The organism is Variovorax sp. LjRoot130, from assembly GCF_964253755.1.
In the GTDB taxonomy this organism is placed as follows: domain Bacteria; phylum Pseudomonadota; class Gammaproteobacteria; order Burkholderiales; family Burkholderiaceae_C; genus Variovorax.
The window spans coordinates 1-55,362 of the sequence record NZ_CAXURM020000002.1 but is presented as its reverse complement, the minus strand read 5'-3'; the positions used below and the strand labels follow the sequence as shown (position 1 = coordinate 55,362).

53 protein-coding genes, 2 pseudogenes and 1 riboswitch (1 of these 56 only partly in view) are annotated in these 55,362 nt (G+C 65.7%); of the genes and pseudogenes, 19 read left to right on the top strand and 36 right to left on the bottom strand.

Annotated features, from left to right (window positions below; translation table 11 throughout):
- On the top strand, positions 1-719 hold the 3' portion of the coding sequence (locus tag ACSQ86_RS29915) for a Bug family tripartite tricarboxylate transporter substrate binding protein (protein WP_436307505.1). It extends 313 nt beyond the left edge of the window; the window shows 719 of its 1,032 coding nt (coding positions 314-1,032); the start codon falls outside the window, past its left edge; the stop codon is at positions 717-719.
- Complete coding sequence (locus ACSQ86_RS29910) at positions 716-1,513, top strand: class II aldolase/adducin family protein (RefSeq protein ID WP_436293046.1); 798 nt, start codon at positions 716-718, stop codon at positions 1,511-1,513. The genes ACSQ86_RS29915 and ACSQ86_RS29910 overlap by 4 nt, the downstream gene beginning before the upstream one ends.
- 30 nt (positions 1,514-1,543) lie before the next feature.
- On the opposite strand, the gene ACSQ86_RS29905 is transcribed toward ACSQ86_RS29910, so the two are convergent.
- The 6 genes and pseudogenes from ACSQ86_RS29905 to betC form a co-directional block, all read right to left on the bottom strand.
- Positions 1,544-2,200 carry a GntR family transcriptional regulator gene (locus ACSQ86_RS29905; RefSeq protein ID WP_436307506.1) on the bottom strand — a complete coding sequence of 219 codons (657 nt, stop codon included), beginning with the start codon at positions 2,198-2,200 and terminating at the stop codon, positions 1,544-1,546.
- Positions 2,201-2,260: 60 nt separating this feature from the next.
- Positions 2,261-2,998, bottom strand: coding sequence for a hypothetical protein (locus ACSQ86_RS29900; RefSeq protein ID WP_436307507.1), 738 nt, complete (start codon positions 2,996-2,998; stop codon positions 2,261-2,263).
- A gap of 4 nt (positions 2,999-3,002) precedes the next feature.
- On the bottom strand, positions 3,003-4,070 hold the full coding sequence (locus ACSQ86_RS29895) for a Bug family tripartite tricarboxylate transporter substrate binding protein (RefSeq protein ID WP_436307508.1): 1,068 nt from the start codon (positions 4,068-4,070) through the stop codon (positions 3,003-3,005).
- Positions 3,992-4,897, bottom strand: a pseudogene (gene mmsB, locus ACSQ86_RS29890) (3-hydroxyisobutyrate dehydrogenase); the annotation flags it as partial. The gene ACSQ86_RS29895 and the pseudogene mmsB, both read right to left, overlap by 79 nt.
- Before the next feature lie 21 nt (positions 4,898-4,918).
- A complete protein-coding gene (locus ACSQ86_RS29885) occupies positions 4,919-6,418 on the bottom strand; it encodes an aldehyde dehydrogenase family protein (protein ID WP_436307509.1) in 1,500 nt (499 codons plus the stop codon).
- A gap of 13 nt (positions 6,419-6,431) precedes the next feature.
- Positions 6,432-7,955, bottom strand: coding sequence for a choline-sulfatase (betC, locus tag ACSQ86_RS29880; RefSeq protein WP_436307510.1), 1,524 nt, complete (start codon positions 7,953-7,955; stop codon positions 6,432-6,434).
- Positions 7,956-8,037: 82 nt separating this feature from the next.
- Between betC and ACSQ86_RS29875 the strand changes: the two genes are divergently transcribed.
- Both ACSQ86_RS29875 and ACSQ86_RS29870 read left to right on the top strand, forming a co-directional pair.
- A complete protein-coding gene (locus tag ACSQ86_RS29875; protein WP_093110637.1) occupies positions 8,038-9,261 on the top strand; it encodes a CaiB/BaiF CoA transferase family protein in 1,224 nt (407 codons plus the stop codon).
- On the top strand, positions 9,258-9,992 hold the full coding sequence (locus ACSQ86_RS29870) for an enoyl-CoA hydratase/isomerase family protein (protein WP_436310347.1): 735 nt from the start codon (positions 9,258-9,260) through the stop codon (positions 9,990-9,992). Before ACSQ86_RS29875 ends, ACSQ86_RS29870 begins: the two co-directional genes overlap by 4 nt.
- A 205-nt stretch (positions 9,993-10,197) precedes the next feature.
- Here the strand turns inward: ACSQ86_RS29870 and ACSQ86_RS29865 are convergent, their stop codons facing one another.
- Positions 10,198-10,728: a hypothetical protein gene (locus tag ACSQ86_RS29865; RefSeq protein WP_436310346.1), complete on the bottom strand. Its 531-nt coding sequence runs from the start codon at positions 10,726-10,728 to the stop codon at positions 10,198-10,200.
- A 702-nt stretch (positions 10,729-11,430) separates the two neighbouring features.
- Here ACSQ86_RS29865 and ACSQ86_RS29860 point away from each other — a divergent pair.
- Positions 11,431-11,712: an HU family DNA-binding protein gene (locus ACSQ86_RS29860; RefSeq protein WP_436307512.1), complete on the top strand. Its 282-nt coding sequence runs from the start codon at positions 11,431-11,433 to the stop codon at positions 11,710-11,712.
- Positions 11,713-12,250: 538 nt separating this feature from the next.
- Here ACSQ86_RS29860 and ACSQ86_RS29855 read toward each other — a convergent pair.
- Positions 12,251-12,634 carry a ketopantoate reductase family protein gene (locus ACSQ86_RS29855; protein WP_436307768.1) on the bottom strand — a complete coding sequence of 128 codons (384 nt, stop codon included), beginning with the start codon at positions 12,632-12,634 and terminating at the stop codon, positions 12,251-12,253.
- 49 nt (positions 12,635-12,683) lie between these two features.
- Between ACSQ86_RS29855 and ACSQ86_RS29850 the strand changes: the two genes are divergently transcribed.
- Entirely contained in the window at positions 12,684-13,904 is a 1,221-nt protein-coding gene (locus tag ACSQ86_RS29850) for an NAD(P)-binding domain-containing protein (RefSeq protein ID WP_436310345.1), read from the top strand.
- Positions 13,905-13,968: 64 nt separating this feature from the next.
- On the opposite strand, the gene ACSQ86_RS29845 is transcribed toward ACSQ86_RS29850, so the two are convergent.
- A complete protein-coding gene (locus ACSQ86_RS29845) occupies positions 13,969-14,355 on the bottom strand; it encodes a cupin domain-containing protein (protein WP_436307514.1) in 387 nt (128 codons plus the stop codon).
- A 1,013-nt stretch (positions 14,356-15,368) separates the two neighbouring features.
- Complete coding sequence (locus ACSQ86_RS29840; protein ID WP_436310344.1) at positions 15,369-16,286, bottom strand: LysR family transcriptional regulator; 918 nt, start codon at positions 16,284-16,286, stop codon at positions 15,369-15,371.
- Between the two features lie 122 nt (positions 16,287-16,408).
- Between ACSQ86_RS29840 and ACSQ86_RS29835 the strand changes: the two genes are divergently transcribed.
- From ACSQ86_RS29835 to ACSQ86_RS29825, 3 genes are read left to right on the top strand one after another with little or no spacing between them, the layout of a single operon-like run.
- Positions 16,409-17,368, top strand: a complete 960-nt coding sequence (locus ACSQ86_RS29835; protein ID WP_436310343.1) for a Bug family tripartite tricarboxylate transporter substrate binding protein — start codon at positions 16,409-16,411, stop codon at positions 17,366-17,368.
- A complete protein-coding gene (locus ACSQ86_RS29830) occupies positions 17,326-18,420 on the top strand; it encodes a zinc-dependent alcohol dehydrogenase (protein WP_436310342.1) in 1,095 nt (364 codons plus the stop codon). Before ACSQ86_RS29835 ends, ACSQ86_RS29830 begins: the two co-directional genes overlap by 43 nt.
- Positions 18,413-19,030: a hypothetical protein gene (locus tag ACSQ86_RS29825; RefSeq protein WP_436310341.1), complete on the top strand. Its 618-nt coding sequence runs from the start codon at positions 18,413-18,415 to the stop codon at positions 19,028-19,030. Before ACSQ86_RS29830 ends, ACSQ86_RS29825 begins: the two co-directional genes overlap by 8 nt.
- On the opposite strand, the gene ACSQ86_RS29820 is transcribed toward ACSQ86_RS29825, so the two are convergent.
- The gene (locus tag ACSQ86_RS29820) at positions 19,005-20,318 is read right to left on the bottom strand and encodes an FAD-dependent oxidoreductase (protein WP_436307519.1); all 1,314 of its coding nucleotides are present in this window, start codon (positions 20,316-20,318) and stop codon (positions 19,005-19,007) included. The two genes, ACSQ86_RS29825 and ACSQ86_RS29820, sit on opposite strands and share 26 nt — an antisense overlap.
- Positions 20,318-21,316 (bottom strand): Bug family tripartite tricarboxylate transporter substrate binding protein, encoded by a 999-nt coding sequence (locus tag ACSQ86_RS29815; RefSeq protein WP_436307520.1) that lies wholly within the window; start codon positions 21,314-21,316, stop codon positions 20,318-20,320. Before ACSQ86_RS29815 ends, ACSQ86_RS29820 begins: the two co-directional genes overlap by 1 nt.
- A gap of 108 nt (positions 21,317-21,424) precedes the next feature.
- On the opposite strand from ACSQ86_RS29815, the gene ACSQ86_RS29810 reads away from it, so the two are divergent.
- Positions 21,425-22,318: a LysR family transcriptional regulator gene (locus ACSQ86_RS29810; protein ID WP_436307521.1), complete on the top strand. Its 894-nt coding sequence runs from the start codon at positions 21,425-21,427 to the stop codon at positions 22,316-22,318.
- An 8-nt stretch (positions 22,319-22,326) separates the two neighbouring features.
- Here ACSQ86_RS29810 and ACSQ86_RS29805 read toward each other — a convergent pair whose 3' ends face one another.
- The 3 genes from ACSQ86_RS29805 to ACSQ86_RS29795 form a co-directional block, all read right to left on the bottom strand.
- A complete protein-coding gene (locus ACSQ86_RS29805; RefSeq protein WP_436310340.1) occupies positions 22,327-23,955 on the bottom strand; it encodes an FAD-dependent oxidoreductase in 1,629 nt (542 codons plus the stop codon).
- A gap of 7 nt (positions 23,956-23,962) precedes the next feature.
- Positions 23,963-24,943, bottom strand: a complete 981-nt coding sequence (locus ACSQ86_RS29800; RefSeq protein ID WP_436307523.1) for a Bug family tripartite tricarboxylate transporter substrate binding protein — start codon at positions 24,941-24,943, stop codon at positions 23,963-23,965.
- Between the two features lie 65 nt (positions 24,944-25,008).
- Positions 25,009-25,311 (bottom strand): hypothetical protein, encoded by a 303-nt coding sequence (locus ACSQ86_RS29795; protein ID WP_436310339.1) that lies wholly within the window; start codon positions 25,309-25,311, stop codon positions 25,009-25,011.
- Between the two features lie 165 nt (positions 25,312-25,476).
- Between ACSQ86_RS29795 and ACSQ86_RS29790 the strand changes: the two are divergent.
- Positions 25,477-25,879: pseudogene (locus ACSQ86_RS29790) on the top strand (LysR substrate-binding domain-containing protein).
- Between the two features lie 295 nt (positions 25,880-26,174).
- On the opposite strand, the gene ACSQ86_RS29785 reads toward ACSQ86_RS29790, so the two are convergent.
- From ACSQ86_RS29785 to ACSQ86_RS29720, 14 genes are all read right to left on the bottom strand, one after another.
- On the bottom strand, positions 26,175-26,357 hold the full coding sequence (locus ACSQ86_RS29785) for an NAD(P)-binding domain-containing protein (protein ID WP_436307527.1): 183 nt from the start codon (positions 26,355-26,357) through the stop codon (positions 26,175-26,177).
- Positions 26,354-27,121 (bottom strand): SDR family oxidoreductase, encoded by a 768-nt coding sequence (locus ACSQ86_RS29780; RefSeq protein ID WP_436294275.1) that lies wholly within the window; start codon positions 27,119-27,121, stop codon positions 26,354-26,356. Before ACSQ86_RS29780 ends, ACSQ86_RS29785 begins: the two co-directional genes overlap by 4 nt.
- Positions 27,122-27,132: 11 nt before the next feature.
- Positions 27,133-28,134 (bottom strand): ABC transporter substrate-binding protein, encoded by a 1,002-nt coding sequence (locus ACSQ86_RS29775; RefSeq protein WP_436310338.1) that lies wholly within the window; start codon positions 28,132-28,134, stop codon positions 27,133-27,135.
- Positions 28,135-28,145: 11 nt separating this feature from the next.
- On the bottom strand, positions 28,146-28,913 hold the full coding sequence (locus ACSQ86_RS29770) for an ABC transporter permease (RefSeq protein ID WP_093110601.1): 768 nt from the start codon (positions 28,911-28,913) through the stop codon (positions 28,146-28,148).
- A complete protein-coding gene (locus tag ACSQ86_RS29765; RefSeq protein WP_093110599.1) occupies positions 28,910-29,656 on the bottom strand; it encodes an ABC transporter ATP-binding protein in 747 nt (248 codons plus the stop codon). Before ACSQ86_RS29765 ends, ACSQ86_RS29770 begins: the two co-directional genes overlap by 4 nt.
- An 8-nt stretch (positions 29,657-29,664) precedes the next feature.
- The gene (locus ACSQ86_RS29760) at positions 29,665-31,134 is read right to left on the bottom strand and encodes an acyl-CoA reductase (RefSeq protein ID WP_436310337.1); all 1,470 of its coding nucleotides are present in this window, start codon (positions 31,132-31,134) and stop codon (positions 29,665-29,667) included.
- Positions 31,131-32,249: a long-chain fatty acid--CoA ligase gene (locus tag ACSQ86_RS29755; RefSeq protein WP_436294279.1), complete on the bottom strand. Its 1,119-nt coding sequence runs from the start codon at positions 32,247-32,249 to the stop codon at positions 31,131-31,133. Before ACSQ86_RS29755 ends, ACSQ86_RS29760 begins: the two co-directional genes overlap by 4 nt.
- Entirely contained in the window at positions 32,250-32,405 is a 156-nt protein-coding gene (locus tag ACSQ86_RS29750; protein WP_436310336.1) for a hypothetical protein, read from the bottom strand.
- Positions 32,406-32,475: 70 nt separating this feature from the next.
- Positions 32,476-32,569, bottom strand: a riboswitch (TPP riboswitch).
- Positions 32,570-32,948: 379 nt separating this feature from the next.
- Positions 32,949-33,290 carry a hypothetical protein gene (locus ACSQ86_RS29745; protein ID WP_436310335.1) on the bottom strand — a complete coding sequence of 114 codons (342 nt, stop codon included), beginning with the start codon at positions 33,288-33,290 and terminating at the stop codon, positions 32,949-32,951.
- 162 nt (positions 33,291-33,452) lie between these two features.
- The gene (locus ACSQ86_RS29740; RefSeq protein ID WP_436310879.1) at positions 33,453-33,638 is read right to left on the bottom strand and encodes a phytochelatin synthase family protein; all 186 of its coding nucleotides are present in this window, start codon (positions 33,636-33,638) and stop codon (positions 33,453-33,455) included.
- A 207-nt stretch (positions 33,639-33,845) separates the two neighbouring features.
- Complete coding sequence (locus ACSQ86_RS29735; protein ID WP_436307532.1) at positions 33,846-34,709, bottom strand: hypothetical protein; 864 nt, start codon at positions 34,707-34,709, stop codon at positions 33,846-33,848.
- 13 nt (positions 34,710-34,722) lie between these two features.
- Positions 34,723-36,378, bottom strand: a complete 1,656-nt coding sequence (locus ACSQ86_RS29730) for an amidohydrolase family protein (protein WP_436307533.1) — start codon at positions 36,376-36,378, stop codon at positions 34,723-34,725.
- Positions 36,379-36,381: 3 nt separating this feature from the next.
- On the bottom strand, positions 36,382-37,611 hold the full coding sequence (locus ACSQ86_RS29725; RefSeq protein WP_436310334.1) for a hypothetical protein: 1,230 nt from the start codon (positions 37,609-37,611) through the stop codon (positions 36,382-36,384).
- Between the two features lie 31 nt (positions 37,612-37,642).
- Complete coding sequence (locus tag ACSQ86_RS29720) at positions 37,643-39,688, bottom strand: S41 family peptidase (RefSeq protein ID WP_436307535.1); 2,046 nt, start codon at positions 39,686-39,688, stop codon at positions 37,643-37,645.
- Positions 39,689-40,356: 668 nt separating this feature from the next.
- Here ACSQ86_RS29720 and ACSQ86_RS29715 point away from each other — a divergent pair.
- A complete protein-coding gene (locus ACSQ86_RS29715; protein WP_436310333.1) occupies positions 40,357-40,992 on the top strand; it encodes a hypothetical protein in 636 nt (211 codons plus the stop codon).
- Positions 40,993-41,064: 72 nt separating this feature from the next.
- On the top strand, positions 41,065-41,517 hold the full coding sequence (locus tag ACSQ86_RS29710) for a pyridoxamine 5'-phosphate oxidase family protein (RefSeq protein ID WP_436307536.1): 453 nt from the start codon (positions 41,065-41,067) through the stop codon (positions 41,515-41,517).
- A gap of 161 nt (positions 41,518-41,678) precedes the next feature.
- Here the strand turns inward: ACSQ86_RS29710 and ACSQ86_RS29705 are convergent, their stop codons facing one another.
- The 3 genes from ACSQ86_RS29705 to ACSQ86_RS29695 all read right to left on the bottom strand — a co-directional run bounded on the left by ACSQ86_RS29705 (position 41,679) and on the right by ACSQ86_RS29695 (position 43,059).
- The gene (locus tag ACSQ86_RS29705; protein ID WP_436310332.1) at positions 41,679-42,149 is read right to left on the bottom strand and encodes a HugZ family protein; all 471 of its coding nucleotides are present in this window, start codon (positions 42,147-42,149) and stop codon (positions 41,679-41,681) included.
- 125 nt (positions 42,150-42,274) lie between these two features.
- Positions 42,275-42,775 (bottom strand): GNAT family N-acetyltransferase, encoded by a 501-nt coding sequence (locus tag ACSQ86_RS29700; RefSeq protein WP_436310331.1) that lies wholly within the window; start codon positions 42,773-42,775, stop codon positions 42,275-42,277.
- Positions 42,772-43,059, bottom strand: coding sequence for a DUF1778 domain-containing protein (locus ACSQ86_RS29695; protein WP_093110575.1), 288 nt, complete (start codon positions 43,057-43,059; stop codon positions 42,772-42,774). The genes ACSQ86_RS29700 and ACSQ86_RS29695 overlap by 4 nt, the downstream gene beginning before the upstream one ends.
- Positions 43,060-43,702: 643 nt before the next feature.
- On the opposite strand from ACSQ86_RS29695, the gene ACSQ86_RS29690 reads away from it, so the two are divergent.
- Both ACSQ86_RS29690 and ACSQ86_RS29685 read left to right on the top strand, forming a co-directional pair.
- Entirely contained in the window at positions 43,703-44,296 is a 594-nt protein-coding gene (locus ACSQ86_RS29690) for a JAB domain-containing protein (RefSeq protein ID WP_436307539.1), read from the top strand.
- Between the two features lie 444 nt (positions 44,297-44,740).
- A complete protein-coding gene (locus ACSQ86_RS29685; protein WP_436310330.1) occupies positions 44,741-45,811 on the top strand; it encodes an ArdC family protein in 1,071 nt (356 codons plus the stop codon).
- Positions 45,812-45,952: 141 nt separating this feature from the next.
- On the opposite strand, the gene ACSQ86_RS29680 is transcribed toward ACSQ86_RS29685, so the two are convergent.
- Entirely contained in the window at positions 45,953-46,843 is an 891-nt protein-coding gene (locus ACSQ86_RS29680) for a DMT family transporter (protein ID WP_436307541.1), read from the bottom strand.
- A gap of 362 nt (positions 46,844-47,205) precedes the next feature.
- Between ACSQ86_RS29680 and ACSQ86_RS29675 the strand changes: the two genes are divergently transcribed.
- The gene (locus ACSQ86_RS29675; protein WP_436294294.1) at positions 47,206-47,427 is read left to right on the top strand and encodes a hypothetical protein; all 222 of its coding nucleotides are present in this window, start codon (positions 47,206-47,208) and stop codon (positions 47,425-47,427) included.
- A 546-nt stretch (positions 47,428-47,973) separates the two neighbouring features.
- On the opposite strand, the gene ACSQ86_RS29670 is transcribed toward ACSQ86_RS29675, so the two are convergent.
- The gene (locus tag ACSQ86_RS29670) at positions 47,974-49,092 is read right to left on the bottom strand and encodes a PDDEXK nuclease domain-containing protein (RefSeq protein ID WP_436307542.1); all 1,119 of its coding nucleotides are present in this window, start codon (positions 49,090-49,092) and stop codon (positions 47,974-47,976) included.
- Positions 49,093-49,906: 814 nt separating this feature from the next.
- Entirely contained in the window at positions 49,907-50,104 is a 198-nt protein-coding gene (locus ACSQ86_RS29665; protein ID WP_436310329.1) for a hypothetical protein, read from the bottom strand.
- An 817-nt stretch (positions 50,105-50,921) separates the two neighbouring features.
- Between ACSQ86_RS29665 and ACSQ86_RS29660 the strand changes: the two genes are divergently transcribed.
- Complete coding sequence (locus tag ACSQ86_RS29660) at positions 50,922-53,429, top strand: hypothetical protein (protein WP_436310328.1); 2,508 nt, start codon at positions 50,922-50,924, stop codon at positions 53,427-53,429.
- Positions 53,430-53,536: 107 nt separating this feature from the next.
- Positions 53,537-54,115, top strand: a complete 579-nt coding sequence (locus ACSQ86_RS29655; RefSeq protein ID WP_436310327.1) for a hypothetical protein — start codon at positions 53,537-53,539, stop codon at positions 54,113-54,115.
- Here the strand turns inward: ACSQ86_RS29655 and ACSQ86_RS29650 are convergent.
- Complete coding sequence (locus ACSQ86_RS29650; RefSeq protein WP_436310326.1) at positions 54,080-54,367, bottom strand: helix-turn-helix domain-containing protein; 288 nt, start codon at positions 54,365-54,367, stop codon at positions 54,080-54,082. The genes ACSQ86_RS29655 and ACSQ86_RS29650 overlap by 36 nt on opposite strands.
- Positions 54,368-54,739: 372 nt before the next feature.
- Here ACSQ86_RS29650 and ACSQ86_RS29645 point away from each other — a divergent pair, with 372 nt between their 5' ends.
- On the top strand, positions 54,740-55,276 hold the full coding sequence (locus tag ACSQ86_RS29645) for a helix-turn-helix domain-containing protein (RefSeq protein ID WP_436307770.1): 537 nt from the start codon (positions 54,740-54,742) through the stop codon (positions 55,274-55,276).
- The last annotated feature ends 86 nt before the right edge of the window (positions 55,277-55,362 follow it).

Below are 55,362 nucleotides of genomic sequence, written 5' to 3'. Positions count from 1 at the left end.
TGGCCAGCGGCCCGACGACCATGGCGCCGCCCGGCGCGGCAGCGCCCTCCTGGCAGCCGCAAACCGCGTTCAGCGCGATCGGGATGATCGGCACGATCCCCCAGGCGATCATCGTGAGCAACGGATTGCCGGTCCGCTCACTGCCTGATCTGGTCGAGTTCGCCAAGGCGCGGCCGGGCCAGGTCAACTACGGCTCTGCCGGCGGGGGCACGACACCCTTCTTCACGATGGAGTTGCTCATGAGCCAGCAGAAGATCGAACTCACGCACGTGGCCTATCGAGGCCAGCCGGAGGTCATGACGGACCTGGTGCGGGGCGAGATCGGTGTCACCGCGATGACCGTGCCCCTGGTCGTCCAGCAGGTTCGATCGGGCAAGATCAAGGCGATCGCCGTCACTTCGAGCACCCGGGTCCCGTCGCTGCCGGACGTGCCGACGGTCGTCGAACAGGGCATGCCCGACCTGGCCATCTCCAATTGGTTCGCCCTGATGGGGCCAGCCAGGATGCCGCCGGAGGTCGTGGCCACGCTGGCCCGTGCCCTGTCGGAGGCGCTCGCGGCTCCCGATGTCCGGGCCAGCCTCGGAGACCTGGGGCTGGTCATCCAGCCCGCACCGCCGGCCGAGACACAGGCTTTCGTGCAGGCGGATCTCGCCCGCTGGATCGCGATGTCCCGATCGCTCGGCACCGAACCCACCCACAGCAAGGAGACAACGAAATGAACAACGATATCGCGCAACTTTCTTCGCATGCCAAGCCTGAAGGCATGGATGCCGCCGAGTGGCAGTTGCGCTGCGACCTCGCCGCCTGCTACCAGCTGACGGATCTCCATGGCATGTCGGACCTGGCCTCGACCCACATCTCCGTGATGCTGCCGGGGCCCGAACATCACTTTCTCGTCAATCCGCTGGGCACCCTGTTCGACGAGATGACGGCATCGGCCCTGATCAAGGTCGACCTCGACGGCCGCGTGGTGCAGGGGGACCCGTCACTGCTCAACCCCGCCGGGTTCATCATCCACAGCGCCGTCCACATGGCGCAGACGGAGTTGGTGTGCGTCATGCACAGCCACACCCGTGCGAACAACGCGATCGCGATGCAGGCCATGGGTCTGCGGCCCCTGAGCCAGAAGGCCTGCGTCATGCTGGACTTTCTCGGCTACCACGACTACGAGGGCACGGCGCTCGACGAAGACGAGCGCGAGCGCCTCGTGCGTGACCTCGGCCCCGAAGGCCGTGTGCTGGTCCTGCGCAACCACGGCGCCCTGACGGTGGGCCGTAGCGTAGCAGAGGCCTTCTGCTGGATGCTGCGCCTGGAGACGGCATGCCAGTACCAGATCGATGGACAAGCCGGCGGAGTGCCGCTCCACGAGCTGTCCGACGCCACCATCCGGCACACCCGCGCCCAAGGCCGCAAGATGCTGGGGCCCGGCGGCTTCATGGAAGTCGGCAAGCTGGAGTGGCCGGGACTGCTGCGCAAGCTGGAGCGCGAGCGCGGGGCCTCCTACCGGACTTGAGCAAGGGCGCGCGACGCCGGCGCCGGGGCGCTACAGGATGGAGAAGGAAATCGACTTCGCCACCGCGTCGCGGATGTGCCGGATGCGCTCCCGGTTGAGTCGTTCGGCACCTTTGGCGTCGCCGCGCACGATCGCGTCCAGCAACTTCTCATGCTCCTCGATGGCAGCTTCCATGCGCCCCGGCAACAGCGCGGTGCGGCTGCCCGTCAGACGCAGGCGGTTTTCGATCGCCATGACATGCTCCGACAAGGTGGCACTGCCGCAGCATTCCACGAGCGCACGCCGGAACGCCAGCGCCTGATCGAGGTACGCGCCGACGTCGCTCTTCCTGGCGCTCGCGGCCAGCTGCTGCAGTGATTTCTTCAATCGTTGCAGGTGGAAGCTGTCCATGTTTTCCGTTGCAAGCCGGGCCACCAATCCTTCGAGGACTTCACGGATGTCCAGCAGCTCGATCACCTCTTCCGGGCTGAGCTGGGCGACCGTGACGCCCACGAAAGGCGTCCGGCTGACCAGCCGCTCCACTTCCAGCTGCCGGATCGCTTCCCGGACCGGCGTGCGGCTCACTTCGAGTTCGGCCGCGAGATCCTGTTCCGTGAGCTTCGATCCCGGCTTCAGCTCACCGCTCAGGATCGCCGAGCGAATCCGCTCGCAAACCTGTTCGGCCGAGAGCGGCTGGGGACTGCGCATTCGAAGTGTGGTGGACTTCCCTGATGTCATGCAATCTTTATACAGGAGACTCCGGGCGTTTCACCCGTTGGCATATTCGGGCGCGTTCGCGGGCATCTGCAGCACCAGCAGGTGCAGTGCGCTTTCTCCGGCCGTGCAGCCGGCCGCATCTTCACCCGACGACAGGTAGCGGCTTTCCCATGCCCGCAGTCGACCCTGCGGGGTTTCGAGCGCTCCGGCCAGGACGAGCTGGAACTGACCCGAGCCGCCAGGCTCGCCAGTCTCGACCTGCGCAAAAGGCGGGAGCTGCAGCGCGTAGGCTTCGAGATCGTCCTGCGGTGCGATCAGCTGTACCCGGCGTGCCGATGCCAGGCCGCGCAGCGCGTCCATCGACAGGGGTTCATGCACCGGCCCCTGTGCATGCCGTTTCGGTCCCCGTTGCAGCCTGTCTCGTGCCGCCGGCAGGAAATTCGCGCCGGTTTCGTAGACCGCACGGATCGTGAAATAGCTCAAACCCGCGGGTCCCGCCACCAGCGGCCCATAGCCCGTGAAAGCGCCGGCGTAGTGCACGGACCCAGGACCCACCGCGTGAGGGCCCAGCGTGCCGCAGCCGTCCTTGATGACCTGGAACTGGTTCTGCATGTGGAAGTGCGGCATCAGCACGGAGTCGGGCGGCTGTTCCACGAGGAATACAGTAGGCGACAGGCCGGGGCCTGGACCGCTTTGCATCCACTCGCTTCGATGAAAGCAGAAGCCGTTGTCGAGGACTCGGTGGTGCCGGGTCTCGCCCGCGAGTGCGGCGGATCCGAGTGCGATCATTGCATCACTCCAGCCTGGCCCCGGAGCCCTTGACGATCGCGGCCCAGCGGTCGACTTCGGCGCGCACGAAGCTCTTGAATTCCGCCGCAGCGACGGATCGGGGCCGGCCCCCCAGGGCGACGATTCGTTGCGAGAAGTCCGGCGAGCGCACGATCCTGGCGAGTTCCTCGCTGACCTTGTCGACGACCGCCTTCGGCGTGCCGGCGGGTGCCAGCAGGCCGACCCACGGTACGAGATCGAAGTTGGCCAGGCCGCTCTCCGCGACCGTCGGCACCGAGGGCAGCACGGAGATGCGTTCGAGCGAACTGACTGCGATCGCGCGCACCTTTCCCCCCGAGAGGAAGGGTTGGGCGGCGCCGTACGCGTCGAACGACACCTGAACCTGGCCGGAGGCAAGGTCGGTGAGCGACTTGGCTGCGCCTTGGTAGGGAACGTGCGTCATCTCGATGCCGGCCCGCCGCATGAGCTCCGACATGGCGAGGTGCGATACGGAGCCGTTGCCCGGCGATGAGTAATTCACCTTGCCCGGGTTCGCCTTCGCGTGCGCGATCAGGTCCTTCAGCGACTGGATCGGCAAGGTGCTGTTCACCATCAGCACGAGCGGAGCGTCATAGATCAGCCCGATCGGTTCGAAGTCCTTCAGGCTGTCGTACTGCACGTTCTTGTACAGGAATGGATTTCCGGCGATGGCCGCGGATGCCGACAGCGTCATGACGCTTCCATCGGCGGGCATGCGCGAGACGGCCGCGAGAGCGACACTGCCGGAAAGGCCGGGCATGTTTTCCACGATCAGGGTCCGGCCGATCGCCGGTCCCAGGCGCTCGGCGAGGACGCGGGCGACGACATCGACGGACTGGCCTGGCGGATAGCCGACGATCAGCTTGCCGGTGTCCTTTTGCGCGAAGGCGGTCGTGCCGGTGAGCAGCAGCGCGATGATCCCGCTGTTGAAGATGCGGCGGCTGTTTGTCATGCTCGTCTCCTTGTCCGGTTCGCTCAGTTGCGCGCGGGCTGTGCAGCGCCGAGCATCTGGATGATGGAAGAAAAGTCGAGTCGCCCCTTCCCTGCGGCGCAATGCATCGCATAGACAGAGGCGGCCGCCGCGCCGAGAAGGGCAGGGGAGTGGCTCGCGACCGCGGCCTGCTCGGCGAGTCGCAAGTCCTTCAGCATCAGTTCGGATGCGAAGCCACCCTCGTAGCCGCGATTGGCAGGCGCAGCCGGCACGAGGCCGGGCTCGGGTGCATAGCTCGTGAGCGCCCAGCACTGTCCCGACGAGGTCGAAGCGATCTCGAAGAACTTCTTCGGATCGAGGCCCAGGCGCTTGGCCAGGTGCAGTGCCTCGGACACTGCGAGCATGGAAATGCCTGCCAGCATGTTGTTGCAGATCTTCGCGGCCTGTCCTGCGCCAGCCGCACCGGCGTGGATGATGTTCTTGCCCATCACACGCAGGAGCTCGAGGGCGCGCGCGAAGGCGGTCTCCGTGCCGCCCACCATGAAGGTGAGCGTCCCCGCAGCAGCGCCGCCGACGCCACCGGAGACCGGCGCGTCGAGGGTGACGAGGCCTTTCTCGCCCAGGTTGGCGTGGAAGGCAGCGCAGGACTCGACATCGATCGTCGAGCAGTCGATGACGAGTGCGCCAGGTACGAACGGCAGCGCCTTGCCATCGAGCACTTCCAGCACGTGGCGCCCGCTGGGCAGCATCGTGATCACGACTTCGGCGCCGGCGACCGCTTCCTCGACCGATGCGCGCTGCTGCAGCCCTGCGTCGTGCGCCCGCTCCATGGAGCCCGCGTTCACGTCGAAGCAGCGCACCTCGTGCCCTGCTTCCTTCAAGCGGCACGCCATGGGAAAGCCCATGTTGCCCAGCCCGATGAATCCGATTGCAGCCATACTTGTCTCCTTTTTCGAAAACCAGGACCAGGCTCAGGTCATGTTGATGAGCACGGTCTTCTTGTGGGTGAAGTGGTCCAGCATGGCTTCCAGCGAAGCCTCGCGTCCCAGGCCGGATTGCTTGACGCCGCCGTAGGACAGGCCAGGCTGGACGACGATGTTCTGGTTCACCTGCACGAACCCGGCTTGCAAGCGCCGGGTGGCATCCATGGCCGTTTTCAGGTCCCGGGTCCAGATGGTCGCTGCCAGGCCGTAGTCGCTGTCGTTCGCCAGGGTCACGGCCTCTTCGTAGCTGGAGAAGCGGATCACGCAGGTCACCGGCCCGAAGATCTCCTCGCGTGCGAGGCGGGAGGCGTTGTCGAGCCCGGTGAAGATGACCGGCCTCACGAACAGGCCCCCTCGAAGTGCGTCGTCGGTGGGCAGTTGGGCACATTCATGAGCCTTGGCCCCGGCTTCCGAGCGGCCGCTTTCGATGTACCCCAGGACCTTGTCGAGCTGGGAGCGCGAGATGATCGTGCCGATGTCCGTCGCCTCATCCAGCGGGTCGCCCATCTTCATCGCATCGACGCGCGCCTTGAGCATGGCGACGAACTCGTCGTGGATCTTCTCGTGCACGAGGATGCGGCTGGCCGCGGTGCAGCTCTGCCCCTGGCGGGTGAAGCGCATGCCGCTGACCGCTCCAGCGACTGCCTTGGGGAGGTCCGCGTCGTCCATCACGATCATCGGGCTCTTGCCGCCCAGTTCGAGGGTGACGGGAATCAGCTTCTCTCCGGCGGTGCGCGCGACGATGCGGCCGGTCTCGACGGAGCCGGTGAAGGTCACCTTCCCGACCTCCGGATGCGCGACCAGGGGCGCGCCGCAATCGGGGCCGAAGCCGGAGACGATGTTCAGGACACCCGGAGGAAGGTTCTGGTTGAGGATCTGGCACACCCGCAGGACCGCCAGCGGGGCCTCCTCGGCAGATTTCACGACGACCGTGTTGCCCGCCACCAGCGCCGGCGCGATCTTCAGCGCCATCAGCATCATGGGTGCGTTCCACGGGATGATGACTCCCACCACGCCGATCGGCTCGCGCTGGGTGAAGGTCAGCATGTCAGGGCTGAACGGGACGGTCTCGCCCTTGAGCTCCGAGCCGAGGCCGCCGTAGAACTGCAGCGCATCGGCGACGACCGAGGCCTCCACGCGGCTCTCGGTGCGCAAGGCCTTGCCGGTTTCGAGTGCGACCAGACGCCCCAGTTCTTCCACGTGCTCGGCGAGCAGGCGAGAGCACTCGGCCAGGAGGGTGCCGCGCTTGCGCGCGGCCATGGCCGCCCACGCAGGCTGGGCCCGGGCCGCGGCGGCCACGGCCTGCTCGACGTCGCTCGCGTCACTATGGGCGGCGTGGCCGATCTCGCGTCCGGTGGCGGGGTTGATGACCGGGAACGTGCGCCCCGATCGTGCGCCGACCAGTTCTCCGCCGATCAGGTTGTAGCCACTGATGGCGCGAGCGAGCCGGTGCGGATCCGTATCCGCCGTCAAGTTGTGTGGGGCCATGCTGCGTCTCCTTTCAGTTCGTCGTGCCGGCCAGCGGCGGCCAACGCTTCTTGACCTTGATCACCCGGGCGCTGCCGCGGCGCACGAAGCGGCGCGTGTCGTCGGTGCTGGCCTGGTAGTCCCAGACCGGCTGCTTCGCGTCGGGCAGCGAGTTGATGAACTTGCGCCTCGCCTGGCTGGCGAGCACCTGCCGCGTGATCGCCTCGGGATCCCAATGGGAGAGCACGCGCTCCTTGAGTTCGGCGAGGACCTGCGGCTGCTGCTGCGCGATGTCGACGAGTTCGTTCGGATCGGCCTCCATGTCGAACAGCAGGTCGGGATGGCCGTGCGTATAGACGTACTTGTACTTGCCGCGCCGCAGCATGCAGCAGGGACCGGTCACCCCTTCGGCCGTGTATTCGACGAAGGCTTCCGCGTCGCCGCTGCGATCGCCCGTGGCGATCAACGGCAGCAGGCTGTGGCCGTCGATCGGTTCGACCCAGGTCGCAGAGGTCCCCTCGGTGGCGTACTGCACAAGCGTCGGGAGCAGGTCCACGTGCGAGACCGGGTCCGCGATCCGGCGCGGCTTGCGTGCCCGGGGATCGAATACGAGCAGGGGCACCTTGGCCGACCAGTCGAAGAACACGCGCTTGAACCACATGCCGCGTTCGCCCAGCATGTCCCCATGGTCCGAGGTGAACACCACGATCGTGTTGTCCTCGAAGCCCGCGCGCTTCAGCGTTTCCAGCAGGCGCCCGACCTTGTCGTCGATGTAGCTGACCATCGCGTAGTAGGCGTGCCGCGCGCGCCTGACTTGCTCGTCGGTCGCTCCTTCCTTGTCGAGCCCGTGGGAATACTGCACCCACTGGCTCAGCTTGTCGCGCTCGTGCATCGGCATGTCGCCGACATTGGGCAGGTTGATCTCTTCCGGCTTGTACCGATCGAGGTATTCCGGCGGGACGTGGTACGGCGGGTGGGGATGCGTGAACGAGACGCACATGAAGAAGGGCTGCTCGTCATCGCGTGCGAGGTCGTACAGGCGCTGGATCGACTTGGCCTCCACTTCCTCGTCGTAGTCGAGTTGCAGGCTGCGAAAGCACGGTCCGGCTTCGTCCACCGTGCTCAGGTTGTGGCCCGGCGAGTAGAAGCTGAACTCGCCCTCGGCCCAGTCGGCCGCCCAGCCGAAGTCCGCGGGATAGATGTCGGTGGTGAGCCGCTCATCGAAGCCGTGCTTCTGGTCGGGCCCCACGAAGTGCATCTTGCCGCTGAGGATGGTCTTGTAGCCCTGCTGGGCCAGGTAGTAGGGCAGCGTCGGCGTGTCCGCCTGGAATTCGCAGGCGTTGTCGAAGGCGCCGATACGCGTCGCGAACTGGCCCGCGAGGAGCGAGAAGCGCGCCGGCGCGCAGAGCGGGAAATTGCAATAGGCGTTGTCGAAGACGGCAGACCGCTTGGCGAGCGCCTGCAGGTGCGGCGCCTTCACGACATGGTTGCCGTGGAAGGGCAGGGCGGGAGCCGACAGTTGGTCCGCCATGATGAAGAGGATGTTGGGTTTGCGCATGGGGCTCCTTAATTGCACAACGGTTGCATTACGGTTGTATGCAATATAGACTGGCTTCCGCGATGTGACAAGTGGAGAAAACGTGACCGACCCAATTTCCCTGCCCCTGTCCGGCGTGCGCGTCCTGGATCTCACCCGCGCGCTGGCCGGGCCTTTCTGCACGATGATCCTTGGCGACCTCGGCGCCGATGTGATCAAGGTCGAGCCAGCCGGCGGCGACATGATCCGCGAGTGGGGGCCATTCGACCGCGGCACCAGTGCGTACTACCTGAGCGGAAACCGCAACAAGCGCGGCATCGCCGTCAACTTCCGCGACCCTGCGGCGCTGGACCTGTTGCGAGAGCTGGCGGGAAGCTGCGATGTCGTCGTGGAGAACTTCCGGGCTGGCGCCATGGAAGCGATGGGCCTCGCCTACGAAACGCTGGCGGCCGCGAATCCGCGCCTGATCTACGCGAGCGTGACCGGCTTCGGCCGCACGGGACCGGCCAGCGGCCGTCCGGGCTTCGACCAGATCGCCCAGGGCTATTCAGGCCTGATGAGCGTCACCGGCAGCGCCGAGTCCGGTCCGGTGCGGGTGGGGGTGGCCATTGGCGACCAGACCGCCGGCATGTGGTGCGCGATCGGCGTGCTCGCCGCCATCGCGGAACGGCACACGACCGGTCGCGGCCGGCGCGTGGAAACTTCGCTGCTTGCCGGCCTGGTCGGGCTGATGAGCGTCCAGGCGCAGCGCTACCTGAGCCTCGGCGAGGTGCCGGCGCTCGCCGGGAACACGCACCCAGTCATCGCCCCGTATGGTGTCTTCGAAACAGGCGACGGCCCCTTGAACATCGCGCCGGCGACAGCGGAGATGTGGAAGCGGCTTTGCGACGTGCTCGAACTGCAGCAACTGGTCGACGATCCTCGCTACGCAACCAACGCCGCGCGGATGGAGCGCCGCGTCGAACTCAAGGCCATCATCGAGGCGAAGTTGAAGGAGCGCAGCCGCCGCGAATGGAGCGAGCGGCTCCTCGCGGCGGACATCCCGGCCGGGCCCATCAACAACCTGGCCGACGTCTTCGGTGATGAGCAGGTGGTCCATTCGCGGCTCGTGGAGGAGATGCAGCACACGCAGCTCGGCACGATCCGGCAGGTGGGCAGCCCGGTCACGTTCGACGGCCGCCTGGGCGGATCGATCCGCCGCGCACCGCCCGTCCTGGGGGAACATACGTTCGAGGTGCTTCGCGAACACGGATATGCGCAACGTGACCTGGAAGCGCTCGCTCGCAAAGGCGTCGTCGTGCAGCATGCGCAGGGAGCGAGCGCATGAACATCGGCTCGGCACCCACGCTGGAGATCGTGGACTCGGTGGCGACCATCACGCTGCGCCGTCCCGCGCAGCACAACCGCATCGATCCGGACGACCCCGCGGTCCTCCTGCGCCATCTCGATGAAATCCGGGCCAATCCCTCCGTGCGGCTGCTTGTTCTCACCGGCGAAGGCGAGAAGACGTTCTGTTCGGGATACACGCTCGGGCAGATCGGCGCGCGCCTGGATCGATCCTTCGAGGACATGCTCGATGCGCTGGAGTCACTGGAGATTCCTACGCTGTGTGCGCTCAACGGCAGCGCCTATGGCGGGGGCACCGACCTGGCGCTCGCGTGCGACTTCCGCATCGGTGTTCGCGGTTGCAGGCTGTTCATGCCCGCCGCGAGGTTCGGATTGCACTACTACCCTGGCGGGCTGCGACGCTTCGCCGCGCGGCTTGGCTGCTCAGCCGCCAAGAAGATCTTCCTCACCGGGATGACCATGGAGAGTGAGGAGCTGCTTCGAACCGGGTTCCTGACGGAGTTGGTGGAGCGTAGTGAGCTTCAGTCGCGCGTCGACATCTACCAGGAACACATCGCGCGCTGCGATGCGCAGGCGGTCCGCTCGATGAAGCACCACATCAACGCCATTTGCGCGGGCGAATGGGACGAGGTGTCAGGCCGGACTGCTTACGAAGCGTCCCTGAGGTCGGAGGAAGCCGGCAGACGGCTGGCGGAGCTGGCGGGGAGGTAATTGCCGGGCGCCGACGAGCGCAGCCAGAAGGGAAGAAGTTTCATCAGCGGCGGCAGCTACGCACTTTCGAATCAGACCGTTCGACGGACTTCCAACTGCATGCTCTCCGAAGATTCCGAAGAACCTGCTTTGGGCGGTCCGCCCCGGAGGTCCGGTCCCGGCCGTATTCTTCCGTCGCACTGCGGCCGGAGAACTGGCAAGCCCGCTACGGTCGCTCGCATTGCAACCTATGGTCTCCCATCCACGCCCTGATGCGCGCAAGCCGCTCTTGCGTGGAGAGGTCGCCGTCAAGATTGAGCACCGGACAGCGACGAGCAGACAGCCAAGCCTGCTGCTTCGCGAGGCTTCGTCCTTCTGACGGCCCTTCATCGTACTGTGCTGCCCACTCAAGGAATGTCGGATTCGCCTTTCCGAAGCGCTGAAGCTCGCGCTCGCGAAGGCGCTCCAAGCGAAGCGCGGTATCGACGTAGAGAAAGACGACGAAGTCGAAGACATCCTCTATCCCAACACCCCACGCGGTGACCGAGCCCGAGCGCACAGCGATATCGCTGCGGCTGAACTCGGTTAGGAGTAAAGAGCGCCGCTCCTCGACCGGACGCCGGGCTTGAAATGGCGGGTCGGAGGGAGCCCAGAAGAAGTCGTCGGCGTCCAGAAAGGCACCTCCAAGCTCGCCGGCCAGAGCTTTCCCCAGTGTGGACGTACCCGACCCAGACGCGCCGGTGACATGGATGAGCATTCTTCGTGGGTCACTATCCGACGCCTGGACTCTACGGTGGTTCAATCGTGGCGGTGCAGCACAGAACGTCGGCTTCTTCTGGCAGGTGATGGCTGTTGGCCGATTGTTGCCGGACCAGAGGTCAGTGCACAACGCTAAGCGCTGCGCGGCGCCTGAATGATGCGGACCTCGCCCGCCCCACTCGGGGTCAGCACCGAACCATCACCAGCTTTTGCGATTTCTTGTCCCATACGGCCCGCGGCAGGTGAGTTGCCGCTCGCATCTTGCTGTGGAAAAGATAGCAGGCGTCGCACCAACATGGCGTGCTGCACTGCACTGGCCCAGCGCATACAAAAGTGCTTCTACCAATGAGGAAAGGGCATTGTGCACTGCACCAAAACACGAATGTCAAGGCCTTGTTTTCCCCTTGACCGGTGCACGACTCTGTGGATAACCCAGTGAGCATCTCGTCGGAGCCGCATTCTGCTTGGCTTTCATTGCGGTGCTCATCGAACGAGCAACCCCATTCGCAATTCAAGTTTTGTGTAGGATCCGAAGTCCCTCTTGCGGAACGGCAGGCAACAGTTTTCACGGAGGGCCTCCCCGCCAACTGAGCAGCGTGGGCACGCCGTCACTGCCTGCCTTCAGGATACGCGTGAGCTCGTGTGGGTCGAGCTCCGATGAAGCTACCCTGCTCATCACGTTTTCAAAAGGAACCTCAGTTTGAACAAGACCGAACTCATCGCCGCAATCGCCGCGGACACAAGCCTCAGCAAGGCCGATGCTGGCCGCGTACTCGACTCGACACTTGAAAACCTGACGCGGGCCCTGGCGCGCGGGGAACCCGTGCAGCTGATCGGGTTTGGCAATTTCACCGTGGCGAGCCGTGCCGAGCGCACCGGCCGCAATCCATCGACCGGCGAGCAAATGACGATCAAGGCGAGCAAGGCGCCGAAATTCACGGCAGGCAAAGCATTGAAGGACGCTGTCAACGCGTCAGCGTAGTCGCTGCCAGCTCGAACGCCGGGCGCGACGAATGCGAGGCCCAGCAGTATGTAGACCGAGGAGGCTCGCGCCATCAAGGGCGACAGTCGTCCAAATGCGGACGTTCCCCCCAGCTCGCCGATCGTCGCCTTCGTATTTGCGAATGATCTCCTCGATGGTTCCCTCGGCCTCATCGCCCGGCAGCATGGCGGTCAGGGTGGCGAGAGTGCGAGACGTGCTTCTCCCACCAGAGCCGCGCCGCGTTCGGTGTCTTCGAGATGACCGAGCTTGATCCGAAGACGATCTACGGGAAGCGGCAACACGCCCGGGCGGCCGTCAGTGGCGACCATATGAGGGGTCGGAGCAAGGCAGGGGGAAGGACAGGCAGAATGCGGCCGACAGCCGGAAACGGCCATGAACGGTTCCTTGGGTCGCGCCAATCGTGCGGCGGGTCAAGACCGACTCCGGTCGTTCAACGGCGCGAACCGAGCTGGCGGTTTCGGCCCTAAAGCGGCCTTAGTGCAGTTCGATCCAGGCGCCCGAATTCCGACGCTCAACGTCAGGGATCACCGGTCCACGGGCGCGGGCGATGTCCTCGCTGGCGGATCCGGTGCGCCGATCTGCCGGGCGTCACTTTGTGGGCTGTTCCGTCAGCGTGCAGCGCGAGGATGTCGGCGATCGCGCGATTCAGGGGCGTCGGCATGCCTTTGCGCTGACCAAGCTCCACAACGCCCCCGGAGAGCCAGCAGACCTCCAAGGGATTGCCTCGCTCGAGATCGTGATGCATCGAGGAGGTCATGTCATAGGCCACGTCGTCCGCAAGCTGGAGGCGCACCTCAGCGTAGTTCTCGGGCAAATCCACGCCGTGGGCCCTGCCGACCGCAACGACCTCGCGCCGTCCAGCCCCTCTTGGTTCACCGGCGCGCTCCTGCGCAAGCGCGATTGCCGCCGCACCGCGATCGCGCTATACCGGTCGGCAAAGGAGCGCGGCGATGGAAAAGGTGTACACCGCAATCATCGGGGGCGGGCAGGCCGGCTTAGCGATGAGCCGTCACCTGAGCTGCCTCGGCCGCGAGCACGTCGTGTTCGAGCGAGGGCGTATCGCCGAACGCTGGCGTTCCCAACGCTGGGATTCTTTGATGTTCCAGTTCCCAAACTGGACGATTGCGCTGCCCGGCCTGTCGTACGCGACGGACGAACCCGAGGGCTTCGCGCACAAGGACGAGGTAGTGCTTTTCATCGAGTCGTATTGCTCTTTCGTTGCCGCGCCCGTCCGACTGGGCGTTGAGGTCTCCGCGTTGCGGGCGCATTCCTCAGGCTTCGAACTGGACACGTCGGAGGGGCCGCTCCTGGCGACCAACGTCGTCGTGGCCACCGGACCGTACCAGCTCTCGCGGCTGCCTCATATCCATCGCGACTTGCCGGCGCGCTTGCTGCAACTGCATGCCTCCGAGTACCGCAGCCCCACCGCCTTGCCCGAAGGCGCCGTGTTGGTCGTCGGTTCCGGGGCATCGGGCTGCCAGATCGCCGACGAGCTGATGGAAAGCGGGCGGCGGGTCTTCCTGTCGGTCGGACATCATCGGCGTGTCCCGCGCCGCTATCGCGGCCGCGACGTGTTTTGGTGGCGACGCGAGCTCGGTGAATGGGACCAGACGGTCGACACGACGCCGCCTGAACGCCGCCGCACCACCCCGCTCTTGACGGGCGTGCGCGGCGGCTACGACGTCGACCTGCGACAGTCCGCAGCACGAGGCGTGTGCCTGCTCGGCCGGATCGCGGGAGTTGCGGGCGGGCGGATCGCCTTCGCGCCTGACCTCGAATGCCGCCTCCAGGAAGCGGACGCAGCCTACGGGGAATTCATCGCCGCGTGCGACGCGCTGGCCCGCGAGCGCGACGGGCTGGCGCCACGCGAGCCCGCGGGCGAGCGTGCGGTGCGCGCGCTGACGGGTCGCGAGGACTTGGACATCGAGGCGGACGGGATCGCCGCGGTGATCTGGGCCACGGGCTACGAACTCGATTTCGGCTGGATCGAGTTCCCCATCTTCGACGCCGGCGGCCGGCCGCTGCAGTATCGCGGGGCCACCTCCGTGCCGGGCTTGTACTTCGTGGGCCTGCACTTCATGCACAAGCTCAAGTCCTCGCTGGTATCCGGCGTCGGGGAGGACGCCGCGCACATCGCTGGCCTGATCGCCGGCAGGGCACTTTTCGCATAGTGGGCCGGCTTTCGCCGCCGGTCGGATCGCGTCCGCTTCGAACGCGTCGTGGCCGCCGCAATTGCTATGCGAACGCATCGCGCGACCAGCGGATGTTCTTCTTCGTTCGATCAAAGAATGGAGCGAAAACCGACAGAAGTGCAACACGTCCATTGTCGACAACGGGGCCATGCACCGTATCGCGAGGGATGAACATGAGGTCCCCGGCCGTGACTCTTCTGATCTCGTCGCCTACCCGGAACGCGCACTCGCCTTCCAGGACAAGCACGAGCTCGTCGTGGTCCGGCTGGATATGGATGACGTCCTTGCTTTCTTCGAGAACGTTGACGTTGCATGAGAGATGCTCACCGTCACACAAGAACGTTCGCTTGATGGGATCGGCAGCGGTTGCCGGGTCCGTCGCGATATCACGAATGGCATCCCCAAGTCGAAAGAAGTAGGGCGAGTCCATGGGTTCCTCCGTTGGCCGATGTTTCCGAGCCGGACTCAGCGTACACCTGTGGCGGCGCCGATGAAACCCGATCCCCATCTTCACTGTGACGTGCGAGCGTCTCCGAAGCGGACCCTGTTCAACAATCGCTCCTGGCCGGGATGGTGAGCTTGAGGCGCAGCGGCGAACGGCAGCTTCGCACTACATACCTGCCGTAGGTCGATCGGTGGCGACGGACGGCATCGGGCCCGAAGCGGCTGTTCGCCCTTGCTCCATTGCGGACCTACGGGTCGCGCACAAAATAAACGATCCCCGGGCAGCAAGTGACTCGGAGATCGTTGGCGTTTAGGGCTTCAGCGTCAACACTTTAAGCCAACCCCAAGCCCACCGAGGCGGGTTTGTCATATCTGAGCTTGCTTGTGCAGCGGATCGTCAAATTTTCGGCCGAACTGTGCAGTAGTTCCGATCCGGAGGGCTGCCGCGTAGCTTCCTGTGCGCGGGGGCGTTGAACGGCGCCGCCAAAGCGCCCATGATGAAATCTCTCAGTGGGAACCCTTCTCCAAGGTCGACCGCCGACCTCTTGCCCTGACCGGAAACGGCCGGGGCTTTTTCGTTGCCACCGTCAAAATCGAGGTCATGAGTGGATCGAGAGCGGACGAGGTGCGGACGTGCGATTGCAGTTGGAGCGAGACGACTCTACCTGCGCCAAGGAGACAGGGCTCATCTCAATGAGGGGGAGCCTCTTCCTGTTCGACGGGGGGGCGTTCCGCAGCTCCGCCATGTCGCACCGTCGTTGCAGGCCGAGGAGTGAGGTCTGCGCTTCTTGCCGGAAGCGAGGCAGCGTTTGCTTGATTCATCCAGTGACGGGACGCGGCTGCGGATTCAACCGTTCGATGCAACACACTAAAAACTGCGTAGGCAGAAGGAGTGTTGCAGATGAAGCAAAGGCCTCGGATCTACTACACGGACAGCCAGAAGCAGCGTGGGCGCGTCCGGGCGACAAGCAGTCTCAAGCGTCGGTCTGCTCGGCCATTTCAACAGCCCAGCATTTCTGCCATGCGGCGTTGAAGGTCAGCAAAGTTCGCGCGCACTGCATCTGCCAACGTAGGCAACAGAGGATTCGGATCCGCCTTTCGCCTCAGCAAAACAAGCACCTCGCTGGCGGCCGGTCCCCGCAGGCTGCAAAACCTCGTGCCCACCACTCCAAGCAACGCGCACGAAGACGGCACCAATGCCACGCCGAGCCCGGCACCGACCAGGTCGAGCACGCCGTGCACCGTGCTCGCTTCGTAGCGGATGCGCGGGCTGAAGCCGGCCTTTGCGCAGAGGTAGATCGACTGGTCGAAGTACGCTGGTCCTCGGTGCCGGGTGAAGGCGACGAAATCGTGGTCCGCGAAGCTGCGCAGTTCGACCGGGTTGCCGGCACGGCGTGCTTGCTGCGGCGTCAGCGCAAGGCAAAAGGGATCGGCCATCTGCGCCGCGACCGTCAGCCGCGGATGGTGCGGCTTGCTGCGTGCGATCCCGGCATCGAGATGACCCGCGGCCACCGCCTCCGCCTGCTCGCTGCTGATCATCTCGCGCAGTTCGATATGCAGCGCCGGATGCTCCTTCTTGAGATGCCGGACGAGCTTCGGCAGCACCGTGCTGCTGGCCGAGGGCACGAAGCCAAGAGCCAAGTGGCCGCTGCTGGCGCTTCCCGTCACAGACTCCTTCATGCGCGCCGCACGGTCGAGCAGATACCGCGCTTCCGGCAGCAAGGACTCGCCTGCTGTCGTCAGGCGTACGCCTTTGGGGTGGCGCACAAAGAGCGCAGTGCCCATTTCTTCTTCGAGCTGCCGGATCTGCACGGACAGCGGTGGCTGTGCGATGAACAACTTTTCCGCGGCCCGGCTCAGGTTGCCTGTTTCGGCCACGGCCACGAAGTAGCGCAGGTGCCTCAGTTCCATGGTCATGAAAACTCCATATCCAGGAGATATCAAATCCATAGCGTATCGGTGTTTGGCGTATCGAACGTCAGCGACCAGAATTCGTCCATTCCAGGCGCAAGAGCGCCGCCCACTGAACGGAGACACACATGAAGAAAGCTCTCGCCCTGCTGACGGGTTGCGCATTTGGCCTGGCCGCGTCGGCCCAGAGCTGGCCCACCAAGCCGGTCAAGCTGGTCGTGCCGGCGCCAGCCGGCAGCTCGCTCGACTTCATCGCCCGCACGCTGGGCGACAAGCTGCGCGAGCGCTGGAAGCAGCCGGTCGTGGTCGACAACAAGGCTGGTGCAGGCGGCATGCTGGGCATGACCGCCGTTGCCAAGGCTCCGGCCGACGGCTACATCCTGGGCGTCGGCTTCAACGGTCCGATCGCATTCGGGCCGCACATGTACAAGAAGATGGCTTACGACCCTGCCAAGGAGCTGCTGCCGATCGTGCTCACCTCGTCGCAACCCAACGTGCTGGCGGTTGCGGCCAACAACCCCGCCAGGACCTTGCCCGAATTCGTCGCCTGGGCAAAGAAGCAGGGCGGGAAGATCAACTACGCCTCGGTCGGCGCCGGCAGTTCTTCGCACCTGACCATGGAGCTGTTCAAGAGTGCGGCGGGTTTCGAAGCCACGCATGTGCCGTTCGCCGGCTCGCCACCGGCCGGTATTTCGGTAGCGTCCGAAGAGACACAGGCTCTGTTCACCGTGGCTCCTGCGCTGCTGCCGCTGATCCAGGGCGGGCGCATTCGCCTGCTGGCAGCCACCAGCCTCCAGCGCACCGAGACCATGAAGGACCTGCCGACGGTCGCCGAGGCGGGCTATCCCGGCTTCGAAGCCTTGGCGTGGAACGGCCTGTTCAGCGCCGCCGGCATGCCGCCGGAACTGGTGCGCCGCATCAATGCCGACGTCAACGAGGTGATGAAGGACAAGGACGTGCGCGACGCCTTCGCAAAGCAGGGTTTGATCCTCGGCGGAGGCTCGCCCGACGAATTCAAGACCTTCATCGCGGCCGAAAGCCTCAAATGGGGCGCCATCATCAAGAAGGTCGGCATCAGCATCGACTGACACCGGAATCAAGCACCATGCAAGCTTTGCGCAAGACACGCCCGGAAGCGGGCCTCGAACTGGTGGACATACCGGCTCCCGTGCTGGAAGCCGATTCCAGCGATGTGCTCGTGAAAGTCAGGGCCACCGGCATCTGCGGCAGCGACCTGCACGTAGACGACTGGACGCCCAGCTATGCCTTCATCACCCAGAGCATTCCTGTCACGATCGGGCACGAGTTCGTCGGGGTTGCGCAGACCGGCTCCTTGGCCGGCCAGCGCGTGGTCGTTCGTCCCTCCGTGACTTGTGGCGTCTGCACCGCTTGCGCCACGGGCGACCACGATGGCTGCGAGAAGCGCCGCGGCATCGGAATGACGCGCGATGGCGCCTTCGCGCCCTGGGTCCGGGTCCCGTTGCGCAACTGCGTGCCCGTGCCCGACAGCCTGAGCGACGAGCTCGCAGCGCTCACGGAGCCGCTCACCATATCGATGCAGGCGCTTCGCATCGCAGGAGACGTAGCCGGCAAGCGCGTGCTGGTGATGGGCCCGGGCACCATCGGCCAGGGGATCGCTGCGCTGGCACGCCGTGCCGGTGCCACGCAGGTAGTGGTCAGCGGCTTCGACGACGCAGCCCGATTCGACGCACTGCGCCGAATGGGCTTCGATGCCTTGGTCGATGTGGCAACTCAGCCGCTGGCCGAAGGCGCCCGGCCGCACACGGGCGGCGAGCTCTTTGATGTCATATTCGAAGCGACGGGGGTGCCCGAAACCATCACGGAAGGCTTGGCGCTGTTGCGGCGCAATGGAATCGTGGTCGTCACCGGCATCCATGCCCGCCCGCTTTTGCTCGACCTGACACCGATGGTGCGCAACCAGCAACAAATGCGTGGCTCGTTTCGTCCGCCCGAATCCGATTGGCCTCTGGCCCTCGAACTGATGGGCGAGATGGATGCTGTCATGCGCCCGATGGTCAGTCATGTCTTGCCGTTGTCGCAAGCCCGCGAGGGGTTTGCGCTGGCGCACGCGAAGGCGGCGAGCAAGGTGCTCCTGAAGCCGCAAGCACGCGATGAATGACGATATAGCCGGCACGGGCGCCGTGTTGGCACTATGGAACGACGTCACGCCCGACGTGGATGCCGAGTACAACACGTGGCATGCAAGCGAGCACGTGCCCGAGCGCTTGACGGTCCCAGGCATGCTGTGGGGCCGGCGCTATCGACGCTTGTGCAACAGCGCTGCGCCACGCTACCTCACGATCTATGGCATGCGCGACGCGCAGGTCTTGGAAAGCGACGCCTATCGCCTTCTGCTGAGCCGGCCCACACCGATGAGCGCGCGCATGCGCCCGCATCTGTGCAACCTGTCGCGTTGGGTGTGCGATGTTCGCGAGGCGCTTGGATGCTTCGCATCAACCAACCTGGCCGTGTGGACGTTCGATGCGGAAGATGCGGCTCGCCTGCGCGCAGATGAACACGCATCCCGCACCCACGACTTGCTGCTCGCCCAGCGATCGCCCGACGCAGCGCCGCTGCCCTGGCTGACGGGCGGACAGGCGCAAGCGATCGAGGGAAGCTGGCTGTTGGCCATGGGAATGCCCGAGCGGGCGATGGCTTCACCGCAGGCAATCCCGGGCGCAATTTTGTACAGCGCCCTTCCGGTCAAGCCAGCTTTGCCCCGTCTCTGAGCAGTCGTTCGCGCAGTGCCGGCATCGACACGGCACGGACCTTCCCTTGCTGCTTCGACTGCGCCGCCATCGCAGCCGCCACGCCGGCTGCCTGGCCTACGGCCATCGAGATGGTCATCACACGGATCGCCGCGTGCGCGCTGTGCGTCGCCGAGACGCCGCGCCCGACCACCAGCGCGTTGTCGAAGCCGACCGGAATCAGGCTGCGGTACGGGATTTGGTACGCGTGGTCGTCACCGAGGCCTTCGTAGCGCAGTTCGCCGCCGGCGGCCGGATGGATGTCGATCGGATACGCGCCGGCGGCAATCGCATCGGGAAACTGTTCCGGACGCAGCAATTCCTCGCTGGTCAAGACGTGGTCGCCGACGATGCGCCGTGTTTCGCGAACACCGACCTGGGTGCCGAACGCACGCAACTGGCCTCCCTCGCAACCCGGGACGCATTGCCGCAGGTACTGGGCTGCGTTCCAAGCCTGCCGTCGGCCTTCGATCTCGGCGGCACCTAGCGCCATCGCGTCCGTGGCGTCGATGCCGAGGCGGCTGATATTGAACCAGCCGTCGTTGCTGAACGGATCACGGCTGGAATGCAAAGCGGCTCGCGCCAGCCGACCGTCGTCGTAGCCACGGCGCGCCAGGGTGGCGACTTCAGCCTTCGGCAGCGCGTCGAATCGCGCAAAGTCGATCGGTCCGAAGCGAAACATCATCGTGGCCGGCTGCAACGCCTCGCCTTCGTCGAGTTGGAGGAAGGTGGCGCCAGCGCGTTTGAGCGCATCAATATCGCCGGAAGCGTCGATCAGCACTTGCGCACGCAGCTCGACCACGCCACTCTTGGTCAGCGCGTGCACGCAGTCGATGCGCCGACCGGTCACGCCGACGTCGAGCACGCTGGCGTGCAGCAGCGGGCGCACGCCGGCCTCCTGGACCATATCGTCCAGTACCAGCTTGAGCACTTCGGGCGCGTATTCGACACGGTCCATCTTGTGGCCCGTCGACATCACGAACGTCGCGTGCTCGCCGGCGCCGCCGTACCGCCCAAGCCGCGTCACCACTTCGTCGGCCAAGCCCGCGACCACCCGGCGGCCGTTGGCGGTTTGCCAGCTGTTGAATTGCGCGACGGCGCCGGCCGTGGCATTGCCGCCGAGAAAGCCGTAGCGTTCCACCAGCACCACCGAAGCGCCGGCGCGTGCGGCCGCGACCGCCGCCATCGCTCCCGCAACGCCACCACCGCAGACAACCACATCGGCGTTCATCGTGGAGGCGATGCGATAGCCGAAGGCTTCGCTGCTCATCACGAGTCCGCCTTGATGCCGCGCGCCTTGATCACCTGCTGCCAGCGAGCACCCTCGGCTTTCAGGTACTGCGCTGTGGCATCGCGACCGCTGACGACGGGCTCGACGCTCAACGCGGCGAAACGCGTCTTCACGGTATCGGTCGCCAACGCCTGAGTCAGCAGGGTCTCGAGACGGGCAAGGCCCTCCTTGGGAATCGTGCCTTTCGGCGCGACCAGCGCGGCCCAGCCTTGCACCTCGAGGCTGGGCTGGCCCAGCGATCGCAGTGTCGGCACGCCCGAGAGTTCGGCCACCGGCGCAGGCGAAGACACAGCCAAGGCGCGCAGCCGGCCCGCGCGGATGTGCGCGATCACGCTCGGCAGGTTGAGAAAGCCGCACGACACCAGCCCGCCGATCAGGTCGGGCAGGAGTGCGCTTTCACCTTTGTAGGGAACACTGGTGATCGCGGTTTGCGTCTGGACCGCGAACAACTCAGCCGTCAAGTGCGCCAGCGTGCCGTTGCCGCTGTTGCCGGCGGTCACCGTGCCCGGCCGTGCCTTCGCCTCGGCGACCAGATCAGCAAAGCTGGTGATCTTCGACGACGCAGGCACGACCAATACGAGCGGCTGCGCCGACACCATGCCGATCGCGTCGAAATCGCGGGCCACGTCGTAGGTGATCGAGGGATTCAGCACCGGGTTGATCACCATGCTGTTGCTTCCCATGAGGAGCGTGTGGCCGTCCTTGCTCTGCGCAGCGGCCATCACGCCGATAGCGCTGCCGGCACCCGGCCGGTTCTCCACGATGACGCTTTGCCCGAGCTTCGGCGCCAGCACCTCCGCCAGCACGCGCGCCGAACTGTCGGCGCCACCGCCCGGCGCAAATGGAACGATGATGCGCACCGTCTTGCTCGGCCATGCGTCCGCGGCCCAGCCAGTTCCGTTGTGCGCGGCGGTCAGGGCGAGCGCGATGGTGGAAAGCATCGTGCGCCGGTTCATTGTCCGGAGGGTGTCGTTCATTTCGAATGTCTCCAATGTCATGGCTTCGATCGATCATAGAAAGCGCCACATCGAGAAGCCAATACCAAGATATGGACCTCCCATAACATCGGGTTATCCGGAGGCCACATGAACTTGAGACAGATCGAAGTGTTTCGCGCCGTGATGCTGGCCGGCTCCGTCACAGACGCCGCGCGCTTGCTCCACGTCTCGCAGCCCGGCATCAGCCGGATGCTGGCGCACATCGAGCTGCAACTGGGCCTGCGGCTGTTCGAGCGCACGAAGGGCCGGCTGCTGCCGACACCGGAAGCGCAGGCCCTCTACGCGGAAGTGTCCGAGGTGTATGGCGGCATCCGGCGGGTGACTGAACGCGCCGAGGAGCTCAAGTCGGGTGCGCGACTGTCGCTGCGCGTGCTCGCCAGTCCGAGCACCGCGCTGGTCGCCGTGCCACGCGCCGTGGCATCGCTGGCGAAAGAATTTCCGGCGGCCAGGATCTACCTCGAGACGCTGCCGACCCGCGAGATGTTGAGCCGCCTGACCAGCCGCGAAGCGGACGTCGCGATCTCGACCATCCCGACCGACAACGCGCTGCTGACATCGAAACCGGTAGGACAGTGGCGCCTCGTCTGCGTGTTCCCCAGGGGCCATGCGCTGTCGTCGAAACGCTTGCTGCGTCCCAGCGACGTGCTGAACGAGCGTCTGATCTCGTTCAGCCGAGACACGCCGCAGGGCCGCATCATTGCCGACTGGTGCGCCAGCAGCAAGGTGGAGGCAGCGTCATCGGTCGAGGTGCGCTCCGGGCAGATGGCCTGCGCGCTGGCGGCCTGCGGCGCCGGCGTCGCGATCGTGGACGACCTGACGGCGCGCGCCTGCCGCAGCGACGAACTGGACTTCCGGCCCATCGTCGGTAGTCCGTCGCTGGGCATCTTCGCGCTCACGCACGAGGGCTTCGCGCCTTCGATGCTCGGCAAGCGGATGGTCGAACTGGCTGCTGCCTCGTTGAAGCAGGTCGGCCGCGACTGAAGACAGCGTCAGCGCGCGGCGTGCTGGTAGCCCACTCTTTGGGTCGGCGTCAGCGCGCCGAAGCTCGGCCATGCAAGCAGCACGCCTTGCCGTTCCAGTGTGCGCTGGAAGTCGTCGAGGAGGACATCGTCGGCGCGCACAGTACGCGGCGATACCTTGCGCGCCTGAGAGAACGCAGCCAGCGTGCCCGCAGCTTCGCCAATGCTCCACTCGGTCGCGTGCTCGCGATAGGCGCCATTGGTGATGCGCGTGGTGCCGAGGTTCTTGCAGGCCGGCAGCAGATTCTCGACGCGCACCGGCAGCAGCGCCCCGAGGGGAATCTGGAACGGGAACGAATCGATGTCGACCGTGTTGCGACCGCGCGTGCTTGGATGCAGGTCGATGCGATAGGCGCCGATGCCTACGCTGTCGGCAAAGCGCTCGGCGCCCGCCTTTCCCGGCCGTGCCGCAACGCCGATATGCTGTTCCAGCACCGTGAACTCGGCCTGAATGCGCCGCCCTTCTCGGTAGTAGGCCTGCTTGGCCAGTCCGTCGGTTGTGCCGAGCACGTCGCCTCGCAGCCGCAAGCCTGCATATCCCTGGCCGCCGTCATGGCGTGGTGCGTCGGTCTGCATCCAGTAGAAGAAAGCCAGGCTGAGCTGCCGAGCCTCTTCCAGTGCAGCCGCCTGCAAGGCCGGCGCGACGCCGACGATCGGCTTCTCCCAGTAGTCCATCTGCGGCCAGTTGGCCAGCGTGATGTCGCTGGCATAGCTGCCTGGCGTGAAATGCTGGCGGTATGCGATGCGCCGTGCGTGCCACAGGTCATAGAGGGAATCTGTATCGGTCGGCCCCACGAACAGCGGACGCTCGCGCGGCTGGTGCGTCACGAAGTCGCTCAGGGTCCAGCTCAGCTGCGGGCCAGGCCAGCAGTCGAGCTGCAAGGTCTTCAGGCGCTCGTAGCCGACGGGTTTGTCGATGGTGTGGTCTTCATTCGGCAGGTAGTCCGCGGCCAGGCACCAGGTGATGGCCTGCTGGTCGAATGGGTCCGCCTCGGGCAGCGCGTGCAGCTCGTTCGTCTGCGACTGCGCCTCGGCGCCGAACACATGCTCCACGCCGGCCATCTCGAGCAGATCACCGATCTCCGTGGCGTCGATGAAGAGCGGTGCGGTCAACACACGGCCAACGTCGGCTTCCAGGTCGCGTACATGCACTGCGCAGATGCGGTCGCCATCGGTTTCCACCTTCAGCGTGCGGTGCTTGCGCAGCACCGACACACGGCCGGCGGCGATGTGCGGCGCCAGCAGCTCGTCGATCGCCTTCACCGCGACCCATGGTTCATGGCACAACGAACTGACGTTGCCTTGCCCGGGGTTCAGGCGCACGCGCGCGCGCGCTGCGTCCGTGAGGGGCATGTGATGCCGGTAATACGCGCGGATCGTTTCGCGAAAAGTGGCGTAACTCTGCGACGCCGTCAGGTATTCGATCCAGGGGTACTCGTCGGGCGGCACGGCCTGGGACGTCAACTGACCGCCGAGCCAGTCGAGCTCCTCGACCAGCACGACGCTCGCGCCGAGCCGCGCGGCCGCCAGCGTCGCGGCCACCCCGCCCAGCCCGCCGCCGATGACGACGACGTCTGCTGTATGTTCAGCGCCGGTCATGCGCGGCTTACTCTGCCTTGATGCCGAGCTTGCGGATCGCGTCACCGTAGCGCTTCGTTTCGCTTTCGATCAGCTTGCCAAATTCCGCCGGACTGCCGGAAGCGGCCTCGACGCCCAGGCTCTCGAGTTTCTGCCTGGTGTCCGGATCGCTCAGTACGGCGTTGACTTCCTTGTTCAGCCGCGCAATCACCGCCGGCGGCGTGCCGGCCGGCGCCAGGATGCCGAACCAGCCAGTGACTTCGAAACCGGGCAAGCCCTGCTCGGCAACCGTTGGCACGTCGGGCAGCACGCTCGATCGCGTCCTGGTTGTCACCGCCAGGGGCCGCAGCTTGCCCGACTTGATGTGCGGCAGCGCGCTCGAAGGGATGTCGAAGCCGACATCGACCTCGCCCGACAGCAGTGCTGTGAGCGCCGGGCCAGAGCCCTTGTACGGCACCATGACCATGTCGATCTTCGTCTCGCTCTTCAGGAACTCGGCCGCGAGGCTGGTGGTGGTGGCGCCGCCGCCGCCCGCCGCATAGTTGAGCTTGCCGGGACTCTTGCGCGCCGCATCGACAACGTCTTTCATTTGCTTGTACGGCGTCGACGCCGGAGCGACGATGACGACCGGCGAGGCGCCCACCTTCGCCACAGGGTCGAAGCTCTTTTGCGTGTCATAGCTCAGCTTGGGATACAGGGCGCTGCTGCCGGCATGGCCGCTGGTCACCATCAGCAATGTGTAGCCGTCGGGTTTCGCTGCGGCAACCGCGGCGGTTGCGATCGTGGCGCCGGCACCCGGCCTGTTGTCGACAATGACGGTCTGGCCCAGCGGGCCGCCCAGCTTTTGCGCCATCAGGCGCGCCAGGATGTCGGCCGAGCCGCCGGGTGCGAAGCCGACGACCAGGGACACAGGCTTCGCGGGATAGTCTTGCGCGTGCGCGGTGCACAGGAGGAGCGTGGCGCCGGCAACGAGAAGGCCTTTCAACAAGGGGCAGATGACTTGGTTCATGTCTTGTCTCTTTCTAGGGAAGGATGGGCACGGTGGCGCCGGACTGCAGCGACGATCGCGCAAGTTCAGCGACGCTCTGCAGCTGGAAAAAATCGAGGTACGCCGGAAGCTGATGGTCGAGCATCGGTCGTCGCGGGGTGGATTGGCAGGCCTCGCTCTACCGAGCGCCTGAGGAGCTCCGTGGTGGCCGGCTCCATGATCACATCGACCACCAATGTGCCCGGGGCGAGCGAAGCCGGGTCGATCGGGAGTGCGTCGCTCACCTTCATTCCTAGAGGTGTCGCGTTGATCACGACATCGCACAACACGCCGGAGGTCGATCGCAGCGGCTCGTCTTGCAGATGGGTCGAGGGGAGCACCGCGTTCATCATCGAATGCTAAGGTTTGCGCTGAATGCGGTCGAATACCAATCTTGCCCAATGTCATAACGCCGTGTTATTCGCTCGTGTTTGCATCTTCGCCTGCTGCCGCTGCTTGGACGGCAACGACGCGCCACGCGCAGGCGCGCGCAAGGATGAGAACCGTTAGGCCGCATCTCAGGAAGGGACTACCCGGCTCGGGCACGCATCAGCGTTTCGTGGCAGCAACTGGCGGACCATCCGCTGGTCACGGTCCAACCGGGCTACGGCGTGCGCCGCAGCATCGACCAGGCAGCGGCGGCGGCCGGCGTGCAGTTGCAGTTCGCCCACGCAGTGTCCCTACTCGTACGCGCTGGCGATGACAGCCAGCGGGCTGGGCGTCTTGGTGCTCCCTGCGTCGATCCTCGCGCGCGAAGGCTACCCAACCCTGGTGGCGCACCGCCTGACGTGCCCGACGGTCGAGCGCAACACGTCCATCATCGTGAAACAGGGCCGTTCCCTGTCGCCGGCGGCCACGCGTTTCGTGAAACTGCTGACCGGCGAGTTCGGCTCGGGCCACTGTTCGTCGTTGGGCTGAACCTTCTTGACCATGGCAACCTCCTTCGACGAGCCGCAGTACGACGCGCTGAGCATCGGTGCGGCTCCCCAAAAATGCTCTTGCGGGAGAGCTTGCGTTGGACTACGAATCGCTTCATCAAGCTGGCGAGAAACCGGCGGGTGGTCCGACTTTGACTGGGTGGTACGTAGTTGGAAGCACGGTCCGCTACCTTGGTCGCGGTCGGCGCGTGGGAAGCCAGCGGACCGGTCGTGCAGAGCCGACGTGCGCGCTGCCTTGGCCGAATTGGCGTGTCAGAAGGTCGCCAAGTCGTGCGTCACGCGCCGGGACCTTCGGCGATCGTCCGTTCTGGAGCCTCGGCCACCAGTTGGCCGAGCAGTGCGTCGACGCGCAGATCGTCGAGTTCGAACACGCTCACTTGATGACCGGCCCGACTCAGCTGCCACGCGAGCAGCTGACCCAGCAGGCCGGCGCCGGCGATGCCGATGGAACTCTTCATTTCATCACCAGGCCGCCATCGACGAACAGCACCTGGCCCGTCATGAAGCGGCTCCATTCGGAAGCGAGAAACAGCACCGGGCCGGCAACGTCCTCGGGCCGCGCGATTCGTCGCAGCGGGGTTGCGGCGATCAGCGACTCACGAAATTCTTCCCGGGTCGCGCTGCTGGCCTGCGTCGGGTAGACCAGGCCAGGGGCGACGCAGTTGACACGGATGCCGAGCGGCCCCAGTTCGGCGGCCAGGTTGCGGCTGAAGCCGACCAGCGCCGACTTGGCGGTCGTGTAGTCGTGGTACGGAATCACCGGCCGCTCGACCAGGTCGCTGACGATGTTGACGATGCTGCCCTGAGTGCGGTGCCTGAAGTGCGGCAGCACGGCCCTGCAGACGTTGTATGCGCCGCCGACGGCGCCATCGAACTGCGCCTGGTAATCCTGCCACGCCATGTCGCCGAACAAGGTGCGGCGCTGCGGGTCGAATGAATACGGCCGGAAGGCGTTGTTGACCACCACGTCGATGCGGCCCGCTGCATCCAGGGCCTGTTCCACCATGGCCTGCACGGCCGCGCCCGAATTGACGTCGGCCTTCACAGCCCAGGCGTCGCCACCGGCCGCCTTGCAATTTGCGACCACATCGGCGGCTGCGGCGTCGTTGCTCAGGTGGTTGACCACCACCGTCGCGCCTTCGCTTGCGAAGGCCTGCGCAATGGCGGCGCCGATGCCACGGCTCGCACCTGTGACCAGCACCACCTTGCCATCGAACTTCATGGTGTCAACCTTCATCGCGCCGGCAGCAGTTCCGTGCTGACCACGTCAGAGACCTTGATGTCGTGCCCGATCAGGCCCAGCTTGCGGTAGGCGTCCGCGGCCTTTTGCAGCGACTCCAGGTCGAAGGCACCAAGACCGTTTTTCCCGGTGGTGGCCGACACGGAGGCGGCATTGCGCAGGCGGATCACTTCCAGGTTGGTGGGGCGGTCGGTACCGTCGATGGCGTGTTTCACCGCCAGGCCGGCCGCCTCGTCGGGGTTCGCGATCATCCACGCCGCGCTCTCGCGATAGGCTTTCAGGAACCGCTTCAGCAATGGCTTCTTCTGCTGGTAGACCTGTTCCCGCACCACGAACAGGTCGCTCGACACGTTCAAGTAGTTGCGCACCTCCATCACGTTGACGTCGCCCAGCCCCTTACGCTTGCCCACCAGCAAGCCGGTGTCGGTGGCAGCAGTCGCATCGACCTGGCCTTGCAGCAGCGGCGCGAAGTTCAACAGCCCGGTGACGACGATGGTGACGTCGGATTCGGACAGGCCGGCCTGGTGCAGCAGCACCAGCAGGTTCTGGCGGGTGCCGCTGGACAGGCTGTAGACACCGATCTTCTTGCCCTTTAGGTCGGCCGGGCTGGTGATGTTGGCGGACTTGAGCGAGACCACGTTGAAGACGTTCTGTGGGTAGATGTCGTAGATCGCCCGCAGCTTCTCGCCCTTGTCGAGGGCCGAAAAGAACGCACCCGGATCGGTGAAGGCCACGTCCGCCTGTCCCGTGAGGATGTTGCGGATCGCGTCGCCCCCGCCGGCGCCCGACACGTAGGCCAGATCGATCCCGTTGGCCTTGAAGATGCCCTTGTCGGGCTCGACCAGCAGGTGCGTGATCTCGGTGATCGGCTTGCTCCAGCCGGCCACAGTGATCTTCTCCAGCGTGTCGGCAGCGTTCGCCCCGCCTGCGGCTACCAAGGTGAAAAGCGCACCGGTTGCCAGCAGCGCGGAACGGCGTGCGATGGGTTTGTGCATGGACGTTTCCTTCATGAGATTCGGGTGTAGGGCAGCAGCAGTCGTTTCTCGACCGCGAGCGTGACTTGGTACAGCAGCAGGCCGAGCGCGGCGATGACAACCAGCACCGCGAACATCAGCGGCGTGTCCATCATTCCCTGCGAGGCGATGATCAGCGCGCCGAGCCCCTGGCTGGCGCCGATGAACTCCCCGACGACCGCCCCGACCAGCGCGAGCACCACCGCCACCCGCAGGCCCGCCAGGATGCCGGGCAGGCCGGAAGGCAGCTTCAGGCGCAGCAGTGTCTGACGCCGCGTGGCGCCTAGCATCCGAAACAGCTCGAGCCGTTGCGGGTCGACCTGCTGCAGGCTGGTCACGGTGTTTTCCATCAGGGGGAAAAAGCAGATCAGCGCCGTGATCACCACCGTCGACGTCATGCCGAAGCCGAACCACACGATGAAGAGCGGCGCCAGCGCCAGTTTGGGGATGACCTGGCTGATCACGATGTAAGGCTTCAGCACGCGTTGCAGCAGCGCCGACTCGGCCATCGCCACGCCGCTGATGAAACCAATCAAGCAGCCGGTGAACAGCCCGAGCACCAGCTCGAGGCCCGTCGTGCGGATGTGGGGCCACAGGTAGCCGGTGGACAGGCCCATCCAGAGCGACTTCATCACCGCCGAAGGCGCCGGCAGGACCAGGGCCGAAACGCCGGAGCCGCGCGACGCCAGCTCCCATCCCGCGAGCAAAGCGAGCAGAAGCGCCCAGGAGCAGAACTGCGTGCGCGCGGAGGTCAGCTTCATACCGTCGCCATGTCCATCGCGTCGCGCACTTGCGCGCAGTGCAGGTTGAAGGCCGCGCCGTACCGCATTGCCGGCGCGCGCGGTTTGCTCACCTCGACGCGGACGTCCTGCACGATCCGGCCGCTGTCCATCACCGCGACCCGGTCGCCCAGATACACCGCCTCGGAGATGTCGTGCGTCACGAACAGGACGGTGGTGCGGCGCAGGCGACACATGTGCAGCAGGTCGTCCTGCAGCTCGCCGCGAGTGATCGCGTCCAGCGCGGCGAAGGGTTCGTCCAGCAACAGCAACGCCGGCTCCAGGATCAGTGCGCGCGCCAGGGCCGCGCGGCTTTGCTGGCCGCCCGACAACTGCCGGGGGTAGTGCTGCGCATGGGCCGACAGACCGAGCAGCGCCAGCAACTGCTGCGCCTTGTCGATCTCCCGGGCGGTTGGCTTGTGTTGCAGCGACACCGGCAGCAGGACGTTGTCGATCACGCGATGCCACTCGAGCAGGGTGGGCGACTGGAACACGAAGCCGAGCTGCGGTCCGGGCGCAACCACCTCCCTGCCCTGCAACCGGATGCTGCCCGTTTGGGGATGCAGCAGGCCCGCGGCGAGCTTGAGCAAGGTCGTCTTGCCGCAGCCGCTGCGCCCGACCAGGCAATGGAACTCGCCTTCCGCGATGCGCCAGTCGACGCTGCGCACCACCGGCGGCCAGCCGGGGTAGGTGAAGCCCACCTTGTCGATGTCGAGGAAGCTCACGAGCGCTCCTAGTCCGCGTACGGCGCCAGCTTGTCGGCCGCAAGTTCTGCCGACTGCTCGATCTCGACCATCCGCACCAGGTCCAGCAGGTTGAACCGGCCGTCGTGATGCCAGCCCGCCTCCGGCGAGGTCATCGAGCCGATGGCGGTGATGCGGGTCACGCCGGCTGCTCCCAGCAACTCCGACAGCCGGAACAGTTCAGCCGGTGCTGCCGCCACGCCCGCCGTTTGCAGGAAGGGGGGGTGCGCTTCCACTTGCGCGATCACCTGTTCCAGCGAGTCGACCGCGACGACTTGGAGACTCCGGTTCAGCGCCGTGGGGGCCAAGGCCCGTGCTTCATCGGCGTAAGCGACGCCAAAGGCCGCGCCGTCCTCGCCGATCAGCTCGCTGACAAACTCGCCGCCCGCCGACATCGACTGCAGCTCGATGGCTTGCCTCCACCCGGCCACGGCGGCTGAATCCTCCAGCGCCAGGGCCCGGCGCGGGAAACGGTTCTGCAGGTTGGCGAGCTCGCTGGCGAGGTACTGCGCGAATTCGCGCGGCGACACCTTGCCGCCGCGTTCCACGTAGAAGACATGGGGCGAATAGCAGCCCTGCTGGTCGTAGCGCATCACGTCCCAGGCGGCCAGTCGTGCCGTCGCCGGCGCGCGCAGAGTGTCGAGGGCCGCGGCGCTCACCAGGCCGAAGCCCAGCTTGTGGCCGTACGGCAGAAAGCGCGTCGTGACCGGCAGCCGACGGCGGATCTCTGCCAGCGAATCGTTGGCGCCGTAGGCGAGCACCGTGTCCGCCTCGGCGTAGAGGGCCGACGCCTGTTCCTCCTCGCCGCCTTTCCACCACACCACGGCCAGGCAATCGGCCAGCGGCGGGTGGACCTCGGCCAGCAGCCGAGCGAACAGGCCCGCGAACAGCGGCTCCGCGCTTGGCAGCTTGCCGATGTTGCCGGCCTTCACCAGCAATCCGCAGACCAGGCTCCACAGCGGCAGGGCCGGAACGTTGCCGGCCCAGCTGTGAACCAGCAGATCCGGCCCGAACGCCCTGGCCGCGCCGCCCTTGGGTCGCGGCTGGAACTCGTCCAGCACTTTGGGATTGGCGAAGTCTTCGGCGACGAAGCGGTGCAGTTGCGGCTCGCGAAAGGTCTTGAAGAAAGCCGTGAGTCCCAGGCGAACCATATCGGCGTCGTAGCCGCTGACGATCGGCAGCAGCCGGTCGGCCTGTATGCGGTAGGCGTCGGCCGGGTCGAGCAGGCGGGCGATCGCGCGATCCACCACGGCCACGATCTCCGACACGGTCATCGTCTTCAGATGGAGGCGGCTGGCCTGCTTGACCCGCAAGGCGAGCGCGGTCATCTGTTGCGGGCTCAACACGGGCACGGCGACTTCGAGCCGCGTGGCGCCCGATTCGAAGACCAGAGGCTGCCACTGCACTTCCGCCGGCGCCAGGCCAGGCAAGTAACCGGCAGCCGCGTGCAGCGTCGTCATGCCGCTGCCGCCCGGATGAATTCCTCCACCGCCAGCGAGCAGCCCTTGGCCTGCGCGCCCTCGGCGCGACCGAGCAGCAGGAACCCTCCGTCGGCTGCCAGGCCCACGTCCTCGGTCAGGATGGTGGTCACGGAATTGAAGTTGGCAAGGTCGCAATGGACCAAGATACCGCGTTCGCCACGCGCGACTTCGCGGCTCGTGAGCGGGTCGACCAGGCGGGAGCGGATCCAGTGCGGCCCCGACTTCACCGACGGCACGGTAGCATTGCCCGCGTCGTAGAATTGCGTGCTCAGCTCGGTCATGCCATACATGTTGATGCACTGCGATCGTTCGATGCCGAGCCGGGCGGATAGCTCCGCATAGAAGGCGTCGAGTGGCAATTCGCGCGACTGTCCCTTGTAGCCACCCGTGTCCAGGACCCGGCTGCCCGCCGGCAGGCGGAAAGATTTTCCACGCTGCTTGAGCTCGTCGATCAGGTGCACGAAGCTGTAGCTGGCGCCGAGCAGGGCGTAGGGCAAGCCGTGGCGTTCAGCGTCCGCCAGCGCATCGCACAGGCCGGGACTGTCCAGTCCCTGCGGGCTCACGAAGTAACGACTCTCCTCGGTGCCGAATTCACTCAGAGCGAGCGCAAGGTAGTGGGCCAGCGAGGAATTGGGCAGCACGGTTTCGGTGGGGAACAGGATCCCCAAGCGCATCCGGCCGCTGCCGTGCATGAACCGACTCGAGAAGTTGCGGATCATCGACCGGTCGTAGACCGCCAGCGTCGGATGATGATGACGGCCCTTCACCTCGCTGCGGGTCGTGCCGCTGGTCATGAAGACACGGTCCGTTGCGGCCGGCGGCTCGCACCGTAGGTCCAGCTCCTTGAAGGCGTCGATCGGCACTGCCGGGATGTCGCTCCAGCGCTTCACATTGCGCAGGGTCGCGCCGCGCCGCTGGCAGAAGCGTCGGTACGCCTGATTGTTGCCGTACTGATGGGCGAACAGGCGTAACGCCAGCCGATCGAAGTCGTCGTCGGTGCACCCGTCCTGCTCGATGAAGGCGAGGACGTCAGCGACAATTTCGCCGGTTGCACTCGTGGCCCCGGCGGTGTTGTGTCCTGGATGGTTTGACATTCAATTCAGCGGCTGGAGCCGCCGCATCGCTTCGGGCGCGTGCCCATGGTTCAACGGTCCGCCGGAGCTGGCGATAGACAGCACGCGCGGGTACCGGAAAGCATGGGACACAACACCCGCCGTGTGCGTGGGCCGCTCTGCAGAGGTGTTGTTCATGAGGACTCCTTCGTGACCGTCGAACGGATGCTCCGAAGGGCCACCTTGACCTAGGCAGGATTCGCCGATGGGTCAAGGTGAAAGCTCTTCTTCCGCCGGCATTAACCGGTTCAAGTTCGCGGGTTTGAATCTCAGCACTGTCGCGTGCACCCCGGAGCGCGATTGATTTTACATGTGCCCCACGCGTGCCGCTGCACGTGTCCATTGGGCGGCGCGCCGCCAGCCGCTCGCCCAGCTCCCGCACGAAGGCCGGCGTCGCACGGAACTGGCTCCTAGCTCTTCTTCCCGCCAAGCAGCAGAAGCGCGATCTCGGGGCCGTGCAACAGGGCGAGCTGCGCCGCAAAGCCACTGCCACGCTCGCCGAGGCGGCCTGGCGCTGCAACATCTTGCGCGAGCGCGACAGCTGCCTGGTGCAGCAAAGCGCGCCTCCGCACGACGAGGCGACGCTCGGCGTGACGGACGCGAAGATCGTGCGCGCCGAAGGCATCGCACTCGGGCCGGAGGCCAAACAGGCCGCTGTCGCGCTTGCTCTGGTCTACCCGGTCACGGCGCGGGGGGTGATCGGGGCAGGTACTCGGCCGCGTGCTCTTGCAGACCCACCAGCCAGTAGCGTGCGTCCGTTGCATCGCCGTGATAGGCGGCAGGCAGCCATGCGCCCCATCTGCCGTACTTGGCTTGAAGTTCATCAAGCGGCGGACATGTCACGTCACCGGCTCGCTCCTCGAGCGCTCGTGCCAGCACCGGGCGCCAAGTGGTGGGCAACTCGATGGTGGGCAGATAGGTCGCCGCCATCCTTGCGGCTGTGCGCGGCAGGTGCTCAGCCTCGGCGCGAAGCACACGCAGTACGGCGAACTCGTGCAGGGTTGGGGGTCTGGGCGAACTCATGGGCGTTATCCGGCAGGGTTGAGACACGAGCCCGGCCAACGATCAATGGAACTTCCGGACTGTACTCAAGGTAGAAGGTCCGCGCGTACGAACGCAGGCGAAATGGCGAACTACCCCGCATGCCTTTCACCAGAGTGGCTGTCGGCATCCAGACCCAGCCCGCTACAGCCGGGTTGACATCGAGCACGAGAAAGAGTCCGACGCAGCGTCACAGGCGCTGAGCGGCGAGATGTGGCCACCGCCCTTCTGGCCCACGGTCTTACGCCTAAAGTTCACGATCACGTGGTCGCCGCCGCGCGTGAGGTTGTCTGCCCAGGTCAGCGCGGATGGTCTGCTCGGAACGCGCATCGTCAACGACGTCAACTCTTGTGACGAGCGGCATGCGTGCGCAGCATTGCGTCAAACTGGCGCAACTGGTAGCCGAAGTCCCGAACCTGCTGCCCAAAGGGGCTGCGGCCAGCGGACCTTTCGGCCTTCCAACAAGACGGTGCGCCACGTCGGTTGTCACCCCCCGAAACTCGAGGACGCTGGCCCGAGGCTCTTGGTCCAGGCGCGCTACCAGGCGATCGGCGCCGCTCCGAAGGCCACGAGCTTCGCGTTGACCGCTGCGAACGGATTCGGCCCGTTGATGAAGCCTGGGGCCACCGGGTGCGGCAGCGCGACCTCGCCGGCCCGCGTTTCCCAGGTGCCCGCCTGGGTGGCAGCCAGCTTTACGCCTTCGTTGGCGAGCAGCTTTTGCGCAAGTTGGCCGAGGCAGAGGAAAACCACCTGTCCGCTCGTTCGCGTCGCCATCGATCGCAGCACCTGGCCGACCACTGGCCGCCAGAAGGGGATGTGGCCGCGCGTCTGCTCCGGCGCGCCGCCGGACTGGTAGCGCGTGATGGTGAGCCCGGCATTGAGGAAGAGCACGCCCTGCGTCTGCTGCAGCTTGTCGAAGAGGGCGCGCGGCGATTCGAGCGCGACGGCGGGCGTCGCGATGTGGCGAACGAAGGTGGTCCAGCTCATCTTCAGCACGGCCGGATCGGTGGTGCGCGCCGCGACCATCATGCGCAGCAGCACGCGCAGGCTGTTCGCGACCGACGCGGCGGGCAGACCCCAGGCGTCGATGTCACCCTGCTCGAAGGAGCGGCCGGTCGCGCGGCTCAGCGCGGGGTAGGGGTCCTGGCCGATCAGGACGCAGCGCACCTTCGCGGGCGTGAGGCCGTCGAAAGCGCGGAACACGTGGGCATCGGCGCGCGCGCCGGGCAGAGGCTTGTCGCGCCGCGACGGGTAGATGGGCTGCAGGTCGTCGTAGGTGAGCGCGCTGCCGACGGCAGTCGGGTTGGGGCCGGCGCCGGCGAGCACCGAGCGCCAGGCGGGCGTGAGGTCGTTGCGCCAGTTGATGGTGAAGTCGTTCAATGCGTCGCGCAGGAGGGCCATGGTGCGGCGGCGTTCACGACCAGAGGTCGCGCAGCCCCTCCTTGATCGTGTCTGGGACGTTCCTCTGCGTGTCCAGCGCGTCGAGGTAGCCGGGATCGTCGACGACGGTCAGCGCATCGATGGCGAGCGGCATGACGGCGGCCGAGAGCTTCTTCGTTTCCGCGAACACCGGCCGCATCGCCGCGGACCGCAGCGTGCGGCCGCCCGGCACGCGCACCGGCAGGTTGGCGCGCAGTTCGACGCCAGTGTCGAGGATCTCGTCGAGCGCCAGCCGCCAGGTGTTGGCGCCGGCGCGCGCCATCGCCATCGGCGAGATCGGCCGCGGGCGCTCGGCCCTGCGCGCGAGCGCGGGCAGACCACGCAGCGCGCGGGTCAGGCGATCGCCTGCGGCGGAGAGCGTGAGGTTCTGCGTCAGAGGATCTTCGGCCGGGTGCGCGAGGAACAGCATGTGGTTGGCGCCGCCGATCTTGAGCGTCTCGCCGGCAAAGCCCAGCTTGCGCATCAGCGCCGCGTCGCCGATGCGACCGACGCCGTTGATCATCACGAGCGCGAGGTCCGACTCCTTGGCGCGGATGAGTTGTTGGTAGGGGTCGCCCGCCGTGCCCTCGACCACGAGGAGATCGGCGCGCTTGCCCACCTCGATGGTGCCGACCACGCGGTCCCAGCCGAGCAGCCCGGCCGGCTCGCGCGTGACCATCGCGACCAGTTCGCGCGCCGTGAAGATCCCGCCATTGGCCTCGCTGAAAATGTGCGCGACCTTGAGCTCGTTGAGCAGGTTGCGGCTGCCCGAGGGCGCCCAGTCGCAGCCGAGCGAGATCGGCACGCCGGCCGCCTTGGCCGCGGCGATGTCGGCGGTGCGGCCGTACAGCAGCATGTTGCTGAAGGGCGACCACACCATGCTGCCGCCGTTGGCTGCGAGGACCTCGAAGTCCGGCGCCTGCAGCGCCGCCGCGTGGATGCCGCAGAGCGAGGGCGTGATCGCCCAGCTGGCGCCGCCGATCTGCAGCGACTGGAAGGCGCGGCGCGCGGTCGCGTCGGTGCCTTCGGAGAGGTGCAGCAGGTAGCAGCTCTTCTCCTTCTTCAGCCGCGTGAGAAAAGTCTGCGCGTCCTTGGCCGCCACGTCGGGCACGCGCGTCGAGGCCGCGGGCAGCGAGGCTTCGTCGTCGGTGGCCTCGACGTTGCGCACCACGCCGCGGAAGTAGCGCCGGATGCCCGACTGGTTCGCCAGCGTGATGCCCTGGCCGGTGGTGGTGCCGCCGACCAGCGCCTTGGCCTCGACGTAGCGGCAGATGGACGCCAGCAGCTCGGGCGTGGCCGCGAGCGTCTGCATCGGCGCGGAGATCTTGCTGTGATACTCGGCGTGGCGGCCCCACTGGCCGCGGTTGCTGAACTTCTTCGGCACCTGCCACAGCGGCAGCACGTTGTAGGGCATGTGGTTGTGCAGGTCGATGAAGCCGGGGTAGATCGTGCCCCCCGTGTCGCTCACCGCCGTGTTGCCGAAGCCCGCGGGCGCCGGCGCCGTCGCCTCCTGCACCGCGACGATGTCGCCGTTGTGCGTGTAGACGCGGCCGTTGGCAATCACCTTGGCGTTGCCGTTCATCGTGACGACGCGGCCTTCGAGCACGACCCTCGGGCTGTCCGCCGGATCGATGGGCTTCTTGGTGGCCATCGTTCAGTCGTCCCTGCCTGCGGGCTGGATGTTGATGCCGTGCGAGCGGTCGAGCCGCAGCGGAGCCGCGCCGATGGTGGCGCGCGCGCCGCCCTGCGGGCTCGACGACGGGCCTTCGGTCTGCGCCCAGTTCGCGATGCCGTTCTGCAGCTGCAGCGAGTAGTCGAGCGCGAGCGCGTTCGAATCGAAGGGCGTGCCCGACTTGATGTTGCGGAAGTACAGGCGCAGCGTCGCCGCCGTTGCGCCGGCCGGCGGTATCGCCGCGCGCGTCGGGCGCGAGAGGTTGGTCTGCACCTGTGCCGTCGAATGGCACGACAGACAGGACGAGCGCGGGTTGTCCACCGGCCCGTTGAGCCGTTTCTCGAAGCCCAGGTGCTGCGGGATCTGCAGGTCGGCGTTGATCTTGGTCTGCTGCAGCGCCTGGCCGCTCCCCACGCGGGTTGGGTCGTTGCCCCACATGAGGCCGACGGGCACCAGCTTGTCCCAGGGCGTCGCGCCGGGCGCGTTGCCGTCGTAGACGAAGGTGCCGAAGACCCAGCCCGTGGTCGAGGCCGCACGGCTATCGCGCACCGCCACGTCGACCTGCAGCAGGCGCAGCGTGGGCCGCGGGTTGGTGTTGCGGCTACGGTTGATGTCGGCCTGCCATTCCACCGAGCCCGCGAGGTAGGGCACCTGGCTCACCGGCGCCTCGGTGAAGATCAGCTTGACGCTGACGGCGCCCACCGGGAACTTCGCGACACTCGGGTTCGGTGCGTCCGGGTCCTTCCACACGCGCCCTAGCGTGTAGCCACCGCGCGGGTTGTAGACGCTGACGGCCCAGTTCTCGAAAGTGCCCGTCTGGGTCGGGGCCAGTTCGCCGGGGCGCGAACTACGCTCGCGCGTGAGTCCGCGCACGAACTCGCGGCCGGCCGCGCCGACGTGCATCCACGGGGCGTGGTACCAGCCGCGCGTCGTGTTGTTCTGCACCACGAAGTCGACCTGCTTGTTGCCCTCCAGCGCGTAGTCGAGCACCGCCTTGATGTACTCGTTGGGCTGGGTGCGGAAGTCGAAGCTCATCCACGGGCGCGAGCCGACGGCGGGCAGCGTCTGCGGGTAGTCCTGCTTCAGCTTGAAGACCGGCCCGGCCCAGCCCGCCGGCGGCGTGTCGCGGGCGTCGGGAAACTGGGCCGACGCTGTCGCGCAGCAGAGCGACGAGACCGCGACGAGTGCGGCCCAGGAGATGCGGAAAGTCAAGAGCGTGCTCCTTGTTGTTGTGTGAGCCGTGTCAGCGGCGTGCGTCCACGCGCCGCTTCTGCAGCAGTTCCTCGCCGCCGAAGCCGAACAGTTCGACCACCTTGGTGCCGGCCGGGTACGGCACGACCACCGGCGCTCGCGCGCGCAGGGCAAGGCTGCTGCCCGGATGGCCGTCGAAGAGCACGTCCAGCCGCGTCAGCCCGGCGTGCCGCACGGTGATCTCGCGCGCGGTCTTGCTCGCCTCGACGATCAGGCTGCTTCGGCGCTGCTGCTTGAGGAGCTCGAAGCAATGGGCCAGCAGGTCCGGGTTGCCGGCAAGCAGGTCGTCGCGCGTCATCGCGTACGGCGTGCCGCCGATGCCGACGTCCTCGATCGGCAGGCCTTCCGACGGGCCCGCGCGGGTCGCGCGACGGAACGCGAAGGACATGCCGATGCCGTCGGGCAGCGTCGGCAGCTCGAAGTCGGTGCCGGCCATCAGCGGGCGCAGATCCTCGTAGTCCCAGACGTTCGCGCCGCCGGCACCGGTGGCCTCGCCGACGCAGACGAAGGGGCCGATGCCGTTGTCCACGAAGCCCGCGCTGAACAGATCGCCGGAGGAGTAGGTGGTTGAGTCAGCCACGAGAACGACCGGCCCGCCGTACTGCTGGCCGATCGCGTTGCACTCCGCGAAGCTCGTGATGGGCAGCGGCTGCGAATACAGCTCGCCGTTGCGCACCGCCGCTTCGAGCGACTCCTTCCACGGCCCGAGCTCTCCTTCCATGCCCGGCAGTGCGGCGAGCGTGCGCGTGAAGGCGGTGCACAGGATCGAGAAGCGCGTCGGCTGGATCGGCTTGGGCGTGAAGAGCTGCAGTGCCGATTCCGCCGCCAGGATGTAGCCGCCCGGGTTGCCGCGCACGTCGATGATGAGCCCGTTGTCCGGCAGCAGAGGGATGAGCCGTTGTAGCTCGGGGATGAAGTCCTCCGGCGGGACGTCGAAGCCGTAGATGCGCAAGTAGGCGATGGCTCCGTCCGGCTGGGCCAGCGACGTGGCCTTGAGCGTGCCCGTGAGCTCGGTCGCGATGACCTTGGCGGTCGGCGCCTTGCGACCGGACGACGACTTCGGTGTCGGCTGCGCACTGGCCTGCTCGCCGGTCAACGCGCCGGGCGCGAAGAGCAGCATCTTGGCGCGGCGCGCGATCGCTGCCGCCGGATCGACCGCGCGCGTGTGCCGCAGGCGCGTGGCCGCGCGGCCGGTAGGTCCGCTCGGCAGCATCTCGTCGATCTCGCCCGGGTCGACGACGCGCCAGGGTATCTTGATCTCGCGGGGCGAACCCGTCGCAGCGCCGTCGGCCGCGCTGCTGCGGTAGCCGACCACGACCCAGTATTCGTCGGGCGGCGGGCCGTACTGCAGCGAGCGCAGGGTCAGGCTCTGGACCGACCAGGCGCGCTGGCTGTCGGTGCGTCCGCCGACCTCCTCGTCAGCGTGTCGGCGCACGGCCTTGTCGATCGGCACGCCGTTCCAGAACTCCAGCACCACACCTGGCTTGAAGGCCGCGTCCAGTCCGGCGGCGACGCGGGTGACGACGTAAGTCGGAGAGGCGGCAGGGCCGAACATCTCGACCAGGAAAGGCAGGGCCGCGACCTTGGTCGACAGGCTCGCCGGGCCGGCGTAGCGCGTGTGCGCATCGCGCAGTCGCGTCACCACGTCGGCCAGCTCGATGTGGAATTCGTCGCTCGACAACTGGTCGACCTGCGTGCGCAGGATGCGCAGCCGCTGCACCGGGTCGACGCCGTAGCGCGCGCGCTTGAGCGGCAGGTGCGCGAACACACCTTCGATGACGCGCTCGACACCGTCGACGAGCTTCAGCCGCTCGGCCCTCGTCAAAGAGGACGGTGACAGAAACGGGCCGGTGAACGCGCCGGCGGCGCCCCTTGACGGCGCTCGCCCGGCCCGTGTTGGCGCCGGCGCGCCGACACGACCCACCGCCTTCGCGGCGCGCGCAACTCGTTTCCCGCTTGCTGGCGCAATGGGCGCAGTCTCGATGACCTCGGCGAGCGCGATACCCCGCTGCGCAGCGGCCAGCCGGTCTCCGACCATGATCACTCCTCCAGTTCGCAGCTTGGCGATTTCCGCCGAGGGACGCCCACGCCACCTCCAACTCCCCGACGCGCATCGTGACGTACCGCGGGCCGTGGCGCATCAGACAAAGGGGATATGTCCGAAGCCCAATCGCCTGCTGCTGCTACTGCATGGCTTCGCGATGAAGAGGTAAGCCTGGTGGGGGAACCCCGTGACTCGGGAGTCGCTCGGCATGAGTTCGCAGACCAAGTGATCGTCGAGCGATGTCTCCAAGAATCCCGAAGGGCTGCGCTGAAGGCACGGGATGCGTGACTCCACATGAGGACGAAGATGCGCGCCGCACGCAGCGCGAACTGGCGCGGCTGACACGCAGCGCACCGCACCCAGGAACCGTATCGGCTCGTTGCGGGGGCTGCACAACCTGCAATCGAGCGTGAGCATCGGCGAGAGCGATGGGGCAGGCTGGTGGTGGCGCCATTCCCGACCTCGGATCACGATCCATCACCCATGCCAGCCACTGAAATGCCGCGCGTCGATTTGTTGACCGACAACGCTTGACATACTGCGTCGACAACGCACCGGCCGACCACGCGGGGTCTGGTCGAATCCGTGACGAGGACGGCCCGAAGCCTGAGCGTTCATCCGTATGATCTCAGGCACTTCTCGCCTCCATACTGGGCGAACAAATGAAGCTGGATCCGTTCGTCTGCGTCGATGAAGTACCGTTCTCGGCCACGAGAGAACAGATCGTGAAGATGCGAGGCAATCCCGCGAGAACGCACCGAAACCAAGTCGGGCTCAATGAACTCGACTACGACTCGGTCGTCTTTCGTTTCCAGGACTGCGGCAGGCTGGAAGAGATCACCATGCAAGCTCCGGTGGTCCATATCGGCAATCTGTCCGTGCCATTCACTGCGCTTGCATCCTTCGTCCGAACCACCGATCCGTCTGCGTTCGGGAAGGCAGGCTTTCTCATTTCCCCCAGTTTGGGTTTGCCTTCGATGCAGACGAACCTTACGGGGTCACCGCACTTGCCGCTCGCTGCCTCGACGCGTGGCGCGCGATATGAAGGCGGTGACGGTCTGAGTGCCGTATCGCACCGTCCGGCGCTCGATGCCTTTTGGATCGTCCGCGCTGCAGCCGGGAGCGGATCACCGACGCGAATACTGCCAACTTCAGCAATCGGGGGCGGCCAGAAGCAGCCAGTCGCGACCGACGGCAAGAGTCGACTGAGAGTTCGACTGAGAAGTCGACTGAGAGGTAGCCAGTCACGGTTACCCCGCCAAGGCGCGCATTCGCAACCCGATGCGGTCAGCCCTTGATCAAGATCAAGGCCGAGTCGCCAAACAAGCCCAGAATGGGACGGTCCCTTTTGACGATTGTGGAGGCGACTCATGGACGACGAGATCAGACGGAAGGTCCTGGCGCTGTTGGATCAACATCGAATCATGACGGTTGCGACGCTGCGCCCGGATGGCTGGCCGCAGGCAACGACTGTCGGCTACGTGAACGAAGGCCTGACGCTGTACTTTCTCTGCGGGCTGGACAGTCAGAAGGCAAAAAACCTGGCGCGAGATGATCGACTCTCGCTGACGATCGACCACGACACGGCGGATTTGATGGCGATCACCGGCTTGTCGATGGCTGCACGTGCGCATGCGGTGGATGATCGGGCCGAAGCGGAGAAAGTCTTGCGCCTGCTACCTCTGAAATACCCTGAGGCGGGGCCTCTGCCGATGAAGATGCCGAGCCCGGACGAGGTTCGCCTGTTCCGCGTCACGCCCTCGGTCATTTCCGTGCTCGATTATTCCAAGGGCTTCGGGCATACGGATCTCATCATTTGCTGATGGCGTCAATCTCACTGCCCTGATGTCCGCCAAGACCCGGATGTTCTTCGAACCCGCATGGCCACATCCGGACATTCAGCACAGATGTGGCTCTGACCTGCCGAAGCCGGGCCAGAGGCGGGCGCTGACCGCTGTCTGGCCGATCGCACCTATGCATTGCGTCACGCCTCGGCGCGCAAGGCGCGTTTGAGCTCTTCCTCGCCAACGTCACGCGCCGCTGCGAACCCTGAGATCTGGCGGCCGTGATTGACATGAACTGCGACAAACCGGAAATCGCTCAGCTGCGTCATGGGCTCTGCCTCAGGAAAGCGCGCCAAGTATGCGGCTCGGCACAGCTCCCACTCCGGCCCGTTGCTCTCCAGCACGTCGGCGTCGCCCCCCAGAGTCGCGCGTGGAAGCGCGTGCACCGGCTCACCAGGCTGCTCGTGCTGCATGACAAGCACAGATACCTTGGGCCTGTCTCGAAGGTAGCGCGTATGGGCGGCCAAGTCGCTGACATGAATGATCAGGCATCCAAGAGATGGCTCCACCGCGAACGGGATCATGGAAACAAACGGCGCTCCGTCATCACCCACAGTGCCTAGGGCGGCCGTACGGCGCGAATGCAATAGCAGCCGCAGCTCGTCGGTCAAACTGGATTCACGAGGCATAGGTTCCCCCTCAACATTCGCGGCAAGCGCAATGATTCTGACCGAAGCTTGGCGAATCAGGCAGTGACACGGCGCGACAAGCTTGACCTGGAAGTCGCGTGGCGTGTTCAGTGCTTGTTTGCGAGGGTCGCGATCGGAAGGATGAAGGTCAGTGGGTTGCCGCTGAATGCAGTGAATCCGTGATGCTCGTAAAACGCGGCTGCAACCTCATCTTTGGCATCGACAACCAACGCGAAGACGCCCATGCCCGACTGCATTGCGCGCAGCCCTGCATCCCACAGCAGTGCTGCTCCAAGCTGCCTCCTCTGAAACGCCACACTCACTGCGAGACGGCCAATGCGTGCCACAGGAACGAGGGGATAGCGCGGCAGTTTCTTCGCCATCGCCTCGGAAAGGCCTGTGAGAGGAACGCTGCCTGCGGCCAGGGTGTAATACCCCGCGACCGCATCCGTCTGGTTGTCGATGGCGACGTAGCAGGCACTGGTGCGGCGACGTATGTCCTGCGACGCTTGCTCTCTCAAATACTTGTCGAGCGGATCGCTCCCGCAGGCAAAGCCGGCGCGGTCATGCTCCGGCGCCAGCGCCTCTATGCGGAACGGAGCTGTCACCGCGAGGAGGCGATCAGTTTCTTGTGCGCCTTGGCCGCGCGTGCCATCGCAGGAGAAAGCGCAGGGGGATCAAGCAGCAGTGAGGCAAAGCGCTGCTGTTCTTCCATCGACAGGCGGATGATCTGCGTCTGCTCGATCGTACGGCGCGCGGCTTCTTGCGCGGCCCCGACGAGAAAGTCGCTGATGCTTCGTCCTTCGATCTCTGCGGCGCGTCGGACCACGGCCAGCACGTCAGGTGCAATGCGCGCTTCGACACGCTCGGTTCGGGGGGTATCGCGGGACATGGCAGACCTCTCTTTCCCCTGCACTGTACGGTATTGTACCGTACAAAGTCAAGAGCAAATGAGCGCGCTCTCGAAGACTGGCGTCCTTTTGCAGCCTACCTACACAGATAGCCACAGACAGCCGTAGAGCGCCCAGCGAACATCTATGTCGCCGGCGCGGGAGATGCGCCCCGTTCTCCTTGACCAAGGCCCGAAAGTCCCCCGCATCGGTCGATTCGTGCGCGGTGAAGATTCCCTGCCGGAGGCTTTGGGCGAACAGCCATGGCCGATGTCGTCGCGACCGCAAAGAGATGCCGCGAATCGATTGAGTTGAAGGCTGGGCGCCCACCGTGCACGCCGGTGCCGGGCTGTTCCAGGTTCGCGCGGTCGCGCTCATCCCCTTACGGGGACGTGCCTCTCGGCCCGCCTTGCGCATCCCTGGCGCGGGATTGGGAGCGGTTGCGTCCCGGGGGTTGGTGAGGGTGGGGGAGGGCTTGCCTGTGTGCCCTCAGCGTACCCCACCGTTCTCGCGTTCAAGGCCCTGCGCGCGCTTCGCGTGCTCGGCGCGTGCCGCGCGCCTGCGGCGGCCTTGAGCGCTGCGCTGCGGCGGGGTGGAGCGGGGTCACGCAGGCAATCCCGCCTGTGTCACCCACAGGAGCTCACCATGACCGCATCACTCGATCTCACCGCCGAGCAACGCCGCATCGTCGATGCCTTGCGCCCCATTCTTGGTGCAGAGGCCGAGGCGCTGTACGAAGCTCATGGCCGTTCGCTGCACAAGCTGGCCGCCTTCGCGCGCGACTCGTCGCTGCCCGGTTGCCGGCGCCTGGCGACCAGCCTGGCGCTGGCGCAGGAACTGCTGGCCGAGGAGATGGCGGCCGCGCCGGTGTTCGACTCGCCGGCGGCGGTGGGCGATTTCCTGAAGCTGCACTTTGCCGGGCAGCCGTACGAGAGCTTCGTGGTCATGTACCTCGACGCGCAGCATCGGCTGATCGCGATCGAAGATCTCTTTCGCGGCACGATCGCCCAGACCAGCGTGTACCCTCGCGAGATCGCGCGCAGGGCCCTTCATCACAACGCGGCCGCCCTGATCGTGGCGCACAACCATCCAAGCGGTGCGGCCGAGCCGTCGCGTGCGGATGAAGCGCTGACGAAGGCGCTTGAGGCCTCGCTCGCTCTGCTCGACGTTCGCGTGCTCGATCATTTGGTCATCGCCGGAACCCAGGCGAGTTCGCTCGCACAGCGCGGGTTGATGTAGCGGCAGGGGCTTCGGCCCTTTTTTCTTCTGGCTCGCCGCATGACGCGGCTTCGAGGCCTTGCACATGAGTCGCCGCTGGAGCGCGGCCACTTGCCACGCAGGCAATCTCAGTCTCTCTTCCGCGTGCCTCTGCGCCTGCGCGCAGGAGGTGCGGCCTGCTGGCCGCTCGCGCGCGCCGATGGGCTCGTGGATGCGCCGTGCCGGCGTGGTGTGCCGCGGTGCATCTGCCTTCGAAGCCGCCTCTTGACCGACGCATAGCTCGCCCGAGCCGCTGTCCAGGGCTTCGGGCTTCGCCACCGTCCTCACCCGGTCCTCGGCCAGCGCCTCGGCTGCGGCCTCCGGGCGCTCCCTGGACATCGGCCCTTGCGCTCGCTCTTCATGCGTTGAGGCGGCTCCGAAAGCAGATGTTCAACCACCGCGGCACACCCGCAGAAAGGCCCAGCCATGCATGCCACTCGATCCACCCGTCGGCGCCATGCGGACAACCCAACAGCCACGGGCGTTCCCCCCGTACCCCCCGAGGACTCACCCCAAGCAGGTGCTGATGAAGAGAGGAACTCGGCGGGTCGCAACGGCGCACGCATGGACGTGCGGCAAGTCATCACCGACCGCATCGTGGCCATGCTCGAGAAGGGTGGCAATGTGTTCCGGGCGCGCTGGACGCGGGCGGCCTCGCGCGGCGTGCCGCGCAACGGCAAGACCGGCGAGCCCTATCACGGCGCCAATGTGCTGCTGCTCTGGGACGCGGCGATCGAGCACGGGTATGCGTCGAATGTCTGGCTGACCTACAAGCAGGCATCGAGCATGGGCGCGCAGGTTCGCAAGGGCGAGCGCGCGGTGATGTGTGCGCACTTCGAACGCAAGGCACGCAAGGGGTCGGATGCAGATGGCGCTGCGTCGATTCAGGACGGCGAGGAAGAGGGCAGGGCGGAGCAAGCGCCGCGCGGTGGCGCGCTGCTGGCCAGGCCATTCTGGGTCTTCAACGTCGCGCAGATCGACGGGTTGCCGTCGGATGTCGTTGAGCTTTGCGTTGATCCCGTGAAATCGCCACGGGGGCCGGTGGAGGGTGCGTTGCGCCTGCTCGGCGGCTGCAATGCGACGATCCGGCACGGCTTCGAGCGCGCGATGTACCTGCCGGAGCTCGACGAGATCCGCCTGCCGTGGCCGAGCCGCTTCACCAGCTCCGAAGCGTGCTGCGCCACCTCGCTGCATGAATTGGTTCACTGGACCGGACATCCGAGCCGGCTGAATCGGCAGTTCGGGAAACGGTTCGGCGACGCGGCCTATGCGTTCGAGGAACTGGTGGCCGAACTCGGCTGCGCGTTCGTGATGGGGCACTGCGGCCTGGTCGACGCGACCATCGAAGGGCATGCCGCCTACCTGGACAGCTGGCTGCAGGTGCTGAAGAACGATCGCACGGCGATCTTTACTGCGGCACGGCATGCCGGCGCCGCCTTCGAATTCATCCTGGCCAGGGAGATGCCGTCCCTCGGCTCGACTGCGATGTCCTCGTGAGAAGAGTGAGCCGCAATCGCCGTGGGGCGGCCTGGCGAACCGCTGGGGGTTCTTCATCCTGGCGTACGGCCGCCTCCCGGGCCATCGACGATGCGTTGCCCCGCTCCTGCCGTCGGCCCCAGATCCGCGGCGGGGCCTACCTCACTCGACGGCCGGCGCTTTCGATCTCTTGAGCGACCACCCGAGATTCAGTCCCGCCGCGGCCGTCAGGATCGCGCCGGCGCCGACCCCTTGCACCAGCTCCAGTCGATGGTCGAAGGCCACCATGTCCACGCCGATCGCGACGATGGGGTAGACGAAAGACAGCGCGCCCGCCACGTGCGTCGGCAGCTTCTGTATCGCGCCGTAGAGCAGCACGAACACCAGTCCGGTGTAGACCACGCCCATGACGATATAGCTTCCCCACACCCGGCCATCGGCGGTGAGCGCCGAGAGATTGGCAAAGGGCGCGATCATCAAGATGCCCACGCACACCTGGGCGAGCGCAATCATGTGCGGCGGCGTGCCGCTGAGCTTCTTCGTGATGATGGCGGCCACCGCATAGAAGAAGGCCGCGCCGAGTGCCATGAGGACACCGGAGACATACGCGGTGCCGGTGTAGCTGGCCTCGGGTTTCGCCTGGACGACCAGAAGCACCCCGACAAAGGCAACGCCCAGCCACGTCAGTTTGGTCGCGGTCAGGCGTTCGCCAAAGAAGAGCGCGCTCAGCGCGACCAGCATGAAGGGCTGCGTGTTGTAGACCGCGGTCGCGATCGAGATCGATGCCCGTGAGAACGAAGCGAAGATCAGCAGCCAGTTGAGGACGATGGCCGCCCCTCCCAACGCTGCCCAGCAGAACAGGCGAATCGAGAGTTTGCCGCGCAGCATGCCCATGGCCGTGCAGACGACCAGCAGGGCGGCCGCGCCGAACACGCAGCGCCAGAACAGCAGATCGATGATCGGCTGTCCAGAGCGCAGAACGAACCAGCCGAGGGTTCCAGAGATCACCATGGCAGTGGTCATCTCGATCGTGCCGCGTGTGTTCTTGTTCATCTACGAGGGAGCTGCCAGCTGAAGTGCTGGCTTGAGCGCAGTGGTCGATGCGATGCCCCCGGAGGCACTGCCTGGCCATACTAGTGCCCAACCCTGACGAAGACCTGAGCTGTCCACCCAGGGGTGCTGCCCACGGACCACAAAGGCTGTAAGGATGTGAAAAACTCCCATCGAGCGTTGCCTCCTCGCATCTCGTCCCTGTGGGGCTGGCTCTGTGCGCTGCTACAAAGTTCACAGCTGGTGACGACCGAGGCCGTCACCTTCATTCGATCGGCTGATGGGCGACTACGATGAATTGAAGCGGAGGGCGCGTGCTCGCGGGCGCCCTTTCTAAACCGCTGCGCCTGAATGAAGGAGGAAACATGAACTGGCAATCAGAGCCGCTGACGTGCGGGCCTGCCGCGCGCCCCAAACATACCCAGGAATGGCAACGCGCGTTCGTCGCCGAGTGGCAACGGCTTGCAGAAGGATGCGCCGACCTGGAGCAGACCGCCGACCTTGCCCTTGAGCTGTATGCCACCCGTGGCACGCGAAATCCTGTCGACATTGCACGCGAGGCGTGGGGAGCCCCAGTTGGAGGGTGATGCGTGCGAGCCTTTACGCGATCCGGCTGAAAGCGACGCATCTCGACCAAACTGGAGGATCGTTCGAGATGTCCATGTTGGAAAGCTTGCTGGGGACTCGAGAGAAGGCGCCGCAGGGATGAGTGCGCCTTGGCGCTTGGTACGGTCGGTGATCTCTCTACCAGCAGGGTCTGTCCCATCCAAGATCAAATGCGGACGCGAGCTGCTGCGTCTCTCACCGCTTCGATCGATTCCCAGTTTCTTGCCATCGCCGGGGCATTCATCGATAGCGCCCGATGTGTTCGCCGTGCTGCTTCAGTTGCGCCGCCCGCTCGAGAGGAGGTGTGCTGGCAACGCGAGAGATCCTGAGTCTGCGCGGATGCGTCCCGCTGCGCGGCCGGGCTGAACGATAGGTTCTTGCTCCGGAGGCGCGACGATTGAAGGGCGCCTAGCGATTCGACTGGCCGGCGCTGCCCGTGACCTTGTGTGCCGCGACATCATTCATCGTGGACCCGAATCCCCAGTCGATCCAAATGGGTTCACGCGTGCTTGCGTTGCGTTTGCGGCTCAACCCAATCGGGGGTAGACGGCCCGCACTACTTCCTGAAGCTGGCGCGCGGAGGGCAGCTTTCCCTTCATCTCGGCCGGCAGCTTGCCCTGGAGGTGGTACTCGGCCACGCCGATCGGGTTCGACTTGCTCTTCAGTGCGAACTCCACTTCGAGGTTGTCCTTCTCGGCGCACAGGATGATCCCGATGGATGGCGCATCGTCCGGCGCGCGCTCCTTCTCGTTGAGGAGGTTGAGATAGAAATCCATCTTGCCGGCGAACTCCGGCTCGAAGGGCCCGATCTTCAGTTCGATCGCCACCAGCGCCTTGAGGAAGCGGTGATAGAAGAGCAGGTCGATGAAGTACTCCTTGCGCCCGAGCGAGAGTCGATACTGGCGCCCGACGAAGCAGAAGCCGTAGCCCAGCTCGAGGATAAAGTCGCGCAGCTTGTCGATCAGGTGGTCCTCCAGCTCGCGCTCTTTGATCTCGCGCCGGATGCCAAGGAATTCCAGGTTGTAGCTGCTCTTGAGCGCCTCCTCGGCCTGCTCGGCAAAATGCTCGGGTAGCGCCAGCGCGAAGTTGTGCACCTTGCCTTGGGCCAACGACCGCTCGTAGGCCTGCGCCTTGATCTGGTTGAGCAGCACGTTGCGGCTCCAGCCGAAGCGCGCGGTGGCCTTCAGGTAGAAGAGCCGCTGCGCAGCATCGTCGAGCTTGGAGAGCAGGTTGACATGGTGGCCCCAGGGCACCGCCTCCACCATTTCTCGCACCGCCTGTGCGAGTTGACGATGGTCGACGGCCGTCAGCGCCTTGGGACCTTGGATGCGTTTGGTAGCGCGCTCTCTTTCTCGCACAAGCTGTGCGAGAAACTCCGACGCGGTGTAGGTCTCGTGAAACTGGCGCATGCGCCAGAGGCTCGCCGCTGAAAAGCCAGTCGTCCCGGGGAAGGACGCCTTGAGATCGCGCGCCAGCCGATCGACCACCGCGTCGCCCCATCCCCGGCGTGCCTGCTGTTCGCGGATGGCTTGCCCGATGTCCCAGTACAGAGCCACCAGCTCGCGGTTGACGGCGCGCGCGGCCGAAAGCCGCGCACCGTCGATGCGGCGTTTCAGATCCTCGGCGAAGCGAGCGTAGTCGAACAAGGTGGGAGCGGCGGTAGACACCCGGGAAATGTAGTGCCTCGTGGTCGTCCGGTGCGCCGATGCGAGGTGCCGGGAGCTTCGGCGCCCTTGCGGGCTGCCGGCACGCGACGCACTCGCGCTGCTGCGCGAGGACGCGATGGTGGTCGCGGTGGCTGCCGGCAACCTCGGGCACGGCGTGGTGCTGAGTCATAAGGAACGGCAGCGCCTGCTGGCCTGCGCCACCAGGGTGCGGCGCATCGCCGACCAGGTGGACGCGGACGCCCGGCGCCGAGCGCGTCGAATCCTTCCTCCGGCACGCGGCCGGTCGCGGGCGCAGCCTCAAGACTGCTGGCCCGCCTCGCTTCGCCTCGTGCTGGCCCGAAGAGAGGAGAGAGAAGAGAGGGGGGTGGGTGGGGCTGGCGTTCGGCGGACTTGCTCTCCGCCCTCACATAGTTCTCGCTCTTGTACTGGTCTGCATTCATTTCCCTTTACGCGTCGCGTCGCGTTTCTTCTTGAGGTAGTTCGCATACGCCCAGCGGTTCCGGATCTTGGGCTTGCGAGCTCGCGTCGAGGCTTTCCTGGGCTTGTCGCCATTGGTCGAGCGCACACCGGGATCAGGCTGAGCATGTGCCCGATCCGTGCGCCACGATCTCGAACCGCTCTTGGGCGTCGCCGTGCATATCGGTTCGATTGGGTGAAGATTGCGCAGATGCCGCGCCCTTGCGTGTCCTGCAGCTTGCCATTGACATGCGCACCGTCGCTGCAGTCGGCCGCCAGGACCACCAACGCCGGCACACCTGCGTTTGTGAGGGGTGCCTGGTACTACTGCCGCAGCTCATCCACTTCGGCGGGCGTCCGTCGGGTCGTGGTCGAAATCAAGCCCCTGCGGGAACGAAAGATCGATGCCCCAGGCACGGTAGTACGCGGCCAGATCGTCGAGGCGGACGTGCTCCACGTCATCGGCACGGATCCTGGCGAGCGTACGGCACCAATAACGGCACATGCAGGGTCCCATCTTTTTCTCCTCGGCCATTGCTTCTCGTTGAGCGGCTTGCGCGACCACCCCCGGACTGGTCGCGAGCGTGGTTCAACTCGCGTTGACTGGGAACCCTCCTTCTAGAGGAGGCGCTCCAGCGTCCACGTCCATCGCTTCCCTGGTCTTCCAGGATTCAAGTCGATGAATCGACTCGGCCAGCCTTGGGCGGTTCACCTTGAATTGATCGCATTCTTTCAAGACTCTAGTTCTTTCAACTTAATCTGAATTAAGTATTCGTTGATCGCGTGGAAGAGCCGCAACGTCTTCGAACTAAGTTGTTAATTCGAATGGCGTCATAGAGCCGCTATTCGATATCGCGCGGCCACGACGTGAAGTTGTGCCTGTCTTTGAGCCTTTGATTTGGCGCAAAAGAGATCGGTGAGCCGACAATAACACCAGTCCAGATATCTATTGAAACAATAGAAAGCAACACTATGAAGGCTTCTGTCGCAGCGGACTGCGGCGACGACGCGCAGCGCATGCAGCTTACCTAAGTACTCAAAAGAACCGATGACAAATCGGTTGCAGCTCTGACGATCGAATCGCAGTGGCACCGCGAAGAGGAAAGGCGACACGTGGGCGTTCTCTTGAAGAACGATAAGGCTGTCGCCGCGGTCCAGTTGGGTTCGATGTCCGGCGGCCTCAGGCCCCACACCACGTACAGGGTCGAGCACGGACAACGTGCCACATCCCTCTAGCCCACGCGGCGATCAGCCCCTCCCGTTCCAGCAGTTTCTTTACCCATTTCTTTGCGCCCTTTGGAGGCGCAGGGGACTTCTTTTTTCTCGTCCACAGGTTGACCAGGAGATTCAGTGTGAAAAAGATCAACAAAAGCGCGCTTCTGCTTTTTGTTGCAGCAGGTGCACTCGCGGGCTGCGGTGGGGGCGGAAGCGGCCCAGGCGGCAGCTTCGCTCTCCCTCAAAGCACCGATGCGTCGACGGCCTCGCCGCCTGCATCGACGGCTGCATCGGCAGTCGAGCCCGCCGCAGACAAGGAGGCAGAGCTCAGCAAGCTCGACTCAAGTTGGGTCGAGGTCGCCAACGAAGGCCAGGCGTTCAACCTGGCCTCGTTGACGGAGGTGCAATACGGCGCGAATTCGGCCTGGACGAGCAAGATGCTCGCCGGCACCGTGGTCTGCAACAACGCAACCTTCGGCCGCGACCCGCTGGAGTACGTGGCGAAGGCGTGCTATGTGCAAACCCCGCCTGCTCCGCCCCCTCCCACCGCCCCTGCCGCGGGAACCTGGCTCGCCGAGGAAGGTTCCTCATTCACCGTGCCCGCCCCCACATTGGTGAAGTACGGCGCCGACTCGCGCTGGATCACCCAGTCGGTCACTGGAACAGCAGCGTGCACGAACACGTTCTTTGGTGGCGATCCCGCGTTCATGACGGCGAAATCATGTGTGTCGGCCGGTCCTGCGCCTGCACCTGCGCCCGCTCCCGCGCCTTTACCCATCGCCGGCGACGTGGTGGACAGTTCCGGCGCCATCGTTGCGAATGCCTACGACAACATCGCCTACAAGTTCGGCCAGTCCGAGGGCGTGGCGTACCGATTCGGGCCGGCGGCGGCCAGGACCGGCGTCAACACGCTTCCTCTGCGGGCCGACGTGGCCGCGATCAACCACGGCCCAGGCAATGATCTTTACTACCAGCTCGGTGCGGAAAACACCTTCGCGAGCAACCTGTACGTGAGCATCCATGGCGCAGCGATCGGCACGCCCGCCAGTGGGAGCTCGTTGTCGAACTCGGTGGCGTGGTTCCAGTCGCAGGCGACCGACCGGGTGACCTTCATGCAGCGCCCGCAGTTGCTGTGGCAAGACCGGCGAATACTGCCCACGTCGATCGATGACTACTACGCCGCAGGCGTGCTGTCGCCGAACGACCCGGCAGACCTGCCCATCGTCGAAGATCGCGGCGAGAACGCCGCGGACAGCCCCTCGACGCGCCTCTCGCTGATTGCGACACAGGGCAGCCCGACGAAGCCGGCAACGATCTTCACCGTCGGCACGTTCACCGCGCAGAACCGTGCCAGCGTCAAGCTGGCCATCGGCAAGGTGCCGACCGCCATTTCCGTGACCGGGGGCGGCGAGTTCGCCTTCGTCACCGTGTGGGACACCATCGGCCACAAGGGCCAGGTCGCTGTGATCTCGCTCGGTGGCAGCTGCCAGGGCTGTACGCTCAATGGTCCCAAGTACGACTGGTGGCACGACTGGATGGACATGGTCCACCCCGGCTTCTTCAACCAGGGCAACTACATCTTCATGAAGGTGCTCGGCTACGTCGATCTGCCCGCCAACATGAAGGCCCCGACATCCATCAAGGTGACGACCGGCATGCACCCGTATGCGGCTGTCGTGTACACCGGCAACGGTGGCTTGTCGGGCATGGCAAAGGAAGCCTCGCCGATGGCCGACAACCGGGCGAAGCTGCTGCCGGGCGGCGAGTACTACGAGAAGTACGCCAAGGGCGGCGTGGCGGTGGTGGCCTCGAAGTCGGAGAAGACCCTGGCCTTTCTCGACCTCGGCCCGCTCTTCAAGTACACGAATGACATGTACCTGGGCAGCGCTGCGAGCAACCTGGAAACGCAGAACGTCGGGCTCGCCGCCAACCAGTGGCCCTACCTGCTGGCAGATCGCCCACAGGCCACGCCTACGATCGTCAAGACGATCACGCTGGCCGACAAGCCCACAAGCATCCTGACGACCTCGACCTACAGCTACTGGAGCAAGGACGACCGCGAGCGCATCTCGCCGGACAGCCCGTACTGGAAGACCGTGCCGCGCTATCCACGCGCCTGGGTCGCCACCGAGAACGGCAAGGTGCATATGTACTCGCTGGGGCAGTACGTGCAGGGCCCCAAGCCGGCCGTCGGCACGCCCGCCGAGATCGCAGAAGTCGGCGTGGTGACGGGCCTGGGCAGCAACATCTCGCACCTCGCCGCGGCCAAGGACTACCCGAGCCAGGACGATGCCATCAACACGATGCTGATCTTCACCGATCGGGCCAATCGCAAGTGGGGTTGGCTCAAGTTTGCCGACGACGGCAACAGCGGCACCATCCTGCGCACCATGGAGGACTCGCGCGTCGACCCGATCATGGTGACGATGTCCGACAACTACTCCACGCGGGGCAATATCGTCAGCGTGGCGAACTACAGCGGCCAGAGCATCGACAACTACCGGTTCGGTGACCTGATCTACCCCGACACCAACTTCTGTTCCGCGCCCGGTGTCTGCCCCACGCTGGCATCCACTGGCGAGTACGCTGGCAAGCTGGCCCTGCCGTTCAAGCCGTTCGCGGTGCACGCTTCGAACGTGCCGTGACGCGCTGAGTTCATCGCCGATCCCGAGGCGCCGGCAGCGATGCTGCCGGCTTTCTTGTTTTTGAGCTGTGCGCGTGTCGTGTTGCCGACCTGCGCTTCATCCAGGCCATGCTCGGGCACGTCGAGCTCTCCACCACGCAGATCTACACGCAGGTGGCGATCCGGAAGCTGCAGCAGGTGCATGCGATGACGCACCCGGGCGCCAAGCGGCGCCTCAGGAGCCAGCAGATGGCGCTGGACGTGGGCGAGCCTCAACCCGACCCGCACAACGCCGCCAGCGCGTTCCTGGAGGCGCTGGCGCGCGAGGCCGACGAAGAGATCGACGAGGAGCGCGAGGGCGACGCCCGAGGGCCTCGGTCCTTCGTCGCCCTGCCCTTCATCCGCGCGCAGCGCCTGACCAGAAACCTTGAGCTCGTGCCTGGCACGAGCTCGCTGGAATGGACTTGCAGGCGCGAAGGGGCGCAAGACATAACGGCGGTTGCCTTCACCCGCGAGGGCGCGAAGCCGTGCAGGCCACCAAGCGAGCCCTGCGAGCGACTGGCCGCAACGAGGGCAACAGGCCGTTATGTTGAGATGGCCAAAGGCCATTCACCCCGCAGCGCCTGCCAGGGGCGTGGCCGGCTCGATGCCGGCTGTCCTCGCTCGATTCGCTCAGGTCTTCGTGCGCGTTCTTCCTCTCGGCAATGAGGCTTCGGAGAACTTGTCCAGATGAAGGCTTGCAACTTCGTCTGCTACCAGCTCAAGGACCTTGCTCACGTCGTTGGTCGAAGGCGAATTTGCGTAGGCCAGCGTGAGCACTGTCAAGGGATGCAGACCCAACACACGAACCAGGGCATCGATCTTCGTGAGCGTCGGAACATTCACGCCTCTCTCCAAGATGCTGACATACGTCCGCGACGACACCGTGTCAAACGCCTCTTGCGAGATCCCCACAGCCACCCGCGCAGCGCGAAACGCACGAGGGAAGTTCGGAGGCGGAACAGGGGGAGCACGGCGACTTGGCACCACCCAATTCCCCCATATAGAATGGGATAGAGCTACAAAGTATATGGCGAGTTAATAAGACTGTCCGTATGGGATTCGCGAGCAGGCAACCAGTGCGGCGCGGTCCACGTTGCGTGGCACCAGCAAGATCGATAGCGCGCAGTTCGACTGCGCTCCAGGAGCGAGATTAACGTGACCCGTGCACAGATCTCATCGCCGTTCCCAACCGCCCGACCCCTGCGGCTGCCGGCATCGGTGACGCGCATCCAGCCGCTGCGCGAGGGGCCGCCCGCGCGCAGCAGGCCCGCCTCCCTGCTCGGGAGCCAGGTGCGCGCCCTGCGCATGGCCGCAGGCGCCTCGGGGGGCGAGCTCGCCGAGCGCTGCGGCATCTCGCGCTCCATGCTCTCGCGCATCGAGCGCGGGCTGGTCTCCGCTTCCGTCGAAACCCTGGACCGCATCGCCAGCGGCCTGGGCGTGCCGATCTCGCGCTTCTTCGGCGACCAGCCCAGCCGCACGGACTTCAGCCACGTGCGGGCGGGGCACGGGATCCAGGTGGACCGGGTCGGTGCCGTGGCCGACTACCGATACGAGTTGCTGGGGCATCTGCTGTCGGGCAACCTGTTCGTGGAGCCCTACCTGGTGACGCTGCTGCCGGGGGCCGAGCCTTACGTGACCTTCCAGCACCCCGGACTGAAGTTCCTGTACCTGCTCTCGGGCGAGGTGCGATACCGCTATGGGGCGAAGGTGGTGGAGCTCGGCGCGGGGGACTCGCTGCTCTTCGAAGCCTCCGCGTTGCATGGTATCGAGGCGATCGGCACGCAGCCCGTCACTTACCTGTCGGTGGTGTTCACTCTGCGCGATTAGTTTGATGACGTGCAGGAGCGCGACGACTGGGGGCGCTCATGATCGTGCGAAGCACGGCCGCAGAGGTACAGAAAGGGTACACAAAG

Excerpts from the sequence above, each read along its gene's own strand:
- ACSQ86_RS29910 (WP_436293046.1), top strand. The coding sequence starts at position 716 with ATGAACAACGATATCGCGCAACTTTCTTCGCATGCCAAGCCTGAAGGC.
- ACSQ86_RS29905 (WP_436307506.1), bottom strand. The coding sequence starts at position 2,200 with ATGCGCAGTCCCCAGCCGCTCTCGGCCGAACAGGTTTGCGAGCGGATT.
- ACSQ86_RS29900 (WP_436307507.1), bottom strand. The coding sequence starts at position 2,998 with ATGATCGCACTCGGATCCGCCGCACTCGCGGGCGAGACCCGGCACCAC.
- ACSQ86_RS29885 (WP_436307509.1), bottom strand. The coding sequence starts at position 6,418 with ATGGCCCCACACAACTTGACGGCGGATACGGATCCGCACCGGCTCGCT.
- betC (WP_436307510.1), bottom strand. The coding sequence starts at position 7,955 with ATGCGCAAACCCAACATCCTCTTCATCATGGCGGACCAACTGTCGGCT.
- ACSQ86_RS29870 (WP_436310347.1), top strand. The coding sequence starts at position 9,258 with ATGAACATCGGCTCGGCACCCACGCTGGAGATCGTGGACTCGGTGGCG.
- ACSQ86_RS29865 (WP_436310346.1), bottom strand. The coding sequence starts at position 10,728 with ATGCTCATCCATGTCACCGGCGCGTCTGGGTCGGGTACGTCCACACTG.
- ACSQ86_RS29850 (WP_436310345.1), top strand. The coding sequence starts at position 12,684 with ATGGAAAAGGTGTACACCGCAATCATCGGGGGCGGGCAGGCCGGCTTA.
- ACSQ86_RS29845 (WP_436307514.1), bottom strand. The coding sequence starts at position 14,355 with ATGGACTCGCCCTACTTCTTTCGACTTGGGGATGCCATTCGTGATATC.
- ACSQ86_RS29840 (WP_436310344.1), bottom strand. The coding sequence starts at position 16,286 with ATGACCATGGAACTGAGGCACCTGCGCTACTTCGTGGCCGTGGCCGAA.
- ACSQ86_RS29835 (WP_436310343.1), top strand. The coding sequence starts at position 16,409 with ATGAAGAAAGCTCTCGCCCTGCTGACGGGTTGCGCATTTGGCCTGGCC.
- ACSQ86_RS29830 (WP_436310342.1), top strand. The coding sequence starts at position 17,326 with ATGGGGCGCCATCATCAAGAAGGTCGGCATCAGCATCGACTGACACCG.
- ACSQ86_RS29825 (WP_436310341.1), top strand. The coding sequence starts at position 18,413 with ATGAATGACGATATAGCCGGCACGGGCGCCGTGTTGGCACTATGGAAC.
- ACSQ86_RS29820 (WP_436307519.1), bottom strand. The coding sequence starts at position 20,318 with ATGAGCAGCGAAGCCTTCGGCTATCGCATCGCCTCCACGATGAACGCC.
- ACSQ86_RS29815 (WP_436307520.1), bottom strand. The coding sequence starts at position 21,316 with ATGAACGACACCCTCCGGACAATGAACCGGCGCACGATGCTTTCCACC.
- ACSQ86_RS29810 (WP_436307521.1), top strand. The coding sequence starts at position 21,425 with ATGAACTTGAGACAGATCGAAGTGTTTCGCGCCGTGATGCTGGCCGGC.
- ACSQ86_RS29805 (WP_436310340.1), bottom strand. The coding sequence starts at position 23,955 with ATGACCGGCGCTGAACATACAGCAGACGTCGTCGTCATCGGCGGCGGG.
- ACSQ86_RS29800 (WP_436307523.1), bottom strand. The coding sequence starts at position 24,943 with ATGAACCAAGTCATCTGCCCCTTGTTGAAAGGCCTTCTCGTTGCCGGC.
- ACSQ86_RS29795 (WP_436310339.1), bottom strand. The coding sequence starts at position 25,311 with ATGAACGCGGTGCTCCCCTCGACCCATCTGCAAGACGAGCCGCTGCGA.
- ACSQ86_RS29785 (WP_436307527.1), bottom strand. The coding sequence starts at position 26,357 with ATGAAGAGTTCCATCGGCATCGCCGGCGCCGGCCTGCTGGGTCAGCTG.
- ACSQ86_RS29780 (WP_436294275.1), bottom strand. The coding sequence starts at position 27,121 with ATGAAGTTCGATGGCAAGGTGGTGCTGGTCACAGGTGCGAGCCGTGGC.
- ACSQ86_RS29775 (WP_436310338.1), bottom strand. The coding sequence starts at position 28,134 with ATGCACAAACCCATCGCACGCCGTTCCGCGCTGCTGGCAACCGGTGCG.
- ACSQ86_RS29770 (WP_093110601.1), bottom strand. The coding sequence starts at position 28,913 with ATGAAGCTGACCTCCGCGCGCACGCAGTTCTGCTCCTGGGCGCTTCTG.
- ACSQ86_RS29760 (WP_436310337.1), bottom strand. The coding sequence starts at position 31,134 with ATGACGACGCTGCACGCGGCTGCCGGTTACTTGCCTGGCCTGGCGCCG.
- ACSQ86_RS29755 (WP_436294279.1), bottom strand. The coding sequence starts at position 32,249 with ATGTCAAACCATCCAGGACACAACACCGCCGGGGCCACGAGTGCAACC.
- ACSQ86_RS29750 (WP_436310336.1), bottom strand. The coding sequence starts at position 32,405 with ATGAACAACACCTCTGCAGAGCGGCCCACGCACACGGCGGGTGTTGTG.
- ACSQ86_RS29745 (WP_436310335.1), bottom strand. The coding sequence starts at position 33,290 with ATGAGTTCGCCCAGACCCCCAACCCTGCACGAGTTCGCCGTACTGCGT.
- ACSQ86_RS29740 (WP_436310879.1), bottom strand. The coding sequence starts at position 33,638 with ATGCGCGTTCCGAGCAGACCATCCGCGCTGACCTGGGCAGACAACCTC.
- ACSQ86_RS29735 (WP_436307532.1), bottom strand. The coding sequence starts at position 34,709 with ATGGCCCTCCTGCGCGACGCATTGAACGACTTCACCATCAACTGGCGC.
- ACSQ86_RS29730 (WP_436307533.1), bottom strand. The coding sequence starts at position 36,378 with ATGGCCACCAAGAAGCCCATCGATCCGGCGGACAGCCCGAGGGTCGTG.
- ACSQ86_RS29720 (WP_436307535.1), bottom strand. The coding sequence starts at position 39,688 with ATGGTCGGAGACCGGCTGGCCGCTGCGCAGCGGGGTATCGCGCTCGCC.
- ACSQ86_RS29715 (WP_436310333.1), top strand. The coding sequence starts at position 40,357 with ATGAAGCTGGATCCGTTCGTCTGCGTCGATGAAGTACCGTTCTCGGCC.
- ACSQ86_RS29710 (WP_436307536.1), top strand. The coding sequence starts at position 41,065 with ATGGACGACGAGATCAGACGGAAGGTCCTGGCGCTGTTGGATCAACAT.
- ACSQ86_RS29695 (WP_093110575.1), bottom strand. The coding sequence starts at position 43,059 with ATGTCCCGCGATACCCCCCGAACCGAGCGTGTCGAAGCGCGCATTGCA.
- ACSQ86_RS29690 (WP_436307539.1), top strand. The coding sequence starts at position 43,703 with ATGACCGCATCACTCGATCTCACCGCCGAGCAACGCCGCATCGTCGAT.
- ACSQ86_RS29685 (WP_436310330.1), top strand. The coding sequence starts at position 44,741 with ATGCATGCCACTCGATCCACCCGTCGGCGCCATGCGGACAACCCAACA.
- ACSQ86_RS29680 (WP_436307541.1), bottom strand. The coding sequence starts at position 46,843 with ATGAACAAGAACACACGCGGCACGATCGAGATGACCACTGCCATGGTG.
- ACSQ86_RS29675 (WP_436294294.1), top strand. The coding sequence starts at position 47,206 with ATGAACTGGCAATCAGAGCCGCTGACGTGCGGGCCTGCCGCGCGCCCC.
- ACSQ86_RS29665 (WP_436310329.1), bottom strand. The coding sequence starts at position 50,104 with ATGGCCGAGGAGAAAAAGATGGGACCCTGCATGTGCCGTTATTGGTGC.
- ACSQ86_RS29655 (WP_436310327.1), top strand. The coding sequence starts at position 53,537 with ATGCTCGGGCACGTCGAGCTCTCCACCACGCAGATCTACACGCAGGTG.